General features: G+C 44.2%; 39 protein-coding genes and 4 pseudogenes. 22 read left to right on the forward strand and 21 right to left on the reverse strand.

Annotation, left to right across the window (positions count from 1 at the left end; translation table 11 throughout):
- Window positions 1-69 precede the first annotated feature (69 nt).
- The 8 genes and pseudogenes from CDG76_RS35130 to CDG76_RS35170 form a co-directional block, all read right to left on the reverse strand.
- Window positions 70-1,303, reverse strand: a pseudogene (locus tag CDG76_RS35130) (ISNCY family transposase).
- 134 nt (window positions 1,304-1,437) lie between these two features.
- Window positions 1,438-1,731 (reverse strand): annotated as a pseudogene (locus tag CDG76_RS39830) (IS982 family transposase); the annotation flags it as partial.
- A 607-nt stretch (window positions 1,732-2,338) separates the two neighbouring features.
- Window positions 2,339-3,352 carry an aldose epimerase family protein gene (locus CDG76_RS35145; protein WP_094353436.1) on the reverse strand — a complete coding sequence of 338 codons (1,014 nt, stop codon included), beginning with the start codon at window positions 3,350-3,352 and terminating at the stop codon, window positions 2,339-2,341.
- Between the two features lie 5 nt (window positions 3,353-3,357).
- Window positions 3,358-4,833, reverse strand: coding sequence for a class I adenylate-forming enzyme family protein (locus tag CDG76_RS35150; protein WP_190241082.1), 1,476 nt, complete (start codon window positions 4,831-4,833; stop codon window positions 3,358-3,360).
- A gap of 179 nt (window positions 4,834-5,012) precedes the next feature.
- Window positions 5,013-5,636 (reverse strand): Type 1 glutamine amidotransferase-like domain-containing protein, encoded by a 624-nt coding sequence (locus CDG76_RS35155; protein WP_223265532.1) that lies wholly within the window; start codon window positions 5,634-5,636, stop codon window positions 5,013-5,015.
- A 37-nt stretch (window positions 5,637-5,673) separates the two neighbouring features.
- Window positions 5,674-6,747, reverse strand: a complete 1,074-nt coding sequence (locus CDG76_RS35160; protein WP_094353439.1) for an SIS domain-containing protein — start codon at window positions 6,745-6,747, stop codon at window positions 5,674-5,676.
- Window positions 6,735-7,550, reverse strand: coding sequence for a BtpA/SgcQ family protein (locus tag CDG76_RS35165; protein WP_094353440.1), 816 nt, complete (start codon window positions 7,548-7,550; stop codon window positions 6,735-6,737). The genes CDG76_RS35160 and CDG76_RS35165 overlap by 13 nt, the downstream gene beginning before the upstream one ends.
- Before the next feature lie 15 nt (window positions 7,551-7,565).
- Window positions 7,566-7,850 carry an acyl carrier protein gene (locus CDG76_RS35170; protein WP_094353441.1) on the reverse strand — a complete coding sequence of 95 codons (285 nt, stop codon included), beginning with the start codon at window positions 7,848-7,850 and terminating at the stop codon, window positions 7,566-7,568.
- Between the two features lie 689 nt (window positions 7,851-8,539).
- Between CDG76_RS35170 and CDG76_RS35175 the strand changes: the two genes are divergently transcribed.
- Window positions 8,540-9,238 (forward strand): hypothetical protein, encoded by a 699-nt coding sequence (locus CDG76_RS35175; RefSeq protein WP_094353442.1) that lies wholly within the window; start codon window positions 8,540-8,542, stop codon window positions 9,236-9,238.
- A gap of 25 nt (window positions 9,239-9,263) precedes the next feature.
- Entirely contained in the window at window positions 9,264-11,717 is a 2,454-nt protein-coding gene (locus tag CDG76_RS35180) for an aminotransferase class I/II-fold pyridoxal phosphate-dependent enzyme (protein ID WP_190241084.1), read from the forward strand.
- 53 nt (window positions 11,718-11,770) lie between these two features.
- Here the strand turns inward: CDG76_RS35180 and CDG76_RS37995 are convergent, their stop codons facing one another.
- Entirely contained in the window at window positions 11,771-11,950 is a 180-nt protein-coding gene (locus tag CDG76_RS37995; RefSeq protein WP_223265533.1) for a hypothetical protein, read from the reverse strand.
- Between CDG76_RS37995 and CDG76_RS35185 the strand changes: the two are divergent.
- Together CDG76_RS35185 and CDG76_RS38880 are read left to right on the forward strand one after the other, a co-directional pair.
- Window positions 11,925-12,428 (forward strand): annotated as a pseudogene (locus CDG76_RS35185) (tyrosine-type recombinase/integrase). The gene CDG76_RS37995 and the pseudogene CDG76_RS35185 overlap by 26 nt on opposite strands.
- 12 nt (window positions 12,429-12,440) lie before the next feature.
- A complete protein-coding gene (locus CDG76_RS38880) occupies window positions 12,441-12,776 on the forward strand; it encodes a hypothetical protein (protein ID WP_223265535.1) in 336 nt (111 codons plus the stop codon).
- Between the two features lie 81 nt (window positions 12,777-12,857).
- Here CDG76_RS38880 and CDG76_RS35195 read toward each other — a convergent pair.
- Window positions 12,858-15,482 (reverse strand): annotated as a pseudogene (locus tag CDG76_RS35195) (Tn3 family transposase); the annotation flags it as partial.
- On the opposite strand from CDG76_RS35195, the gene CDG76_RS35200 reads away from it, so the two are divergent.
- Both CDG76_RS35200 and CDG76_RS35205 read left to right on the forward strand, forming a co-directional pair.
- Window positions 15,462-15,974 (forward strand): hypothetical protein, encoded by a 513-nt coding sequence (locus CDG76_RS35200; protein ID WP_190241087.1) that lies wholly within the window; start codon window positions 15,462-15,464, stop codon window positions 15,972-15,974. The pseudogene CDG76_RS35195 and the gene CDG76_RS35200 sit on opposite strands and share 21 nt — an antisense overlap.
- A 23-nt stretch (window positions 15,975-15,997) precedes the next feature.
- The gene (locus CDG76_RS35205) at window positions 15,998-16,201 is read left to right on the forward strand and encodes a hypothetical protein (RefSeq protein WP_094353445.1); all 204 of its coding nucleotides are present in this window, start codon (window positions 15,998-16,000) and stop codon (window positions 16,199-16,201) included.
- Between the two features lie 331 nt (window positions 16,202-16,532).
- Here the strand turns inward: CDG76_RS35205 and CDG76_RS35210 are convergent, their stop codons facing one another.
- Entirely contained in the window at window positions 16,533-18,743 is a 2,211-nt protein-coding gene (locus CDG76_RS35210; RefSeq protein ID WP_094353446.1) for a hypothetical protein, read from the reverse strand.
- Between the two features lie 561 nt (window positions 18,744-19,304).
- Window positions 19,305-20,489, reverse strand: coding sequence for a hypothetical protein (locus CDG76_RS35215; protein WP_094353447.1), 1,185 nt, complete (start codon window positions 20,487-20,489; stop codon window positions 19,305-19,307).
- Between the two features lie 524 nt (window positions 20,490-21,013).
- Here CDG76_RS35215 and CDG76_RS35220 point away from each other — a divergent pair.
- The gene (locus CDG76_RS35220) at window positions 21,014-21,466 is read left to right on the forward strand and encodes a helix-turn-helix domain-containing protein (protein WP_094353448.1); all 453 of its coding nucleotides are present in this window, start codon (window positions 21,014-21,016) and stop codon (window positions 21,464-21,466) included.
- Window positions 21,467-21,477: 11 nt separating this feature from the next.
- Here the strand turns inward: CDG76_RS35220 and CDG76_RS35225 are convergent, their stop codons facing one another.
- Window positions 21,478-21,675, reverse strand: a complete 198-nt coding sequence (locus CDG76_RS35225) for a hypothetical protein (protein ID WP_094353449.1) — start codon at window positions 21,673-21,675, stop codon at window positions 21,478-21,480.
- A gap of 113 nt (window positions 21,676-21,788) precedes the next feature.
- Between CDG76_RS35225 and CDG76_RS35230 the strand changes: the two genes are divergently transcribed.
- On the forward strand, window positions 21,789-22,928 hold the full coding sequence (locus CDG76_RS35230; protein WP_094353450.1) for a tyrosine-type recombinase/integrase: 1,140 nt from the start codon (window positions 21,789-21,791) through the stop codon (window positions 22,926-22,928).
- A gap of 108 nt (window positions 22,929-23,036) precedes the next feature.
- On the opposite strand, the gene CDG76_RS38005 is transcribed toward CDG76_RS35230, so the two are convergent.
- On the reverse strand, window positions 23,037-23,183 hold the full coding sequence (locus tag CDG76_RS38005; RefSeq protein ID WP_190241088.1) for a hypothetical protein: 147 nt from the start codon (window positions 23,181-23,183) through the stop codon (window positions 23,037-23,039).
- A 12-nt stretch (window positions 23,184-23,195) separates the two neighbouring features.
- On the opposite strand from CDG76_RS38005, the gene CDG76_RS35235 reads away from it, so the two are divergent.
- From CDG76_RS35235 to CDG76_RS38010, 11 genes are all read left to right on the forward strand, one after another.
- Window positions 23,196-23,924 carry a hypothetical protein gene (locus CDG76_RS35235; protein ID WP_223265536.1) on the forward strand — a complete coding sequence of 243 codons (729 nt, stop codon included), beginning with the start codon at window positions 23,196-23,198 and terminating at the stop codon, window positions 23,922-23,924.
- A 646-nt stretch (window positions 23,925-24,570) separates the two neighbouring features.
- Window positions 24,571-27,789 carry a DISARM system SNF2-like helicase DrmD gene (drmD, locus tag CDG76_RS35240; protein WP_223265537.1) on the forward strand — a complete coding sequence of 1,073 codons (3,219 nt, stop codon included), beginning with the start codon at window positions 24,571-24,573 and terminating at the stop codon, window positions 27,787-27,789.
- A gap of 14 nt (window positions 27,790-27,803) precedes the next feature.
- Window positions 27,804-31,775 carry an Eco57I restriction-modification methylase domain-containing protein gene (locus CDG76_RS39315; RefSeq protein ID WP_094353451.1) on the forward strand — a complete coding sequence of 1,324 codons (3,972 nt, stop codon included), beginning with the start codon at window positions 27,804-27,806 and terminating at the stop codon, window positions 31,773-31,775.
- A 44-nt stretch (window positions 31,776-31,819) separates the two neighbouring features.
- On the forward strand, window positions 31,820-35,242 hold the full coding sequence (drmA, locus tag CDG76_RS35250; RefSeq protein WP_094353452.1) for a DISARM system helicase DrmA: 3,423 nt from the start codon (window positions 31,820-31,822) through the stop codon (window positions 35,240-35,242).
- On the forward strand, window positions 35,242-35,448 hold the full coding sequence (locus CDG76_RS35255; RefSeq protein ID WP_094353453.1) for a hypothetical protein: 207 nt from the start codon (window positions 35,242-35,244) through the stop codon (window positions 35,446-35,448). The genes drmA and CDG76_RS35255 overlap by 1 nt, the downstream gene beginning before the upstream one ends.
- On the forward strand, window positions 35,432-37,318 hold the full coding sequence (gene drmB, locus CDG76_RS35260; RefSeq protein WP_094353454.1) for a DUF1998 domain-containing protein: 1,887 nt from the start codon (window positions 35,432-35,434) through the stop codon (window positions 37,316-37,318). The genes CDG76_RS35255 and drmB overlap by 17 nt, the downstream gene beginning before the upstream one ends.
- Window positions 37,318-38,115 (forward strand): DISARM system phospholipase D-like protein DrmC, encoded by a 798-nt coding sequence (drmC, locus tag CDG76_RS35265; protein WP_094353455.1) that lies wholly within the window; start codon window positions 37,318-37,320, stop codon window positions 38,113-38,115. Before drmB ends, drmC begins: the two co-directional genes overlap by 1 nt.
- A gap of 151 nt (window positions 38,116-38,266) precedes the next feature.
- Window positions 38,267-40,477, forward strand: a complete 2,211-nt coding sequence (locus CDG76_RS35270; protein ID WP_094353456.1) for an ATP-dependent helicase — start codon at window positions 38,267-38,269, stop codon at window positions 40,475-40,477.
- Window positions 40,478-40,488: 11 nt separating this feature from the next.
- Complete coding sequence (locus tag CDG76_RS35275) at window positions 40,489-41,496, forward strand: PD-(D/E)XK nuclease family protein (protein WP_094353457.1); 1,008 nt, start codon at window positions 40,489-40,491, stop codon at window positions 41,494-41,496.
- 382 nt (window positions 41,497-41,878) lie between these two features.
- Window positions 41,879-44,197 carry a GmrSD restriction endonuclease domain-containing protein gene (locus CDG76_RS35280; RefSeq protein ID WP_094353458.1) on the forward strand — a complete coding sequence of 773 codons (2,319 nt, stop codon included), beginning with the start codon at window positions 41,879-41,881 and terminating at the stop codon, window positions 44,195-44,197.
- A gap of 145 nt (window positions 44,198-44,342) precedes the next feature.
- Entirely contained in the window at window positions 44,343-44,945 is a 603-nt protein-coding gene (locus CDG76_RS38010; protein ID WP_190241089.1) for a hypothetical protein, read from the forward strand.
- Window positions 44,946-45,017: 72 nt separating this feature from the next.
- On the opposite strand, the gene CDG76_RS38015 is transcribed toward CDG76_RS38010, so the two are convergent.
- From CDG76_RS38015 to CDG76_RS35310, 5 genes are all read right to left on the reverse strand, one after another.
- On the reverse strand, window positions 45,018-45,182 hold the full coding sequence (locus CDG76_RS38015) for a hypothetical protein (protein WP_190241090.1): 165 nt from the start codon (window positions 45,180-45,182) through the stop codon (window positions 45,018-45,020).
- Between the two features lie 281 nt (window positions 45,183-45,463).
- Window positions 45,464-45,766, reverse strand: a complete 303-nt coding sequence (locus CDG76_RS35295) for a hypothetical protein (protein ID WP_069069453.1) — start codon at window positions 45,764-45,766, stop codon at window positions 45,464-45,466.
- 595 nt (window positions 45,767-46,361) lie between these two features.
- Window positions 46,362-48,140, reverse strand: coding sequence for a bifunctional 3'-5' exonuclease/DNA polymerase (locus tag CDG76_RS35300; protein ID WP_094353459.1), 1,779 nt, complete (start codon window positions 48,138-48,140; stop codon window positions 46,362-46,364).
- 136 nt (window positions 48,141-48,276) lie between these two features.
- Window positions 48,277-48,831, reverse strand: coding sequence for a hypothetical protein (locus CDG76_RS35305; protein ID WP_094353460.1), 555 nt, complete (start codon window positions 48,829-48,831; stop codon window positions 48,277-48,279).
- A 107-nt stretch (window positions 48,832-48,938) separates the two neighbouring features.
- Window positions 48,939-49,637 (reverse strand): hypothetical protein, encoded by a 699-nt coding sequence (locus CDG76_RS35310; protein ID WP_094353461.1) that lies wholly within the window; start codon window positions 49,635-49,637, stop codon window positions 48,939-48,941.
- 130 nt (window positions 49,638-49,767) lie between these two features.
- On the opposite strand from CDG76_RS35310, the gene CDG76_RS35315 reads away from it, so the two are divergent.
- The 3 genes from CDG76_RS35315 to CDG76_RS35325 all read left to right on the forward strand — a co-directional run bounded on the left by CDG76_RS35315 (window position 49,768) and on the right by CDG76_RS35325 (window position 52,878).
- The gene (locus CDG76_RS35315) at window positions 49,768-50,076 is read left to right on the forward strand and encodes a hypothetical protein (protein WP_094353462.1); all 309 of its coding nucleotides are present in this window, start codon (window positions 49,768-49,770) and stop codon (window positions 50,074-50,076) included.
- A gap of 111 nt (window positions 50,077-50,187) precedes the next feature.
- A complete protein-coding gene (locus CDG76_RS35320) occupies window positions 50,188-52,146 on the forward strand; it encodes a peptidase M23 (protein WP_094353463.1) in 1,959 nt (652 codons plus the stop codon).
- Window positions 52,147-52,149: 3 nt separating this feature from the next.
- Window positions 52,150-52,878, forward strand: a complete 729-nt coding sequence (locus tag CDG76_RS35325; RefSeq protein WP_094353464.1) for a hypothetical protein — start codon at window positions 52,150-52,152, stop codon at window positions 52,876-52,878.
- A gap of 174 nt (window positions 52,879-53,052) precedes the next feature.
- Here the strand turns inward: CDG76_RS35325 and CDG76_RS35330 are convergent, their stop codons facing one another.
- On the reverse strand, window positions 53,053-54,159 hold the full coding sequence (locus CDG76_RS35330; RefSeq protein WP_094353465.1) for a DUF5895 domain-containing protein: 1,107 nt from the start codon (window positions 54,157-54,159) through the stop codon (window positions 53,053-53,055).
- Window positions 54,160-54,412: 253 nt separating this feature from the next.
- Window positions 54,413-55,747 (reverse strand): tetratricopeptide repeat protein, encoded by a 1,335-nt coding sequence (locus CDG76_RS35335; RefSeq protein WP_190241091.1) that lies wholly within the window; start codon window positions 55,745-55,747, stop codon window positions 54,413-54,415.
- Between the last annotated feature and the right edge of the window lie 130 nt (window positions 55,748-55,877).

Consider the following 55,877-nt stretch of genomic DNA (forward strand, 5'->3'; position numbering starts at 1 on the left):
TCTTGAGATTGAACACAAATAATTCTCTCGAATTCTTGTGTTGATGTACAGCCCCCATTTATTCGCGAGTCATAGTCGCGAATAAACTGGTCTTCTCACCCTCTTTTTGCAAAATTGGGATGCTCCCTCAAAAAAGGTCTTGCGCGTTGGTAAATGCTGACGAATAAATTGGTATTTTTCCGAAGTGAGATCAAGTAGAGTATGAAATAGAAATGCCAGAATGTTAAAGGTAGCTAATAGGGAAGATAAATGGTTTTTACCATGTCCAAAGTTGTGTTCTAAGTTATAACCCTTGGTCTTAAGTGTATTGTTATTTTCGTTTTCAACTTTCCATCTGGTGCGACCAGCCGATACAATTGCCTCAACGTTAATATCAGTGATTTGATGATTTGTGGCAAAGCTGTTTTTGTAAACCATAGTGCCATCAGAGCGAGTAACAGTTAATTCACACCAGTTAACTAATAAGGCATCTTCACCATCACGCAAGGGAATTTGATTCACATAACGATACTTATAAATCTCATAAACTTTACCTTTCCACCGTTTAATACTTAATGTATCAAGAGGCATTCCTTCTAACCACTCATAAAGTGTTTTATGGGATTTAGGCTGACACACCAGAATAAAATTTAACTGCTTTATCAAAAGCAATTCACATAAAGGTTGATGACAATAAAGATCATCCCCTAAGATGGTAATACCAAGAGATGAATACTGTAAACCATATTTCTCAATCCAACGCTTTGCCGCCGCATTTTCACAATCTTGCTTTTGATGTCCATCTTGAGGCACAACAAATTCTGGTATCAAGGGGATTACTTTGGAATTACCAGGACTAACAATTACTGGTGTTACCACTGTATGAAAATACTGAGTTGTTCCATTTCTAAAAGTTCTGCTCGAACAATGTTGGCAGTGAATCTGATTGGAGGAAAAATATTCTGTCCCATCCAGGGCTATCAATAAATTATTTTTCAAAGAGCGAAACGCTTCCAGGTGTTTACTTTGCTCTAATGCTCTAAAAATCTCATAAAACACCGGAAATACTACAGATGGTTCCACATCATCCAGCAAGTCTCTGATATGGTTATCTGTGGGAATCTGATGTACTCCAAATAAGCTTTGAGCATTGTTATGCCCTTTTTTCTGCGCCATTGACTTTTGATGAGCCAGAAATGAAGGGCGAAGAAGTAAAAAATACTGAAAATGCGCTTAATGCTGCATCGCTCATCTGATAGTACTTGTTTTTACCTGTTCGTTTATCAGGTAAATCTTTCAGGATTGAGTGAAAGTATTGCACTATTTCATCAAACATTCCTGGCTGATTCAAAAAAGCCCCTGCACTTACGAGTTTTGAGATACAAAAACCATACCTTTAACTGAAAATTTTGTATAGATGATAATGATAGTGATAATTATTATCATAATGAGAATTGCTGCGCACAATGGTATTAAGGTTGATGGTATCCATTCAATAAATCTTTGATAACTCGGAAGCCGCGGAAAAGCAGAACTCCATTGCTGTTTGACGTGATTCAAATAAAAATGCTTAAAATTTCAGTAATGATTTTGATGAAAAGCAATTAATATCGTCATAATTTCACTCAAACATAGGCTTTTTGCGCGATTACGTCTGATTACTCCTCCTTTTAATAGCTTTTTGTGCCATTGACCTTCAAACGTTTGACAGAAATCATCTACATGGCAAAATAAAGCATCTAAACTAAACATTAGGACAGGTGCTGGATTTGACGTTATTTTCAGCTTACTACCTGTCCCTTTCCTTATCCCGAACTCAGGTTAAATAGCAAATGAAATGGCAAATAGCGAATGGTGTTGGAGGGGCGCGGACGATCCAGAATTGGTACATGCGCTGGTTTGCGAAAGCGATCTTCGAAACGCCTTGCCCGGTGTCCCTGCGCCACTGCGAAATCCCACGACCACCCGCGCTCACGTGGCAGCCGGGAACGTCTACGGGTTGTTCAACCATAACGATCTGATCGCAACGTTCACAATTACCGCAGAACCACCCCACGGCGTGCATGCACAGAGGTTTCCCGAAGCTGGATGTCCAGTCTACCTTCAGCGGCTGGCCGTCCAACCGGCGTGGGTGGACCGGGATGCGTTGATCGGTGTGCGTTGCGTCCGCAAGGCGTGTGAACTAGCGAAGGCGCGAGGCGCTGACGCTCTCCGCGCCGAGGTAAACCCCGATCTCAAGGCGGTTCGTGCGCTACTGGAGGGCCTCGGTTTTCGTCAGCACGGGCCTGCCGTCGAGAAAGAAGGTAGGCGTGCAGTCTATCTTCAGTACGAAATTTCCTGATTTGGACTCCCACCGATTTCAGCCCTGGGAGGCTATTCCCGGCCCGTGAAACCGGTGAATTGTGCGATGCAGATACTCCTCGCCGGGGGCGAGATAGGCGGAAGGAAAATCCGGTCGAACGGGCGCATTCGGCCACGAGCCAGTCTGTAAGCAAATTCCGGTGCGAGGGTATATAAATGTGTCGGCGGTATATATTTGCAGCCCCGGTTGATCAGTCTGAATTCTCATACTCCGACCGCTGGCGGGATCACTCAGGAGGGCGGCTTGGTCGCGAGAAGAGTTGAGTAGATAGCAGTTGTCCAGCGAGAGACCAGCGAGGGGTTTTCCCTCACGGAGATCGTAGGTAGTCCCGTCTATCGGCATCGGTTCGCCGATAGGCATAAGTTGATCATCGACGTGGAGAAGCCGATTAGTGTTCACCTGGAGCAGATGTCGATCAATCGTTCCGGTACCCGCGAGATTCCACATGGCATGGTTGGTGATGTCGCAGACGGTCGGCGAACTCGTCCGCGCTCGGTGTTCGAACATGAGGGTCGGCCCAGGGCCCAGGCGGTAGGTAGTCATCGCGGTGATCTCTCCGGGATAGCCCTGGTCTCCATCCGGCCGAACAAGCCTCAATTCGACGGCGCACCAGTCGTTCGTGCACTCGGTACGAGCCTCCCAGACGAACGCATCGAATCCCAGTCTCCCGCCGTGGATATGATGGGCTCCGTTGTTTCGCACGAGTTGGTACTCCCGTCCGTCCAGCGTAAAGCACCCGCCAGAGATACACCGCGCGTAGCGCCCCATCGTCGCGCCTAGATAGGCGCGCCCCTCGACGCGCTCGTAATCGGCGAGCTGGGGCAGTCGAACCACGACATTTACGTCTCCTCCTCGTCCGTCCGGGAGGCGAACCTCGATCAAGCTGGCACCGTAGGTCCAGACTTTAACCGATATCCCGTCTCCATCGGATAAGGTGTAAGCGTCCACCGTCCGTGGTGCTTGCGCAGCATGGCGGATCGTCGTTCCAATGGTGTGATGTTCGATTTGCATTGGGGTTACAGCAGTTTGCGGATTTGGGTTAGCAGGGCGGGACGAAGTATTTTTCCCGTTGGCGTACGTGGGATGGCGTCGACGTAGAGGATCCGTCGCGGCAGGGTTGATGGTGCAAACATCTGACGGAGGTGGTCGTTCACCTGTTGATCTGTCAATGTGGCATTGCCGACAATGACTGCGGCGATCGCCTCCCCCAACATCTCGTCGTCGAGTACCACACAGGCCGCGTCGCTGACGCCGTCCATCCCCGTCAGTTCCCGTTCCATCTCTTCCAGCGAAACCGACTCGCCTCGAACCTTAGCGATATTCTTCTTCCGACCGACGACGACGAAAAGCGGGGCCTCCACCTCCGGGTCGAATCGTTCCATGCCGATGTCGCCGGTGTGGAACCAGCCGTCCTTGAAGGCGTCGGCGGTGCCCTCCGGATTTCCTGCGTAGCCGTCCATTACGTTGTGACCGCGTACGCAAATCTCACCCCTCTCCCCAGGACCCAGTTGCCTCCCAGAGGCGTCAAGTATGGCGACCTCGTTCCCCTGGACAGCGACACCGATGGTCGGAATATCGGTATCCACCATCTGCCGTCGGTAACACGCGTCGGACAGTGATCGCAGCAGTGTGGTCGAAAAATTGTTCGTTTCGGTCAGTCCGTAGCCTTGTAATATTCGGACACCCCACCGTTCGTAGGCGGAGCGGACGGTCTCTCGCGTCAGCGGTGCCGCAGCCGAGACAAAGTAGCGGAAATCGGGCGGTATTTCGGGTGCGCGCCAGGTTGCCAGTAGTGCATTCAGGATGCTCGGTACCACGCTGGCGATGTGCGGACGGAATTCATAAAGTAGTCTCGGGTAGGTCAGCGGATTGAACCCTTGGGCTAACATGGCGTGTGCACCGGAAAACAGCGTTGCGAGCAGCGTGAAGTGAAAACCGTTGACGTGGTGGATGGGAAGGCAACCCAACAAGCGTACACCCGGCTGCATGGCGTGATGGCAAGTGATGGCAAGTGCGTTCGCTACCGCCCCTCGGTGGGTTTGGATCACGATTTTCGAAGCGGCGGTGGAGCCGGAAGTAGGGAAGTAGAATGCGTCATCCGCTGGTTTCAGGGGGGCGTCCTCGGCGTTGGGTGGTGGTAGGCGTTCAAGGTCGGGAGGGGGATTTAATACTGTCTCCGCGCCGATCTGCCGCATGATTGCCTCCTGTCGGTGCTGGGGTGCTTCGGGGTCAAGAAACACCACACGTACGCCAGAACGGAGTGCCCCAAACAGGGTGGCGGCACTTGCCAGGTCGTTGCAGGGCGCGAATCCCACAATGGCGCCTGCCGCCAATCCGAACTCATGGTAGAGCCAGGACGCGGCCTGACGACTGAATCGGTCGAACTCTGCGTAGGAGAGGGTGCGCCGTTCGCCGGAGGAGGCCGCCGCGGTCAGATAGGGTGCGTTGGGGGTTTGGTTGAGGCGTTCCGCCAAACCGTCGATGACCGTCATGCGGCCCGCCAGTGACTGACTTACGTGTTGATTCCGATAGGTGTGGGGAAGGGACAACATGAAAATACCCATTCTGTGGTCAGGATAGAGAGTAGGAGCCACCTCTTTTCAGTTATGAGGGCGGAGCCCCTACGCCGCCGTCCCCTGCCGATGCCGCCGCGGGGAGTACAGCAAGGTGCCTACCTTAGCCCCAACACGGACCAGGGTGACGAGCCTTCGTGGACGATAACTTCTCCATCGCGCAGGGCGACGAAAGGAATGTGATGGTCAATATAATATTGAACGAGTTTCTCGATGTCGGCGGATTCCGGATGATCGGAGCGATAGTGCGGAGCAACCGCGAATGGAAGAATATCCAATCCCTGCCACACGATCTCTTCGTGGTATCCCGTAGGTACCTGGTAGGGGTCATCGACCATTTCCACCCCGTGGACATCCCGCGCCAGGAGATCGATTCCGGCGCTATAGCCGCCATAGACGAATACATCCTGAGCGAGAAGGTCCGGCAGGATCTTGTCCAGCCTACTGCACCGCATCGCTCGCAGCAGCACGAAGATGTTCCCACCTCGAACCCACACTAGGTCTGCGGCAAGGAGGCACCGGGTCAACTGAGTAACATCTTCGTCCCAGAAGTGATCGCGGAGATCAAGTTCCTCCGGTTGGAACCCAAGTGTTCGCAAGGAGGTGAATTCGCCCTCCACCTTTTCAGCCCGCTCGATGGGTGAATGGTTGTCGCATGAGTTAACGATAACCAGCGCGCGACGTCCGTCCCCGCACATGCTCAGGAGTCGATCCGTATGCATTCCTAAGCGAAAGGATGAAAGATAGAGTCTCATGGTGTTACTGCGATTTCCTTGTATCTGTGGCGTAGAGGTTCAAGGCACGTGCGGGAAACAATTTAGTCCCTCGCGCCCGGGCGATAAATCCCGCTAAAATAGGGGCAAATATATAATATAGTAACGGAGCAAACGACTCCCGAGGGGTGCCTCTCATTCCAATCAGGAGTACTGCGTGGTGGGAAAACCGCGACTCTCGCCAATCGGCCACTACGAAGACCGAACGATGGAGATCCGCCGCGACCTTGGCGATCTCCACCGCGTGGTCGCCAGCGGCTCCGGGTGGCGCGATTAGGATCAGTGGAGCAGAAATCGGCAATAGGTGGCGTTCAATGTGCCACCATTCGTCGATGTCCTGGCCGGATGCCGGTTGGCCGAGCGCCTCCATGAATTTCGCGGCGGCATAGAGCGCAGTTCCGCGATGAGGGCCGCCGCTGGCGATTACCCAATGGGGAGAGTCCGCGGTTTGCTTTGCCATCTCTTCCAGTGATTTACGGACTGCCGAGTACGAAGCGTCGATCGCAGAAGCAAGGTTGGCGATCTCTTCGAAACACGTCTCCCCAGAGTTTCCCTTCGCCTCTCCCAATGCGAGTGCGAGCACGAAATGGGATAGTAATATCGCTTGGTAGCTCCGCACTCCAGGACAGGGCTCCTTGTCCGGCAGGTGGGACGTCAAGGCGTAATCCGCATACTTCAGCAGTGCGCCGTCCGGGTTGGAGCTAACTCCCACGATCTTCGCACCCCGCCCCCTTGCGTATGCCGCAGCTTCCAGGATGCGTGGAGTGTTGCCGGATGCCGACGAGAGCACGACGAGTCTGTCGGGACCGAGGGAATCTGAATACGCCATTAGTTCAAAAGGCGAGAGCGCCCGGCACTCGCGCCGGGAGAATTCCCGCACTGCCGACATAGTACTCATGCCGGCGAACAGGGCGTCGCCGCTCCCCACCAACAGTATTCGTTCAAAATCACCCGTTTTTAGCGCTTGGGCCTGTTGCCGCAACTGCGGCAACAGCCTCTCCAAATCCTTGCCTAAAAGGCCAACCTCTCGCAGGAGCACTTCGGGATTCAGGGGGTGCATGGGTATTTCAGGGGCGGTAATGCGTTGACGATCTCCATGTAGGCCGCGACACGGTTGCTGTCGACGCCACTGCCCCAACCATTGGTTTCCAGGCAGGCTCCAACGAATGCACCATCGGCCATGGACAGCAAGCGGGCGGCATTGTCGTGGTCAGTGTGGCCCGCGAGAAACACTGGCAGAGCAGGTGCTTTGCGCCTGACCTCCGCCAACCAGGCAAGAGTGCGTGATTCGTCAGCACTGCCGACAGCCACTGCGTTAGCTCCTACCCGGCACGCGTGGCGCGCCAATTCCCCAACGTTGCGGGAAGGGCGGTGATGGATGGAGGCGATATCGGCTACGACATCAATGTCGTGGGCGCAAAGGGTCTGCCGGTACGCCGCCACGCCGTAGGGATCCGCGTTGAGGGTGCCGTGATCGGAAAGCGTTTTGCCGACTAATGCCGTCGCCCTAATAAAATGGCCTCCACCGACTTTCGCGACAGCCAAAGAAGCCTCGATGGCGTTTTTCATAATCTGAACGCCAATTGCGAACCCAGGCCTCACCGCTTCAGCAATCGTGTTGACGATCAATCCCATAGCAACGACGCGCGCGGGGTCAACAGCATCTTCGACCGGGTAGACTCGATCCACCGTCTGCACTAGGCAGCCGTGAGCGCCACCGCGGTCTAGGGCCAGCGCCGATTGCAACGCCTTGTCGCGTATCCGTGCAAAACTTTCCGGTTCGTAATATGGGGTTCCTGGCAGTGGATCGAGGTGAACCATGCCATAGATTTTTCTATTCCCTTCGGGCATCCTTTCGGGCATTGTTCCACCTTACGCCTAGATCACTCGCCCTTTGTATCGAGCAGTATCGAGCAAGGCATTCGCCGCCGCGGCCGTTGTGCGCAGACTGCGGAATGTCTCACGGTTTATGACTTTAGAGGGAAAAGTCACTTTGAGCGTACGCTCGAGGTCCAACAGAAAGGTAGCAAACATCAGTGAGCCGAGCCCCATCGCCTCCAGGTCGGTGTCGAGACCGATGTCGGCGGTTGGAGCCCCTCCCAGACACCGCTTGAGGACGGTGGCTACCGTATCCTCAAGCGGTATTCTTGATACGTTCGGCATATGTCTCTCCTCTGGTAATGAACACGACTTGGCAAAATTGAGGTTAAAATCCTTAGTGGCGTAGAAAACTCCTGAAAGACTCGCTGTGCAACGATTCTCATTCGGACAGGCGGTTGGCAGGAGAAGCCACTTTATGAGATGCTCAAGTTCTCCAAGTTATTATAAGTCATCACGATGTCAGCTCCTCTTCTCTATCGTCAACTGCTAGAGCAATTAAGTCAATTGATTCAGCCGCAAGATAAAAGGCATCTCCAAGGATTCGCGGAGATAGTCGCGGCTATCTTACGCCTTATGATACCGTTGGCGAAATATTACTTAACATAAAAACGGCGGATCTACCGTGTATTACTTGGAAAAGATAGATATCTCGTTCCGTGTATTACACGGTAAGAAAAAAATTAAGTTAGCTGCCTCAATTATCAATAAACTAGAAGAAATACCTGTGGAGGCAGTATATGTGCTTACATCCTAGGTAACACCAAAGTTTTTAGCTAGTTTTCGTTGGGAAATGTCTTTGGGAAAAACTTTTTGGTTTACTTTTAACTAACCGTATTGGGTTATAATCATCCTAATCAAAGCAGATTTGGTATGAAAACTGGCTCTTCGGTTGGTTTAAGTCTGGAGGCGCTTCTGCTGAACGGTTACTGTAAAAGCGATCTCTATCGCGACTGAACATCGAAGGAATAATTATGATAGCAATGGCGGAAACGGACTTGCAAAACAGCACTCTGCAACACGCATCCGAAGTCAGGGAAAAGTTGATGGCCGTCTACGGAGTACAGTACTACGAGACCGGGACGAGTTCTGTCGTCAATGCCAGCACAGACGACCTCTACTTTTACACAACTTATATCGGCGTGCATGAAATCGTGGTTGAGCGTGGCGATTGCGTGTATTTTCTGGACAAGCAGAAAACTACAGCCTACCTCAACCGCGGATCGATCATGGTTAGGAGTCCGCACATCGCCACCGTAATCCGCGGCTACATGCCGGAAGACAAATCCTCTACCCTAGTGACGCGCACCAATTTGCCTTATGTAAACGGGTGTTCGACAAAACAGGTGTTCCCGCCAGATCGACTTGGCGATCCGACCCTTCAAATCCTCGATATCCCCCCATATTCTTCCGAACAAGCCCACCATATTCACTCTACCGTCCGAGTTGCCTACATCCTCTCCGGTCATGGGCGCAGCATTGTCGGCATGAGAGACCATACTACCAGCGAGGCCTTATATCCGGGGAAGGTCGCTATTCTCCAGAAGATGTGTCCCCATCACTTCGAGACAGACGATGAACATCTGATCGTATTGTCCCTTCACGTGTTCAGTTCAGTGGGCGCGATCGAGCAGAACCACCCCATGTTCAACGGGACTCACATGACCAGCTGAACGCTCCTCATCAAGGATGAACTCAATGTCCATTCGCGGAACATTTTTGGAGTCGCCGACCGATTCCCACGTAAGTTTGCGAGCTACCTTCCTGGAGCGGTGGGCGCTTCCGTCCCCTTTGATCAAGCCGCATCGGATCAACGCCGACACGCTTCTCAGTAACGGACTGGCGGCCGTCGAGAGGGATCTGGAGAGATCGGGGGTGGGCATCATCCAAATGGATCACCCTCTGAATGACCTGGATTTTATCGCATTCGGCTACGAACTGGGGACACCCATCCCGGAGAAGGATCCTGCAGTCCAGCCCTTCGTCACCGAACATGTGGTTCTCAACTTACGGACCATCAGCGATAAAACCGAAGATGTCTCGATTCAGCCCTTTGCTGCGAATTTTCTAACGCTGCATAGCGAAAGCAGCGGGCGACGGTGGACGGAGCAGCCTCGTTACGTCGTGCTGATGTGCGCTGACCCCGGTGATGACGAATCGGCGGCGCAAACCGTTATTGTCCCAAACGGGTCCATCATTGATCAACTCTCGTTCGATGCCTGCGCAATCCTGGCTGAGACGTTCTACGACAACGATACCGGTAGTCCGGCTATCCTGCGCTTGGAGAACGGTCGCCGGATTATCTCCTTCCGCGATTTCCATCAACGGGAGTTGCACTGGATCCATGACGGACCAGCGAATGCAAATCAAGTAAGGGAAGCGTTGCTGGATCTGTTGGCGGCCATGTACTCGGGAAACGATGCATACGCCATCCGTTGGAGCACCAATCTGTTGGCGATCATCGACAACCACACTGTGATGCACGCCCGCAGCACCTCGGTCTACGACCCGACGAAAAGCTCGCGTTTTCTGAAAAGGTTGCGCGTCCGCACAAGCGATTCGGATAATTCGGTGGCGCTGCTTGCCGACACCTCATCGCTGTTCGGACACCCCAGCCCACGGCGCCCCATCTACATCCTTCCCGCCGTCCGGGAGCAGGCGAAACATCTCACGGACGACCCACATACTGTGACGATCCCTTTCGTAGACGACCAAGTGCTCGATCTGTTCTCCAGGGCGAAACACCCGGACGATCCTATGGAACTTCGAGATCTCTGGATTGGAAGAGTCGAGGCGGAACTCGGAGACGACGCAACCAGGCCTGAACTTGCCGCCCGGTGGCGAGAGGCACGGGTGATGCGAACAGTCAGTGAGGACGAAGTGCTTTCTTCCCGCACCACAGTGAGATTCATCAAGGAGCTGTTCAACACCTATTTCCGTGATGACCTGTATGGTCGGTTGCGTGGTCAGGCTAAGTCCATTCTCTCCGGTGGGGCATTGGACGAGACCGTTTTCGGCCTACCGACTGCCCTCAAGCAGACCATTCAGTACGCGCTGGTCAAGGATCTATACGGTTATTCAGACTCCCGAGGCCGGGAACCCGCTCGCGAAGCTGTCGCAGAATACGAATCAACCCGCCTTGGTGTTGCAGCCTATTCGGCCGACTCGGTAGCGCTAACCATGGGGGCCACTTTCGCCGTAGCCAACCTCGCGGATTTCCTGTTGACGCAGTGTTCTTCGTGGCGGCCAGCGTTGTGCGGTATTCCCAACTACCCGCCCCTGGTCCAATCCATAGCGAAGCGCCATGACGTACAGCTGGTGCCGATGGACTGCTCGGACGGACACAGCTCCCTCGCCAACATGAAGGCCGCTTTATCACCCGATACCCCGCTGGTGCTGCTGCAAACCGCGGCGAATCCAACAGGCATAGCCGTCAAGGAGGACGAACTCGCCGACCTGATCGAGAGCGCTAGCTCCTCTACGCTCATATTGCTCGATGAGTGTCACGAGTGGCTTGGAGCGGAGCCGAGGCTGTCGCCCGCACGGGCACGCGCCAATGTGATCCGGGTGTTCAGCTTGTCCAAGCGCTGGTCCGCTCCCGGTATCAAGGCAGGCTGGTTTTTAGCGGATCCGGCGATCGTGTCCGAATACTATGAACACGCCTCCACCACCTTCGGCGGGCCACCATCGTTTTTCTATACCTTGATTGAGGTGCTCGCCAGGATGGAGCGGTGGAGACTAGAAGGACTGGAGCATGTGGGACCAGCCCAGATTGCCGAATTTGAACCGGAGTACAGGCTCACTGAGCAAGGGCTGAACTCAGCTTTCTCGAGTTACTTAGCTGAACGTAAGGCATTCGACGAGTCTCTACTGCTGTTACGAGACGCCACTGTCGTGCGGTTGCGTCAGATAGGAGCCGATGTTGTATGGCCCCAGCGCTCGATTAACGCTGCCGCACTCTTTCCCGAGTTCGACGACTCTTACCTCTGCTTCCGTCGACTGCTCCACGACACCGGGGTAGCTGTCTATCCGGGAGTATTGAACTTCTATCTTGCCGGCGGATGGTTCCGAATAACGTATGCGCGAAAGTGGGACGAAATTACCAACGCAATGGGTCGACTCGAACGACGCTTAGTGGTGCAGAAAAGTTAGAAAAGTTACTATTATCCTATGGATGTCCAATAATTTTTTAATGGACAAGCCTTCTATTCGTATTCTTCATCTTCTTCGTCTTCGTAGTCTTCATCATTCTCATCTTCATAGTCATCATCTTCATCCTGTAATTCTGCCCCTACCTCATCAGGATCAAAACCTTCAGTAAACTGAGTGTGTGAATCATACTCAGCACCAGTCAGAAAAGTGCGGTTAGCTATCAAAAAATTCAAGGGTCGCCACGCTCACCGAGATTCAACCCTAATTCTGTTGATCTACCGTCACGGATTGCGAGTGGCAGAGGTAGCATCTTTGCGATGGGAGCAAATAGATTGGAATGGTGGCACAATTTACGTGAAGCGAGTCAAAAAAGGTACGCCCTCGGTTCAACCACTTTCCGGTCTGGAGATTCGCTCTCTTCGTCAGCTGCAACGAGATTATCCTGTTAGTCCCTACATTTTCCAGTCTTTTCGACGTGGCCCGTTGGCACATGATACGATCGCCGGCATTGTTGAGCGGGCTGGTGAATTAGCTGGTTTGCCAATTCGAGTTCATGCTCATATGCTGCGGCATGGAACAGGTTATTATTTAGCGAATTGAGGCATTGATACCCGCACAATTCAGAGTTACTTGGGGCATAAAAATATTCAGCATACTGTTCGTTACACCGAACTTGCGTCTACCAAGTTTCACGGGCTTTGGGATGATTAATGTTTAAACCCCTTGGTTAATTCTTGCCCATCTCCCCCGAAAAAAATCGCTCTCCAAGAAGCAACGAAAAAAAGCTTTTTTTTAGCGTGCGATCGCATGACACGAATTTTGTTATCGAGTTGTCATTGGTATTTCCAAATCAATAGTGGCGTTTTGACGTTGATCCTGATTTGTAATAATATGGAAAGTTATCGCAATATCATGAAAACTGTTCCCCAATTTGCCGATCGCTTAAAACAGTTTGCCAATAGACCTAAAATTACTGTCAGTTCTCCAATTGACAAAGGTATACCGTGGGTACTCAGCATCGATAATGTCTTACCTGAAGGGGGCTTACCCAGTACCTGATAAATATACCAGAATTTGGCATCACCGTGCCAAAACGGGAAAATTGTACGCTAAGGCTGAAACCATTATCACCTAAGCGTTTCAGCGATACTTATTTTCCTTCACCCGCAAAGGACGCAACTTGTCAAAACTGGTCGCTTGTTTCAAATTCCAAACATAATCGCCAGTAAGATTGATATGCTCCCACCCCAAGGGCGACAAATGTTGTAAGTATTCTTCAGGAATATCCATTCCTTCTTGTTTCAAATAATCAACGGCTTTTTCTAAATACACCGTATTCCAAAGAACGATCGCAGCAATCACCAAATTCAACCCACTGGCCCGATAAAACTGGTCTTCATAAGAGCGATCGCGCAATTCCCCCAGCCGATTAAAAAACACCGCTCTTTTCAGAGTATGTTTCGCCTCACCCTTGTTTAGACCAGCCGTCGCCCGTCGCCGCAGTTCTGGACTCTGCAACCATTCCAAGGTAAACACAGTTCGCTCAATCCTTCCCAACTCCCGCAAAGCTAAAGCTAAACGATTCTGCCGAGGATAAGAAGCTAATTTTCTTAACATCAAAGAAGCAGTCACCGTCCCCGTCCGAATTGAACTAGCAAGGCGTAGAATTTCATCCCAAGATTCCTGAATTAATTTCACATTAATCTTGTCACCGAGGAGGGGTGCCAAAGGCGAATCAGGAGAACTAGGTTCAAAAGTATACAATTTCTTATCAGGTAAATCGCGCATTCGAGGTGCAAATCTAAATCCCAGCAGGTGGCACATTGCGAAGACATGCTCGGTATAGCCACTTGTATCCGTATAATGCTCCTGAATCTGTAAATCACTCTCGTGATACAACAAACCATCCAAAACGTGAGTTGCATCCCTAATCGTGGCGTTAATTACCTTAACGTGAAACGGAGCATACTGGTCGGAAATATGCGTGTAAAAAATCACGCTTCTATCTTTACCATATTTGGCATTGATCTCTTCATTAAAACTACGATGTCCAGCCGCTTTGAACCGTTGTCCATCAGAAGAAGATGTTGTTCCATCACCCCAATAAGCAGCAAAAGGCACTTGTGTATGGAAATTTACCACCTCAGCCATTGCTTTGGAATAAGTTTCATCACGAATATACCAATCTGCCACCCAAGCTAAACGCTCAAAGGACATCCCTTGAGTTGCGTCTGCCATTCGTGTTAAACCTAAATTAATCCCATCAGCAAGTAAGACACTTAACAAAACAACCTTATCAGATACTTGTTCTCCTGAATGTAAATGCGTAAAATGTTTCGTAAATTGCGTCCAAGAATCAACTTCTACTAACAAATCAGTCAACTTAATTCTTGGCAGTAAACTATGAACTGTTCTGCTAAATCCATCAACCTCCTTTGGGACAGCATTGGTAAGAGGAGTGATAATTAACTGTTCGTTCTCTATCCTGACATCAACCAGTTTCTTTTCTGCCATTAAAGAAGAAACAAGCGCTAATTGTTCAGACAATTCAAGTGAGCGTTGTTCAATATAAGTAGTGAAATCTGTCGTTACTGCCACAGGTATCGTTTGAGAAGAACACATTGATTGCCATGCATTATCTGCTAATAGATAGTCCTCAAAATCTTGGAACTGCTTCGAGCCTGCTACCCAAATATCCCCAGAACGCAAGCCACTGCGTAATTCAGCCAAAGCACACATCTCATAGTAGTGACGATCAATAGTATCGCCCTTAACTACGTGTTTTAACCAACGAGGTTTAACGAAACTAATATCCGCAGATTCCGGTACTTTTCGACCACCAGATATATTTAATTCTTTAATGACTGACAAAGCTTTTAGAATCGGTAAACTGGCTCCAGTAGCTTTAAATTCAAACGCTGACAACAATTTTGGTGTATACCTTCTCAATTGTGAATAACGATTATCAAGCAGTTCAAGATAATCAAAATCTGCTGGTCTGGCTAGCTTTTCAGCTTCGACAACACTACTAATAAACTTTTCCCAATTTAAGACTGATTCAATCGCTTCATAAGCATCAATTGACTCATCTCTAGCAGCAATCAACGCCTTACCTACTTGAGCATACAATCGGACTTTCTCATTAATGGCTTTGCCATCGCGTTGAAATTTATCGCCGTGCTGATGCTCACTCTTGTTAAACAATTTCCCCATCATTTTATCGTGCATTTCTATGGCATAATCGACTAATGACGCACTCCATTCAATGAGAAAAGCAACTAAAATAGCATAGCGTCTCAATTCATCCAACCTTGATAAATGAGCAGGTGTAGACTTTGCACCAGTTCGAGTGAATTGTAGTAAACGATTTTGGTGTACTCGTTTCAAACATCCAGAGTCGAGATTGAGATGGCGAATAAACTCCAGTCGTTCCACGACTTTTAAAAAGTTTCTTGGATTAGCCTGACCTGGTGGTTGACGTAGCCAAATTAAATCAGTCAGTTTTTTATCAGGCTCTACAATTAATAACTTATCTAGCGTTGTCTTTTGTAATGTTGTCAAATTTTTAGTCAACTCAAGACATACTAATTTTTGAGCGCGATGTCTGACCTCCCAAGCTAAACGTTCTACCGTAGAAATAGCTGGAATAATAATTTGGCGCAAGCGCATCTCATCAATCAACGCTCCTACAAGCGCCATCCCTTTATCTGACGATATTGCAAAAGGTAATAACCATTTTGAGAATTGCTTGTATGTAGATGTATTAACGCGCTAGAAAGCCAAAATAGATGGTGCTTTCTTCCTTACCAAAGGTGGCTCCCAAAATACGACCAATTATATAAAATACCCACATTAGAAGTTGGTTGCTGGGTAGCTCCTGAAGCAAGAGAAGCAGGTTATAGTCCCCCAGACAGTCTTTTCTATGCTTATGAAGATTCATTTTTAGGAATTGGAGAGGATAAACAGGGCAAAAGGATTTGTGATCCTACCCCAGAAGCAAAAGAATTAGGGTTTGCAATGGCAAGACACCTACCATACAAATTTTTAAACCGTGTGCTAACCGTAAAAATTATCAACGATCACCGAATATTAAGAGAAATAGGATGGGCAGAAGCTGCGGATCTACCCTATGCCTTGCACCATGACATGGATACTGGTAAACAATTTATCAAAGTGCAATTTGATATAAGCCACACAAAAAATCAAGAAGCCATTGCTGCTGGATGGCATCCAGGTTATGGATTTTGCAAAATTTAAAGTGACGAAATGGAGATTTTAATATGAGCGACCAAGCTTTAGAAAAAATGACTAGGGATGCTGCCGGAAACAACGGAGGGCTTTCTAGCGTTCAGTTTGCAAAAATGAAGGGAGTCGGAATCGAGATTGTACATAGGTGGAAGAATAACAAAGAACCTATGCCCAGTGGATGGGCATTTCTTGGTGGAAAATGGATACCAGAAACACGGGAAAGTTGCGCGGAGTGACGAAATGGAGATTTTGACCAATTTAGTTTTTTGGTAAGTGACACTCTTCGCCATTACTGGACAATAAATGCTAGCAAGCAAAAATAAATGAACCTATCTCGGCTCAATCTCACTTACGGGTGTTATTGAAAAATGGGTAGCTAAGATGCTTATGGGGGAAGGCTTTTAGTCTTAGCGTACAATTTTCCCGTTTTGGCGCGGTGATGCCAATTTCTTCTAGGAAAATCATCATTTCATTTGCATCAATAATCATTCAATAGACAGCTGATGTGTTGCGTGACTCTACGCCCCAAATTAATAGCAGCCTCTGATGTCATCACGTTTCACCTTCTTAAAACGCTAACTCCAACGAAAATGGTAGGCATCCAGGATTGACAGCCGCCCACTCATTGGCTTCTGCAATTAGAGTTTTGTTACCTGAATCGAGATAAAATTGCATTTTGGCACTCTGCTCCAGTCTTTCCCGTTCCTTGCCCCCAATTAAGCATCGTGCAATCAGGCAGTACTCTCTAGCTACACGTTTGGCGTAAGATGCTGCTTGGAGTCGCAACTTAGTCAGATTCTTCAGTTCTGACAAAGCGAGAGTTGTTGCTGAATCGCCTGAAGATGTACTTTGCTCGCTAACTTCGGCTTTTTGTAACGCTTCAGGCAGCACAATTGCAGGTGTAGATGCAGTAGGTGGAATACTGACAGAATTGATTAATAAGTTTTTGTTATTGTAATTTTCAGCCGTGCTGCGGTTAGAAAGGTATTTAAAATCCTTATCTGAATTACTTTGATTAACGTTTTTATCCAGTTGTATGATATTTGAAGAAACTGATGAATTATCAGAATTATTGACACCTGAAGTTAAAGACAGATCCTCTGGTTGCAATAAATTCAATTCTTCGGAATTAATCTTAATTTCCTCAGATTCATCTTGTACCAGTAGTACAAATAATTCTCGTTCAGACATAGCAACTTCTTCAAAACTTGCGACTGCCAACTGCCCTGTAGGGGCATCGGCAGCAGGAGATAAGCATTTACAAAAAACCTTCATATAGTAAAAATGACCGTCATTTTGCTTTTGGTAAGGGTTTTCAGCACTCTGTTTTGCAAATGAGTTTTCAAAACTATCAAATTGCCCGTCATTGCTTGATTGATAAGGGTTTAAGCTATTTTCTGCCCACGGGTCTAAGATGTAGCGCGTAGGATGCCACAAATGCAAGTGCTTTTGTAGTGTCTCTTGTGAGATAGTTTTGTGAAAGCGGCGTTTGTACTCAGTACGTATCGCTTTCGCTCGTTCAGTAGCCCCTGCTGGTAAGCCTCTATCCCACTCTATTGCTCTTACTACTATCTGGATGCGTCGTTGGGCTTGTTGACTGCTTTCCCAGTTCATCTGCTGGCGACGGTCAAATGGGATTACATTGTCTTTGCGTTTATGGATGCTTCCAATCCCTGCTATGGCTTCTGCAAATGTGTTGGCGAATGTACCTAACAACCTTTCGGGATAGCTAATGTAGGCGCTGTACCATTTGTTGCGAATTGTGGATTCTACCCAATGCCGCACTCTAGCTTCGATTTCGTGTTGGTGTCGGCAATATTGGCTGTAGCCGGGGGCATTAATTGCGGTAGTAAGGCAAAATTCGACTAATTTATCACTCTCTAAGTCTAAAAAGACGATTCCGTAGCCTACAAAGATTTGTAGGAGGGTGTTTGTTTGTCCTTTTCCTGTCCAGCCTGTGGTGATGATTTCTTCCCAGTTGGCACGCCACTGTGCAACGTCAGCAGATTCTTGCTTGCGATATCTCTCCCGTGAAATTTGTTTTTTGGCTTTGTTCGCTACCCGTTTTAGTTTGGTTAAATCTTGCCGATTGGCCGCGCGATCGCAATAATCGAGGAAGATAGAAACTGAGTCACTAATTGGTTGTAGGTCATCATTCAGTAAAAATGAACCGCTACCTGGTTGCATGGGGCAACGGATGGCTTTGTAGTTGGTTATTTGTTTGGCACTATATGGTTTGGTATTGGGGAAGATTTCTAGGTGTCCTTGGCGCAGGATAAAGCTTGCGTTTCTTAAGGTAATCTCTAGGGCGCAGGCTAGGGGAAAGGTGGGTAGGGGGGATGCGAAGCTTAGGATTAGGTGATAACCGCCACTAAAGCTTGACTGGAGGATGATGATATCGACTATGCCGATGTCCTCTAGCACCGCTTTGATGCGATTTATGGATTCAATGTTATGGTAGTCGCCTTGTAAGTCTAAATCGATTGTGGCGTAACGTGTTGTGTCGTTAAAGCGCAGACCTACTAGTTTCGACTTGTCTTGGTGCAGGTTCCACAGTTGGGAGGGTTGCAGGTAATAATCGATAGTGCGCCATGCTGGTTTTGCACCTTCTACTAAAGAAGGTGCAACTATCGCCCCAAATGGATGCCAAAAGCGTTCTACGTAGCGTTTGCCCACGGATTCGGCGGGCAGGTGGGGTTTGATTTTCTTTTTTGAAGGCTGTGAAAGGCTTAATTGGGGCTTGTTCTCGACATCTGAAGAGAAACTTTCTTGGTACATGAGTGACTGTCCTGATGATTTTTGTGCATCAGGTAGTCTCGCTGTTGGTCAAAATGTGTTAGCCTAAATTTGAAATTTTATTTTGACTTAAGCGGTTGGTTATCCGCTTGTTGGAGGCGACTGGTAATCGTCTCGTGGTTGAAAGCAAACAGAGGTTTATACTTGTTTAGGCTTAGACATACGTAGGCTTAGGCTAAGATTTAGTCCAACACGCTTCACCAACAACAATGCGACTACCCAACTTTTTTTTGGTTATTATTTAAATGAGACAGTTTGAGCGAAGTTATCACTAAATCGACAAAAGAGTTTTGAGATAACAATGCAAAGCTAGTAACACCCACAAGCGTCACCCCACATTGGCTCTTATTAGTAGAACTGGTGAAGATGAAATTACTCATACTCCACCACCGAGTTAAAAAACAAAAAACAGTCAAATATCTTGATACGAGTTCAGCACTTAAAACAGTGAACTCGTATTGCAATTAGTATTGAGATGCTAATCTAGTAAGTAATGTTAAATTGTGGGATAAATTCTCTGCTAGATTAACTGCTTACAGCTACCTATGCAGCACAAATCTTATCCTTTTTTCTATTTGTAGATACTTCCATTGCTTTCATTTGGGTCTTATAATCTTCCCAAGTTTTTTCAAATACGTCAGACTCATACATCCGCAATAAAACCTCTTCTTTATCAGTTAAATTTGGGAGTTTTAACAACTCCGCTAAAGACACCTGAACTGGGAAAACATCACTAAACTTTTGCATTAAGTGAAATATTCTCTTCCTTTGTGACGCAGATGGTTCATCCTGCAATTCTGCATCAATTTGTCGCGGACGTAGATTCACAATTTCTAGGCTCATATTCCCTAAATTCCTCAATCCAAACACAACAAACTCATTAGTTATATCAATAACCCGTCCCACAATTTCCAATTCGGGCCGCAGTCTCTTCTTGAATTGATATACTTGGTCAAGCTGGAAACGTCGAAACGGATTGCGATCGCCATTCAGCATCCAAGCAATACCATCGCCTATACTACCTATCTCCGTAGCCTCCAGAAGGTCTATTACCTGGTAACAGATATCTTGATTGCAAACAAACTTGTATGCTGCATCAATACTCCGGTTAAATTCCATCTCCAGTGCAACAACTGCCTTAAATTTTTCCAGTTCTCGTAATTGAGAAATTAATTCAAAAACTTTCTTACCCTTGTGATAACTACCAACACTTATATTTAGATTCTCCGAGACCTCCTGAATCACTCGCTTGCCCTTCCCTAATTGAAACTTACTCTCAGTTACCGAATGATTCAAATTTGAATCATTCGATTGATTCAAACGACGAGCGCTTTGGCGCTGTCTTTCTTTCGCTTGGGGACGAAGTACGCTCTCCCAGTACTGCCCCTCGTGAAATTTCTGGTAATGAGTCTTCCCACCTTCCCGGTGGAGATTAAAGTCAAGCACTAGTTTCAAATCTTCTTCAGGCGAACCAGACTCAACAAATTCCACTTTCACAGAGGAAATTAAGAGCTTGCGAGCTATCTGCAAGCGACACTTACCTGCCAAGACGATATTTACACCAGTACGTGCAGATACTTTTAAAGATTCAAGAATCCCTTTTTCAGAGATACTTTTTTCTAAAGCAGGACGTTCCTCATTCTCACCATATATTTCTATCAGCTTCGGATGAATAACCAACTCCGCAGGAGAAATATATACAATTGCCGGATTCTGCACCTCAAACATTATTGATACTCCGGATCACAAATTGTCATTCAAAAGATAGGTTCCATCTTGAAAAACCTAAGCAGAAAGCAGAAAAATCTTAACCAGCAAGACTTATAGCACTTTCATCCCTTGGAAAAAGTGACAAGTTGAAAAAATAATTAAATCTTGTAAATAGCAAAGGATTAACTACCAGAAAAACTCAAGGGAGAGAATTTTCTCGCGCAGTAAACTATTATTCCCAACCCATTGAAAACCAATACGACTGAAGAGATATTTAGCGCACTAGCATTTAAAAAAAAGCATCTATCTAAAGATAGATTTGTCAAACTGGGTAAATTCATGATATGATGGCTCTAGATAACTAAATTGACAAAACAAAGTTCCGTCCTGTTTTAGTAACAGGTGGGGTTGTTTTTTCCTCAAAGCCCTGTTTGCAGCAGGGCTTTGAGTGAATCTTTAGGAAAAATGAACTCTACAAAAAAAGTATATCAGGCTTCATTCGATTTGGCAAAATTGTAGGTTTAAGCGGGGTAAATACTAAAATGCCTCATATTCAAGTATTGAATCCTATTGAAAAGCAAGTATTAGAGAATATAGCAGCCACCGGCAGCGATGAAATGATCAAGAGAGCAAACATCCTGCTAGAACTTAATCGTGGGGAAAATCATAAAAATATAGTAAAAAAACTTGGTATAGCGAAGCAAACAGTAACAAACTGGAAGAAAAAGTGGACATCTTGTACCATAACATCGGAAACCTTGGAAGATGCGATCGCAAAGATAAATAATGTATTAGGTGTGAACGCAGGCAGACCTAAGAAGTGCAAGAGCGCAGAGGCGAGCAAAATTGTCGAAATCAGCGAATGGAGCAAGAACCGAAAACCCAGTCGTTCAAAGCACCATTACCATATGCAAGTTGCTGAAGAAGCTACTCGCAGGGGGTTGCCAGCACTATCGCCAAGAAGTATAGGTCGGATCTTGGAAGCTCAACCCTAATAGCATCAAGCTCAAATCAAGCTAACGGGCAATCCTATCTTTTCATTACGCCAAAATAACAACCAAGTCGCCGAAACTATCAAGTTAAAAGGAATGCCTGAATTGTCGCCAACAACAATTGGTTGCCTCCTATAAGCAAAAGGATCAGTAAGAAAAATTGATAATTCCCTTAAACCATTCCAACCACTGGGATGGTTTAATTTTCGCATCTATCATAATTCAGTAAAAATACATAACGTAGTACAGTCAAGTGTTGGGTAACAAGCGAATAGTACTAATACCATAGCAGTATATTTAGCAACATTGCGATTGTGAACGTCTAATGGAAGATTTATCGCGCCAAAGTGAGTCAGGCACGGCAAATCGAGAGAGAATAGATTTGATATCGAAAATTACCATTTTCGCGCCCAATGCTATGTCTGATACTCCATATTCTCCCAGACGGGCATCCCCAAAAGCAAACGATGATACCGGATTTGACTCGGCGGTAGAGTCATTAAAAAAATCTCTCAAAGCCCCAATTGAGCGGTATTTTGCCGCAACAGAGGATGAACAGGATGTCATTGCTTTGATGCTCGCCAATATTCGCGCACCCAGCACCCGGCGCGAATACCAGAAAGATTTGCGGAAATTTTTTGTGGCGATGACTGGTATTGAGCCAAATGTTGACAGCGTGTTGGAATTTCTGCACCTGACCGAGAAACGGGCGGTGGCGGTGGTGTTGAAATATAAGGCCAAGCTACTGGCTATAGGGTTGAAGGAAGCAACGGTTAACCGTCGTCTCAGCAGCATTAAATCGTTAGTGAAGTTTGCCCGCAAGTTAGGTGTGTGCAGCTACACGCTAGAAGATGTAGAGTTGGAAAAGGTAAAAGCGTATCGAGATACCTCTGGGGTGGATGCCCAAACCATCGCCAGTGTAGTCGAGCTAATTGAGCGCTCAACTGTTCACGGCCAAAGAGATTATGCGCTGTTGCGGCTGTTGTGGGAAAATTTACTGCGACGTAATGAGGTGAGTCAATTAAATATTAAAGACTTCGACCCACACGAAAGCAGATTGCGGATTTTGGGAAAAGGGCAAGGTACGAATGATGAATGGGTAAAACTATCAGTAGCAACAGTTAATGCTATCTGTGATTGGTTGCAAGTCCGGGGCAATATCACCGCCTCCTCACCCTTATTTATCGCCCTTGATAACCGCAGCAAAGGGCATCGCCTCACTGGGGACGGCATCCGTAAAATTGTTGTCAATTATTTTGATGCAGCTGGTGTAAAAAAGTTAATGTCACCCCACCGCATCCGCCACAGTGGGATTACAACTCTTTTGGAAGCAACCCAAGGGGATGTGCGAAAGACGCAAAAAGTCAGCCGTCATGTCAAGCTGGATGTATTAATCCAGTATGACGATAACCGCAAACAAGGTCAGTCAGAGATGACAAATTTGTTGGCAGATATGATTGACTAAATGGATGCGTTAGCCAGGAAGTCACCCCCTGATTTGGCTACAAAAGCGATAACAGGCTTTGCTCAAATTGTGCGTGCGCCAACGACTCCTGAACAACTCCAACAGTGGCTAACTAACTGTTGCAGACAGTAGTAATCTGACTGCTTTTTGGTAGAGGCGATGACCTCCGGTCGGTCGGAGACCATCGTCTCCGGCGGGCGCACTCATGCGCTCGAAAATGATAGTGTCAAGGTAGTTATCTTTTCGGGATGACACGCTCACTCAGTCGTGTCCAGTCCAGATTTACCTAGACATTACCTAGACATGAGCCAAACAGGGAAAAACAAGAAACTGGCATCTTTTAACTGCGACCAAAAGATGTGGGAGCAGTTTATTGCCCGTTGTAAGTCGAAAGGGACGACGGCAACAGCCACGCTGACCCAATTTATCGAACTCTACCTAGATGATATAGATAACCTTGATGCAATTGGTGGCGATAATTTAGATAAACGCTTGGACTCTAAGATTAAGGCAAGTGTTGAGGAGTACTTAGTTGCTGGTAAAAATAGTAACGCCGGTCTGACGAATGAAACGATATTAGCTATTTGCTCACGACTTGATAAGCTCGAGTCACAGTTTTCAAGTGAATCTAATAGCAACGAAACCACAGCAATCCATAATCTCGCCGATTTATCAGAAAAAATTGAGGGGATAACAGCCCGAATGACACAGTTTACCGAGGCGATTATTAAAATTCAAAATCATCTCAACAACCAACCGAGGCGGGGCAATAAATCGTACAACAACAATTCATCCTTCAAAGTGCATACTCCCCGAATGCAACCATTAACGGAAGAAGGTTTAGCTTCAAGACTTGGTGTAAGCGTAGAAACTATACACGAGCAGCGAAATAAGCTACACCCACCGCTTTTTGTGGCATGGTGCAAGGGCAAGGATAAATCGGGTATGGGATGGGAATTTAACGAAAATACGGGGTTATATCATCCTGCAAGTTAGTATTTTTATTAATTTCAAGAATTTCTGAATTTACACTGATTCGCTCGTCTTTTTGCGATCGCCAAACAATTATTTTGTTGTCCTCAATAGAAGACATCGCTGTGGCCACTGAAAAAAACTTCTATAAAATATCCTAGAAACGAATGGCAGCCATTCACAGTACCCTCAAGGGTACTTTCTCTATCAAGAACTACTTGAGGGCTTCCATCTCTGTGAGCAATTCTTGATGTTGGTTGACAGTGGTTAAATAATGCTAGTTTATCAGGTTACTTTAAGTATACGCAATTCAGCCTAAATATTTTAAGTGATATTACTGAGTAATAGATTACTATTTAATTTTAATCCAATAATTGTCTATGTGATATTAGGTAGATTATACTTTTTAGACTCTCTTCATTTAGGAATTACAAAGTTTTCTGCTGAAAATAGCCACTTGCTATAGACGTATATAAAATAACATCATTAAGATGTAGCAGGTGCTAAAGAACAAATAGATTAAAAGCTATTTTATACCTGCAACGCAACTTTCAAAAAGATGGTTGTAGATTAGCACTCCAAGCTAACCAGGCATTAGGGTTTAGGGGAGTGAGTTTTTCATGATTAGAGGAGGGATAATACCAGTCCAGTTACAAGGGGGAAGACACGAGTGACTGACATTGTAACTGGACAGATTGTGCGCGTGCGATCGCGGCAGTATCTTGTAGAAGAAGTTGTGTCGAAACCGTCTCCAGAGCAAGACACTAAAGTTAGTCTTTCTTGTTTAGAAGATGATGCGTTAGGAGAATCTCTAGAAGTCCTATGGGAACGGGAAATAGATGCGAAAATCGTAGGGGCGACATCATGGGAATCGATAGCGAATCGAGGTTTTGATAATCCGCGCCTGTTTTCTGCTTATTTGCACACATTACGGTGGAATTGCGTAACCTCCACAGATGCCAAGCTTTTTCAAGCGCCTTACCGGGCAGGTATAGAAGTCAAAGCGTATCAGCTAGAACCACTGCGTAAAGCTTTGCTGATGCCGAGAGTCGGTTTATTTATTGCGGATGATGTCGGTTTGGGCAAGACAATTGAAGCAGGGCTGATACTGCGTGAGATGCTGATGCGGCAAAAGGTTAGACGAGTCGTTATCTCGTGTCCGCCATCAGTGGTAAGGCAGTGGCAAGAAGAAATGGAGAGCCGCTTTGGACTCACATTTATGATTCTTGACCGTGAGTTTATAGCTGCGCGTCGTCAAGAACGGGGTTATGGAATTAACCCTTGGATGACACACACTAGGTTCATTATTTCCCATGCCTTGCTACGAGATGAAACCTATGCCGCACCATTACGGGACTGGCTTGGTGATTTTGCAGCTGCTTCCATGCTCATCCTTGATGAAGCTCATAATGCTGCACCTGCGAGTGGTGCAAAGTATGCCGTTGATTCCCAACTTACCAAAACTGTTCGAGATTTAGCACCGCGTTTTGAACACAAGCTGTTTTTGTCTGCCACTCCCCACAATGGGCACTCCAACAGCTTTGCTGCCTTACTAGAAATTCTCGACCCCCAGCGTTTCTGCCGAGGAGTACCTGTTCGTAATCGCAAGTTGCTGGACACTGTAATGGTGCGGCGCTTAAAACAAGATTTACGAGAGATCGGAGAAGAGTTTCCCCAACGTTACGTTCTTCCTATAGTTATTGATAATCTGCCAGAAGACGCGCCCGAACTCAAATTATCCCGATTGCTGCAACAATATCGCAATCTGCGTGAGGAAAAACTCAAAGATGCAGCGAAGTCTACCCAGACTACGGCGATGTTAGTAATCACTTCCCTACAAAAGCGTCTTTTGTCTTCCATAGAGGCATTTGCTCGGACTTTAAAGGTGCATCGGACGGGGGTGGAAAAGCAAGCGGCTCACCGCCCCTTCACACATCAAGCCAGTCTCCCCTTGCTGTTTGAATCCCCTGGTGCAGATGACGAACGGGCTGAATTCTCTGAAGAGGAAGTACAAGCAGAAGAAGATGCTCAGATGGCAGCAGCTAGTATGCAAGCTGCCGGACAAACAGCGCGTGAATTAGCAATTCTAGATGAAATGGCAGATGTAGCTAATTCCTCTCGCTACCAACCAGATCCGAGGATTCAACAACTGGTGGAGTGGATTCGCCAAAATCTTTGTCCCGATCTGGGTCAGCCGAATGCTGCTTGGTTAGAACGGCGAGTAATTATCTTTACAGAATATACAGATACTAAACGTTATTTACAACAGCAATTACAAAGTGCGATCGCTAATTCTAACCGTGAACATGAACGCATAGATGTATTTCACGGGGGCATTGGAGAAGAACGCCGCGAAGCTATTAAAAGTGCATTTAACGCTGACCCGGCACGTCATCCCCTGCGAATCCTGATTGCCACAGATGCAGCACGAGAAGGGGTAAATCTGCAAAACAACTGTGCTGACTTGTTTCACTTTGATGTGCCGTGGAACCCATCGAGGATGGAACAGCGCAATGGACGGATTGACCGCAAATTACAGCGATCGCCTGTTGTCCATTGCTATTACTTTGTCTTACCACAACGCACAGAAGACAAAGTATTAGATGTACTGGTGCGGAAAACAGTGACGATTCAACAAGAACTTGGCAGCCTTGCACCAGTAGTTGAAAGAAATGTGTCGCGCTTACTCGCTAATGGTATTCGCCACCAAGAAGTAAATAATCTTGCCGATTCGATTAATCAGGCAGAACTACTTAACCAGGAAACAGTAAATACAGAAGTAATTAATGAAGAACTGGAGCAAGCCAGACTCCGCCAACAGGATTTGACTAAACAAGTAGAGAATTTACAAGAAATGTTGCAAGCATCGCGGAAATGGTTGGGACTAGATGACAATCACTTCCGTAATGCCATCTCTGCTTCTTTAGAAATTCTGGGAGTCCCAACACTTGCCCCTGTAGATGTGAATGAGGTTGCTAACAATCCTGTAACTGCGCGTTGGACAATTCCAGCTCTCGATCAGCGTACTGGTGCAGATCCAACATGGTCAACTACACTTGATACCCTGAGAACACCTCGGAAAATCGGACAAAAACCTTGGGAATGGCGAAAAGAAGCACCGATTCGTCCTGTAGTCTTTCGAGATCCTGGGTCTTTAGATGGGGATGTAGTTCATCTGCATTTAGAACACAGAATTGTCCAGCGTCTACTGAGCAGGTTTTTAGCTCAGGGTTTCTTGCATGATGAATTAACTCGTGCTTGTGTTTGTCTGACTAATGACCCAATGCCAAAAGTGATTGCACTGGGACGCCTGGCTCTGTATGGTGAACGGGCTTCTCGTTTGCACGATCAGGTAATTGCAGTCGCAGCAGAGTGGTCAGACCCAACCAGTCGGGGACGCAAGAAACTTCAGCGTTTAAGAGAAGGCGAGAAAGACAACGTACTGGAATTACTGGAAAATTCCCTAGCTTCCCCTCACTTGCTGGAAGTTGCCGAAGCGGTAAAAGAGCGATTGAAAAAAAGTGCTGCCCAAGATGTAGCAGAATTAATTCCTCATCTGGAACGCCACGCCACAGCTTTAGCTGAGAGGGCTGAGAAAAACCTGGCCAATCGGGGTACTAAAGAAGCTGCTGAGATGAAGAAGATTCTCGAAGAACAACAGACGCGAATTCTCAAGTGCCAAGAAGAATCTAAGGCAGTGCAGTTGTCTCTTCCATTCATAGAAGAACAGCGCCAATTGGATGCAGACCGTCGCCATTGGGAAAAACGCCTTCAAGCGATCGCAACCGAACTAATTTCAGAACCAGCCCGAATTGAAGCCGCCTACAAAGTAAAAGCAGTGCGGATTGAGCCAGTCGGCGTAATTTATCTATGGCCGATTTCCGGCTAGAGGGAGTGTAAACAATGGCAAACGATCCAGAAATTCGCTTACATAAAGAATGGTTAGGCTTTCTCCAGCCTGTGGGGTTGGTGGTATCTCCCCCTGCATTGTCAGCAGCCCAAGCTGTGGTTAACCGCAATGTGGTGGAACTGCAACAAACACTCGCTACAGTTGCCAGACGTGAACCTCTGCCCGGTGATAGCAAGGAAACTTTTGGAATTGACGACTTTCCTGCTTTTGCTATCAATGTTTTAGGTTGGCAACCAGAAGATTTAGTTGTCAGTCCAGAGTCATTAGCGATCGCACTCCTAGATTACAACGAAGTTTTGACACCCACGTATGCTGTACCCGACCCTAATGGCAACTGGATGATGCTGGTACAGGTGCTTTCTGATGGTACTGAACTTGACAATGCAGGCGCGGAGGATAGTAAATCGACTGGTTGGCACGCCAGCCCCCAGTCTAAATTTGAGCGCCTTTTAAAAGAAACAAAAGTTTATACTGGGCTATTGTGCAATGGGACAGAATTGCGTTTGGTTTATGCACCACTTGGAGAGTCATCAGGACACCTGACTTTTCCTGTACAGGCAATGTGTGAGGTATCTGGGCGGCTGATTTTGGGTGCAATGGAGATGTTGCTCTCGGCTGACCGACTGTTTAATGTCCCTAGCGAGCGTCGTTTGTCTGCAATCCTGGAAAAAAGTCGGAAATATCAAAACGATGTCTCTATTAAGCTTGCAGAGCAGGTATTAGAGGCATTATGGGATTTACTGCGCGGCTTCCAAATAGCAGATACAACTACTAAAAGCCGCTTAGTGAATGAGATTGCTACGACTTCGCCTCAGCATATTTACGGTGGACTGATTACCATCTTGCTGCGGTTGGTATTCTTACTTTACGCTGAAGACCGGGGACTGATGTCTCAAGATGCAGTTTATACACGCTATTACTCAGTTAGTGGACTTTACGAGCGCTTGAGAGAAGATGCAGGCAACTACCCGGATACAATGGATCAACGGTATGGTGCTTGGGCATGGTTGCTGAGTCTGTTTCGTCTCGTTTACGACGGCGGCGGTCATGCTGATTTGTATTTACCTGCTCGTCATGGGCAACTATTTGACCCAGATGAATATCCGTTTTTAGAAGGTCGTCTCCAGTCTACAGAATATCAAACAGGAGAAAGTCTTGAACCCCCTCGCGTTTCAGATGGCGTAATTCACAGAGTATTGCAAGGGTTGCTGGTACTGGATGGAGAACGTCTGTCTTATCGTTCTCTGGATGTCGAACAAATTGGTTCCGTCTATGAAGCGATTATGGGCTACGAGGTAGAAAGAGCAAGTAGTTCTGCTATCGGTGTTTGGAGCAAACCCAAAGGTTCCAAATCTTCAGTGACAGTTGTTGTCAGCGTTGAGGAAGTTGTCAAAACTAAGGCAAGCGATCGCGCGAAATATTTAAAGGATGTTGCAGGTTGTGAAATTACTGGTAAATCCCTAACTGAGTTAAAGGATGCTAGGACAGCAGAGGATGTAGTGGCGGCTTTAGGACGCAAGGTATCACCGAAAACGCCGAGTTTAATGCCTGTGGGTTCTCTGTATTTGCAACCTGGGGAAGAACGGCGGCGTAGTGGTTCTCATTATACGCCTCGTGCTTTGACTGAGCCGATTGTGAAAGAAACTCTCAGACCGATTTTATCTGCTTTGGGAGAAAACCCCACACCAGAGCAGATTTTAGACTTGAAAGTTTGTGATTTGGCGATGGGTTCGGGCGCATTCTTGGTCGAAAGTTGTCGTCAGTTGGCTGAAAAATTAGTTGAAGCGTGGAATAAGCAAAACGTATTACCTGAAATTCCAATTGATGAAGAACCGTTACTTTATGCGCGGCGGTTAGTAGCGCAACGGTGTTTGTATGGTGTAGATAAAAACCCTTTTGCAGTGAATTTGGCTAAGTTATCGCTGTGGTTGGCGACTTTGGCGAAGGCTCATCCTTTTACTTTTTTAGACCATGCTTTGAAGTGGGGAGATTCTTTAGTTGGGTTAACTTCTGAGCAAATAAAAACGTTTACTTGGGATGAAGACAAAACTTATAAAGACCCAAACTTAACTTTGTTTAATCTAGCAATGGAGAAAGCAAAGTTTTATCGTAATGGAATTCACAATTTGGATGAAGATAATTATGCAGCCAAACGGGATTTTTACAACAATATAGAAACAGAGTTGTGTGATATTCGGCTAAAAGGGGATTTGGTTATTGCTTCATTTTTCGCTAAGGAAAAGGACAAGGCAAGAAAGGATGAGCGGGATAATTCATGGTTGAAGTTTTACCAATGGCAGAAAAATCAAGAAGATGATTTAGATGTCAGGCGAATTTGTGCTGAGTTACGGTATGGTGAGAAACCTGTTCCGGCGTTTAATTGGGAGATTGAATTTCCAGAGGTATTTGATAGAGAGAATCCGGGTTTTGATGCGATTGTTGGTAATCCGCCATTTGCCGGCAAGAATACAACAATAAATGCTCATGCTTCTGGTTATCAGGATTGGTTGAAAGTTGTTAATCCCGAATCTCATGGGAATGCTGATTTGGTAGCGCATTTTTTCCGACGAGCGTTTAGCCTTTTACGCCAGTCTGGATGTTTTGGATTAATTGCTACAAATACCATTGCTCAAGGTGATACTCGCAGCACTGGTTTAAGATATATTTGTCAAGATGGCGGGATAATTTACAATGCTCAAAAGCGAATGAAGTGGCCGGGTTTAGCGGCGGTTGTCGTAAGTGTTGTTCATGTTTTTAAAGGAGAGTATCAAGGGGTAAGAATATTAGATGGAATACAAGTTAATTTGATTTCTGCATTTTTATTTCATGCAGGGGGTCATAAAAATCCTAATATGTTAATAGAAAATACTGGTAAAAGTTTTCAAGGTAGCGTTGTTTTAGGAATGGGGTTTACTTTTGATGATGATAACCTTGACGCAACACCAATTATAGAAATGCACAATTTAATTACAAAAAAATCTGAAAATGCAAAATTTATTTTTCCTTATATTGGGGGTGAAGAGGTTAATTCTAATCCGACTCATGCACATCAACGTTATGTGATTAACTTCTTTGATATGAGTGAAGAAGATGCTTGGAATTATCCTGATTTAATGCAGATTTTAGACACAAAAGTAAAACCTCAGCGAAATTTATCAAAAAGAGATGTTTATCGTATACGCTGGTGGCAATTTGCTGAGAAACAGTTAGCGCTTTATCGTACCATTGCTCCTCTAGAGCGTGTTTTGGTTTGTGGACAAACAAGTAAATATAAATGTTTTACTTTTTTACCAACTAATATAGTTTTCAGCCATAAAATTATTGTATTTACACATAGTAAAATTGGTTTCTTGTGTGTGATGCAATCCCGCATACATGAAATTTGGGCTTTATTTTTCGGTTCATCAATGAAAGATGATCCTGTTTATACACCTACAGACTGCTTTGAAACTTTCCCCTTCCCCGAAAACTGGGAAACCAACCCTACCCTAGAAACTGCTGGTCAAACTTACTACGAATACCGCGCCGCCTTAATGGTTCGCAACAACCAGGGACTCACCGACACATACAACCGCTTCCACGATCCCGACGAACGCCACTCCGATATTTTACAACTACGCTTACTCCACGCCCAAATGGATCGGGCTGTCCTTGATGCTTACGGCTGGACAGATATTTCCACAGAATGCACCTTCCTGCTTGACTACGAAGACGAAGAAAACGACGACAACACCAGCAAACGCCAGAAGAAAAAGCCTTGGCGCTACCGTTGGCCTGAAGAAATTCACGACGAAGTATTGGCCCGTTTACTCGAACTCAACCAGCAACGCGCCGAAGCTGAAATTTTAGGCGGTAAAGCTGCTGAGAAAGGGAAGGTAAAAGGGAATACTAAAAAGGCAGGAAAAACGCGGAAAGCGACAGAAACGAATCTAACTATTCCTGGTTTCCCATCTGCTTCCGTCTAAACAGGTTCAACGTCAGTTATGCCAATGAATTCCCAGAGAATATTATGACTACATCTGCCGAAGTGCGATCGCATTTAATCCGCGCCATGCAACTAGACTTGGTGGGCCCAACCCCTGATGATGTTGAATATGCCGAGGAAATCCTCACCCAAGCTCCTTCTAAGTGGTATCTTACAGGGTTTTTAGTACCTTTTGGAGCGCCTGTTGAAGTGCGATCGGACGAAACAGCAGATGACACACTCGAACAACTTAGTAGCAGTGATACTAATGAAGATGCCAATGCTCCCGAAACCTCCTCAGCCCGTAAAGCTCACTTTCCTTCTTCCATTGGCTTGAGCTTTCTTCTACCAGAAAATACCACCGAACTGAATATAACTGTGCAGTGGGGTGACTACCAATTTCTTGAAAGCGAAACAGAATTAGATGATAGCGAGAATCCCCAGTCAGCCAAGCAAGAATTATGGCAACGCTCTCCTCATTGCATTAGTATGCCTATTTCTCTGCTGGGAAATCAACGAAAAATTCAGATTGAAGTTCCAGACAGCAACGGCTTAAAGTTATTTGTGTCTAATCGGGCTGTACCTTCATCACCTCAACAAAAACTCCCTGTTGGTACGCGTTCAGTTTCAGTATTCTTAGTTAACTACCGCAGCAACAATCCCAACCAAAAGCACGACATCAGTTTTATTTTTCAAGCCTGCCTTACCATCCGCACTGCTGACGCTTTTGTATCCCGCCCTAACTTGCGGGGGCAAAACAGCCAAGACAGGGACGAAGCGGTGTCAAGCCTGCAATACCGCAACGATTGCGAATATGCTGTTGGACACAATGTTTCTGCTATTACTATCCTTAGCTCGAATTATCTTTGTCAAGAAATTCGTACTAACTGGATGCCCACAGCAGAGGTGGCCAGAGTAGAACCAGCAGAAATTCCGGGGCTAGAACTAGGCATGGAAGCATTAGCTAAGGCAAAAGACGCGGCAACAATCTCTCAGATGGTTTACCCAATGGTGACTGCATATACTGAATGGATTGCCCAACAGCAAGCCGCAGCCCCCACTGAACCGCACCAAGGAAAGATTGCTAGTGAATTATTAACCACAGCTAGCAGAATTAAGCAACGCATTGCCGCCGGATTACAAGCTTTAGACGATCCTCTGGTGTTAGAAGCTTTTCAAATTGCTAACCAAGCCTTAGCAACTGCTAGAAGACAACGCCTAACTCACGATAATCCAGACAAATCCCCTGAAGACTTTTCACCACCGAAGTGGCGACCTTTCCAGCTAGCTTTTCTGCTGTTGAACATCCTGAGCATTGCTCAACCAGAACATCCAGATCGAGAAATAGTAGATTTGCTGTTCTTTCCCACAGGTGGCGGCAAAACCGAAGCCTATTTAGGGTTGGCAGCGTTCACTCTCGTGCTGCGTCGTCTGCGCGATCCTAGTATCCACTCTGCTGGTGTCAGCGTTCTCATGCGCTACACTCTACGCCTTCTGACCCTAGACCAATTGGAAAGAGCCGCAACCCTCGTCTGTGCCTTAGAACTAGAACGTCAGCAAAATCCTAGACTAGGTAAGCATCCCTTTGAGATTGGGTTGTGGGTTGGCCAGGGTGCCACACCCAATAAAATGGGTAAAAAAGGCGACAAAGATAATTCAGCTTGGGCGCGAACTCAAGAATTTGATCGGCATTATCCTCATAAACCAAAGCCGATTCCTCTAGAAAGGTGTCCTTGGTGTGGCACGGGATTGAAAGCGCGATCGTTTCAACTTTTACCACTAGCCGATGCACCTACTGACCTGCGGGTAATCTGCGACAACCGCAAAAAACACGCAGATGGTCAACCTGCTTGTGTATTTAAAGGCAATAACCCCCTACCCATCATTGCCGTAGATGAACAAATCTATCGACGGCTTCCTTGCTTCATAATTTCCACCGTTGATAAATTTGCGAATCTGCCTTGGGTTGGTCAAACTGGAGCGCTATTTGGCAAGGTAACTCATTTTGATGAAAAAGTCGGATTCACCGGGCCAGCTGATGCTAAAACCAAAGGTCGAGCCTTAGACAAAAATTTACCCCCACCAGATTTGATTATTCAAGACGAATTGCACTTGATTTCTGGGCCTCTGGGAACAATGGTGGGATTATACGAAACGGTTATCGATGTTCTGTGTAGTGTGACGCACAATGATAAAACTATCCGACCGAAGATTATTGCCTCCACTGCTACAGTCCGCCGTGCCGAGCGCCAAATTCAAGCTTTGTTTAGTCACAGCCAAGTAGATATTTTTCCGCCTCCTGGACCCGATCGCCACGACTCCTTTTTTGCCGAAACCGTACCAATTACCAAAACACCGGGACGGCTTTATGTCGGAGTTGTAGCCCAAGGACGCAGCCTTAAAGTAGTTCTGTTACGAGCATACTTAGCCCTGTTGGGAGCAGCTAAACAAGCTTGGGAAGATGCTGGCGGAAAAACAAATCCGCATAATCCTGCTGATCCTTATATGACACTGCTAGGTTATTTTAATTCCCTGCGGGAATTGGGTGGTAGTCGCCGCTTAGTGGAAGATGAGGTAAACTCCCGCCTGAGTCATTATGGCGATCGCCGTCGCTACCAAGAACCGTTTAGCTTATTTTGCGATCGCAAAATAGATGATGAACCAGAAGAGTTAACCTCTCGCATCAGCACTAACAAAGTTGCTAATACCAAACGTCGTCTAGCTTTACCTTTTCATGAGAAAGAAAGAGTTGATATTGCCCTAGCAACTAACATGATTTCCGTAGGGCTAGATATCACCCGCTTAGGGCTGATGGTAGTTTTAGGACAGCCGAAAACCACTGCTGAATATATCCAAGCCACCAGCCGCGTCGGTCGAGAAGCTGAAAAACCTGGTTTAGTTGTTACCTTACTCAACATTCACCGACCGCGCGATCGCTCTCACTACGAACGTTTTCAAATCTGGCATGATACTTTCTACCGCACAGTGGAAGCAAGTAGCGTTACTCCTTTCTCACCCCGCGCCATCGATCGGGGTTTATCAGGTGTTACCGTTGCCCTTGCCAGATTAGGTAATGCAGAGATGACAGCGCCTCTAGGTGCTGCTCAAATTACCCAACATCGCCTGCTTTTAGATTTTGTGGTGGATGCGATCGTTAAACGTGCAGAAGGACATAGCCCCTTAAAAGCCGATGAAGCCGAAAGTCTGCGTCAAGAAATCCGGCGACAAGTTATAGACCGTTTAGATACATGGCAACATATTGCCGTGCAAGACCAACGCCTACAATATCAACGCAATGAAATAGAGATGGCAGCCCCTTTACTACTTGATGCCCTTGACCCCAAGGCAGACAAAGAAAGTAGCGATCGGCAAAAATTCAAAGCCCAACGCAGCTTGCGGGATGTCGAGCCAGTAGTGAAACTTTTTGTGCGTGACCCTGTTGGTTTAGAAATAGAGGAAGAAGTTTAATGGACTTACAAATCAAAAAATATCCCAAAACTGACGCAAAAATCCTCTCAATTTCTCCTCTCTCTGTGTTCTCTGCGCGGCAGTCGCTCATGGGGGAAATCCCCATCGTGCAGCGTCTCGTAGAGAAGACCGCGCTGCCTTGTCTCTGTGGTTTGTTGATTTGGATAATTTATTTCTTGGAAATCCCTAATGAAGAAGTCAAATAATAAAATAAAACCACAAGCAGAAATCCGCCAAAGCCAGCTTTTATCAACCTTTGGCCCAGGAGCGATGGTAGATTTACCTAAATACTCGGTAGTAATTGGGGGATTGACCTACTGGAAAGGCGAAATGCAGCCCATTCGTGAAGACCGTTTGAAAGATAAAGTTTGCGAAATGCTGCAAGTTAAGAATATCGAACTATTTAGCCCCCCACGAGAGACTTCAGACCCTAACATGCCCCTCACTGGTGTGGATGCATTTATTTTTCCTGCTTGGTTTGTAGCTCAAGTCGATCAAACCATTCGCTTCAACGGGAAAGATTACCGTACCCGTCCCCTAGCTAATTGGCGAACAGTCAAGGAGGGATCAAAATTTGAAGGACAGCGCGTGTCATACGTACCAGTCCGCTTTGTGCAAGCTTGTATAAATGGACATCTGAGCGATATAGACTGGTACGCCTTTGCCCATAATGATTTTAAAACCACCTGTCGGGGACAACTGTGGCTAGATGAAGGTGGCTCTGGCAATGACTTTGAAGAAATTTTTGTGCGCTGTGATGGCTGTAAAAAACCCCGTCGTCCACTTTCCATAGCTAAAGCCAAAAATTCCAAAGTTTTCGGACAATGCCAAGGGCATCGTCCTTGGCTGGGTGCTAAAGCTCAGGAACCTTGTTGGGTCTGTGTCCCAGATAAATCAGGTAATATTGTCCAAACCAACGAACCAGAACATAACCGTCTTTTGGTACGTTCTGCTAGTAACGCTTATTTTGCTCAAACCCTCAGCGTGATTTCTATACCAGATGCTGATGAGCAATTGAAAAAAGTAGTGGATCGCCATTACTTACAGGACTTGGAATATTTGGAAGACTTAGATGAAGTGCAAAAAAATCTGAAAAGAAATCCTAAGTATGCTGATTTAACTAAATTTGGAGCAGAGTTGGTTTGGGCAGAAATTCAACGCCGTCAAAGTGGAAGAAGCAGCGATTCTAAAACCATCAAACAAGTAGAAATTGAAGCCTTACTTTCTTGTTCAGCAGAAATAGGTACTTCTAATGACGAGTTTTACGCTAGTAAACGCAAGTTAGACAATTTCAATCCAGCACTATTGCCATTTATAGAACAGGTAGTGTTGGTGCATCGTCTGCGAGAAGTGATTGCCCAAGTTGGCTTTACCCGTTTTGAGGCATCCATCCCTAATATTGAAGGAGAAATTGATGATTTAAGCATTAATGTGCGGCGTGCTGATTTGGATTTTGAACGTCAATGGGTGCCTGCGATTGAGAATAAAGGCGAAGGGGTGTTTATTGCCTTCAACAAACAAGCTGTTAAAGATTGGCAGCAACGGAAGGCTGTTAAACAACAGGGGCAAAAATTAGAAAGGGGTTTCAATGTCTGGCGCGATCGCAAAGGCATTCCCCCTGAAAAAGCCATTTTCCCTGGACTTCCTTATATTATGCTCCATTCCCTATCACACCTCTTGATTACAGCAGTGTCTTTGGAGTGTGGTTATGCTGCTAGTTCAATTCGTGAACGCATCTATGCCAGTGATGCAGGTTATGGCATCCTTTTATATACTGGTTCTCCCGGTTCTGAGGGGACTTTAGGGGGACTTGTACAAGTAGGGAATCAACTTGAAGAACATTTGAATGTTGCCCTAGAGTTGGGAAAACTTTGTTCTAACGATCCAGTATGCGCTCAACATCAACCAGATAACGTACAAGAGGAAAGATTTTTACACGGATCTGCTTGTCACGGATGCCTACTGATCGCGGAAACCTCCTGCGAACGCCGCAATGAGTTTCTCGATAGAGCATTGGTTGTGGCTACTGTTGAAGGACTAGGAGCAGAATTCTTTCCAGATCAGGTACTTGTTTAATGGGTTTTCTCAACCTCAGTCGTCCAACCCTCGTTAATTTGGCAGCAGCTTTAGAAACTGGCAGACTTTCCCCGCCCTTTTCTATATCCAATGTAGCTAACTACATCCCTGCGGCTTTAAATCGAGACATAGTTGATGAACTCAACCGCCTCAATGTTATGGGCGTACATTCTCAGCATATTGCTTACACGCTGCGACTGCTGGCAGAGGAACGAAGTACATCCCAAGCTGTGAGCGATCGCGTTGATTTGGTTTGGACTGGCCCAGAAATTTCTGGTTCTCAAAGCCGTGACACTGGTGTTGTTGTGCGCGAGTTGTTTAGCACTGCCAAAATAAGCGTTCTCATTTCTAGCTTTGCTATTGATAAAAAACAAAAAGCACGAGAGTTATTTATGGTGCTGGCAGAACGAATGGATTTAACCCCAGAACTAAATGTGCGAATGTTTCTTAACGTCAACCGACCACACAACAGTGAAGTGCCAACATCTACTTTACTGCGTGAGTTTGCCAGTAGTTTTCGTCAAGATATTTGGCCAGGAAAAAGACTACCTGAAGTGTTTCACGATCCGCGATCGCTGACGCTGGGTGTGGAATCAAAAGCTTGTTTACACGCCAAGTGTGTTGTTGTAGATAAGCAGCGTGTACTTGTTACCTCCGCCAATTTTACAGAAGCGGCTCATGAGCGCAATATTGAAGCTGGTGTATTACTCAATGATCCAATAACTGCTCAAGCTTTACAAATGCAATTTGAAAGCTTGGTTATAAGAAATATCCTATGTCGAATTCCTGGAATCTGACTATTTTAAGCAAGATGTTATGACCTATTAGCTTTTTTAAGACAACCACAAATACTACTGCATCATTACATCAATAAAACAACTTCAACTCGGAATGCTAGCTTAGTGGATGAACTTTATTTAATGTTTAACCTAAAACTCTTTCTTATAAATGATTAACTTAACTACCTTTCATTCGTGTATTGCTCAATCTAATGCTCGTGGTTATGACCTGGATAACAAACAGAAGGAAGCTGTAGAGTATAGCGGAGGTTCTTTATGGCTGATAGCAGGGCCAGGTTCAGGGAAAAGTGAGGTATTGGTTACACGCACCTTAAAACTGCTTTGTGTAGATGGGATTAAACCACGCTCAATTTTGTTAACCACCTTCACTCAAAAGGCAGCGCGTAACCTTGAAGACAGATTGGCTACTTACTTGGTAGCATTACAGAACGCCGATTCTAGTCTTCGAGACGTAGACTTAGCAGAGATAAGGATAGGGACATTGCATAGCCTATGTAATGACATCCTCCAAGAATACCGTTATCCGAAATATCAAAATGTTCGACTTCTCGATCAGGTAGAACAGGATCTATTTGTTTATCGTCATGCTTCAATTGCAGATCATCAAGATTTAAACTTCTGGACACAGTTTGCTCATGCTGTTCGTGATTGGAGAGACAAAAAATATCCTCCTAACAAGTGGAAGCGTGCTAAGGCAGCAGTCACACTTTTTAACCATATTGTAGAAGATTATGTTGATGTCCAAAAGATGATTTTGGCTGGTGAAAACTGGGCAACTCTTGCAGGTTTTTACCAGCAATATACTCAAGCATTGCGGGATAAATATCGTTGTGACTTTGCTCATCTTCAAGCTTGCTTTCTTGAATTCCTAACCTCTTCTGCTAGTAAACGATTTTTAGAAGGAGATGGTCAAAATCAGCTTCCACTGCTGCACATACTCGTTGATGAATACCAAGACACTAATCCAATCCAAGAGCAGATATATCTTGCCCTTGCTAACCAGACACCACACAGTATTACCGTAGTGGGGGATGATGACCAAGCTTTATACCGTTTCCGAGGTGGAAATGTATCTTGCATGGTTAATTTTGACAAAGCTTGCCTAGCAGCATTCGGTGTATCTCCTAAACAAATTCAACTAGATAAAAACTACCGTTCTCACTCTAGTATCGTTAATTTTTTTAACGACTACATCACTTCTTTTCCAGAAATGAAAACTTCTGGGGTACGTGCGCCCGGTAAAAATCCAGTCAATGCAGCATCTTCCATTACTGGCTCATACCCTGCTGTTTCTTGGATAACTCAGAAAAACGCAGGTAATTTACCAGATGCTGTTGCCAGTTTAATCAAAAACCACTTAATAGGTGATGGAATCATATCTGATCTTAGCCAGTGTGTTTTGCTGATGCGTAGTGCTAAAGACTCAAAAAACAACGCCGGATTGTATCTTGCTGCATTCCAGAAATATAATATTCCCGTTTATAATCCTCGCTCAAAGTCATTTATGGAAAGCGAAGAAGTGCAGTGTTTACTTGCTGCTTTGGTACAGGTGATTGATAGAAAACACACTTTTAGTTATAAATACAAAGATCCAACTGGAAAACCTTTATCATGGGTTGCAACCATTGATGAATGGTTTAAAACATTGGATATAGTTAGAAGTAAATCTCAGGTTGCCACACAACAATTAGATGACTACTTAAAACGTAGTAATGAAGAACTGCCCAAGTTGTGTGCATTCAACAATCAAAGTGTTTTTCTAAACCTGAATCTTCTAGAAATTATCTATCGAATTCTCGCCCTAGAACCATTTCAAACATGGCAACAAGACCCTGTAAGAAATTTACGTCTTTCTAAGGTTAGTCGTCTTTTTGATGGATATCACAGTTTTAAATTAGATGGTTTGCGCTCAAACTCAGATGGAACTGATCTTGATCCAGGTTTTCTGCATCGTTTTTACAGCATGTTTATAAGCTACCTGATAGACGCTGGGATTGATGATGACGAAGATGAAGAAGTAATTGTACCCCAAGGGTATCTACCAGTAATGACTATTCACCAAGCTAAAGGTTTAGAGTTTCCTTTTGTCTTAGTTGGACAACTGGGTAAAAGAGGAGAGGTTGGAGCCGCACAAATTCTGGAGCGAGATTTAGAACCATTTAGGCAGGATATTTATCCTAGAAATACACGAACTCCAGAATTACTGGCGGTTGAAGATGATATCCGTTTACTATATGTAGCTTACTCACGCGCACAGCATGGTCTAATTTTAGTTGGCACACAAGATCATATTAAAAATCATGTAGCTGCACCTGGACGTAACTACACTAATTTTCGACAAAATACACTCGTAATTTGAATAAATTATTTATGACAAAACCATTTAAAGGGATTTCTGTACCTCTATCTAATAATACTGTGGTGAAACGCCGATATAGTGTTACTCAAGATGTCGTTTCTTTTCGGCGCTGCGCCCGTCAGTATGGTGCTTTTAATGTTCACAAATATGCACCTGCCCAGCAAACTCAAACTTACTTCGGTACTATAATTCACCAAGTTTTAGATCGCTGTCATGCCCACTATCATGGAATAGTTGATCCGTCAAACAAAGGCTTGCTTCCTGATAATGGACTTACTCTCAGTGAAGAAGAGATTCGTGACTATTTTAATGAAGTTAAAGGCGCACAGAAGACTGGGGAAGCAGTACCATCACCTCCAAGCGATATTATCAGGTATTTTATTCAGGTTGAGAATGGTTTGAATAGCAAAGGAATTCTGGCTATTAGATCGGATACGCGAGTTCAAGCTGTAAAGATTCTCCAATATTTCAATGCTCTCGAAGGCCCGACACTTTATCCACGCGTTAAAGACACAGAACATAGATTGCAGGCAGATCAGACTAATCATGTTCTTCATGGAGTTGTGGATCTGCTTGTAGATATAAGTGATGAAAACTTAGACCCTGCAAACTGCGAGATGTGGGACTACAAAGGTAGTAGTCGCGTTGGTTTAAAGCCTAAAGACTTAGAGACGTATGAATTCCAAATGCGAGTTTATGCCTATCTCTACCAACGCAAGCACGGCGTTTTGCCACGAAAAGCGGTTTTGTATTTCCTTAACGAACTTGACGGATCTACCTGCCCATCTAAACGTCCCGTCAATGCTCTTGTGGAAGTCAGTATTGAGCCTAGCGAAATTCAAGTGGCGATAAATGAGTTTACTAAGACGGTAAATCAGATTGAACAATCACGTTGTACTAACAAATGGGAGGCTCCCGCTCCGGGCGATATTAGTGAACAAGATTGTAAAAGCTGTGATTTACGTTGGTATTGCAAAACTCCTAATGGTGGCAAGGGGGTAAAACCTATATATCCATAGCTGATCTAATAATGATTTAGCAAGAATAGGTGCAACTTGTTTGTTACCAATGGTTCAAAGATAGGGAGTAGAATAGCAGTTTATTTGGTTGATATTTTAGGCAATTCATGATATTGCAATAGTAAAAAAATAGTGATATAGGAACCATATTTGATTTTTGGAAAAAACTCAGTACACTTATACTCCCTTCTTCTCTATTCCCTGTTCCCTTCCTACGCAAGTAATTTCAAAAATCAAATCGGGCTGCTATATCAGAATGTAATAAGCAATGATGTATCAGCTTTTTCAAGGCAATCCAAATATTATCTCATCATTTAAAGTATCTGATTTTTTAAGTAAATACCCGGTTATAGAACTTGTAATAAAAGAGCAAAAATAGCCTATGAACATTACTACTATCCTTGACCAAATTGACATGGGCAGTATTGCCCTACCAGAATTCCAACGGGGTTACGTTTGGAATCGCGATCAAGTGCGCGGTTTAATGAATTCACTATATCGCAGGCATCCCATCGGTAGCTTATTAGTGTGGGAAACTAAAACTGAACAAGCAATTGACCATGCTCGTGGCAATGGGAAGCTTTCTACGGGTTCAGTTAAACTGCTACTAGACGGGCAACAGCGCATCACCTCATTCTATGGGATCGTGCGGGGCAAACCGCCTCAGTTTTTTGATGGCAATGTGGAAGCTTTCACTGGTTTGCATTTTCACTTGGAGGAAGAAATATTTGAATTTTACGCTCCCCTGAAAATGAAGGAGAACCCTTTGTGGGTGAATGTCACTGAATTGATGCAACAAGGTGTAGGAATTTTTATTCAGCGGTTACTAAAAGTTTCAGAACTGGCTCCTAAATTGACCACTTACATTAATAGTTTGAATAAGCTTGAAGGCATTAAAAATATCAATTTGCATATTGAAGAAGTCAGTGGTGAAGATAAAACAGTTGATGTAGTTGTGGAAATTTTCAACACTGTCAACAGTGGAGGAACCAAGCTATCTAAAGGTGATTTAGCACTAGCAAAAATTTGCGCTCAATGGCCTGATGCTCGCAACGAACTCAAAGCACGCCTCACAAAATGGAAAAAAGCAGGGTTTGAGTTTCGTTTGGAGTGGTTGCTCCGGTGCATCAATGCAGTTATCACCGGAGAGGCAATGTTTTCCGCACTCAAAGATGTCAAGACTGTGACATTTCAGGACGGGCTATACAAGGCAGAAAAAGCTATTGATACGCTGCTCAACCTGATTTCTGGTCGGCTTGGACTCGACCACAATCGCGTACTGGGCGGCATTTACGCCTTTCCTGTCATGGTGCGCTACCTTGTTGGGCGTGGCGGACATCTTAGAGATCACAAAGAACGCGACAAGTTATTGTACTGGTATGTACATACTTTACTGTGGGGACGGTACGCAGGTTCAACTGAGAGTGTTTTAACCCAAGATTTACACGTATTGGAATCTGAAGATAACCCGCTAGACCAACTCATCGCCAACCTACGACAAAATCGCGGGGACTTGGAAATCAAAGCTATTGACTTTCAAGGCTGGGGTATGGGAGCAAGGTTTTACCCCTTACTTTATATGCTTACCCGCGTGCATCAAGCACAAGATTGGGATAGTGGCATTGAACTATCCAAACATCTTCTAGGTAAGCATAGCTGCTTGCAAGTTCATCATATTTTCCCCAAGTCGCTACTTTATAAAGGCGGATACCCAAAATCCGAAGTTAATGCGATCGCTAACCTCACTTTTCTAACCCAAGAAACCAACCTCAAAGTCTCAAACCGACATCCTTCAGAGTATTTCGAGGCATTCGAGCAAATCCAACCCGATGCGATCGCAACGCACTGGATACCGATGGAACGCAGTTTGTGGCAAATTGAAAACTACCATTATTTCTTAGCCGCACGTCGCGATCTTCTAGCTCAAGCTGCCAATAGCTTTTTGAATAGTCTATTAGCTGGGGATATTCCAGAACCAAAAATGACACATTCAATCTTAGAGCAAGAAGTCGTTGAAATCTCCACTGCGGTTGTACCACTGACTGACGAAAAAATTCTAGAAGAATGTAATGCATGGGTACAGAAGCAGGGATTGCCGATTGGTGAATTGATGTACGAAATTACTGATTCCACAGGAACAGTGAGTGCAGTACTTGATTTAGCGTGGCCCAATGGCTTGCAGTCAGGGAAAAGTCAACCAATTACCCTGCTAATTGATGCAGATAAGGAAATAGAATCAGCTGCAAATCGTCTTGGTTATCGCTATTTTACGGACATAGACACATTCAAAAGCTATGTTATCCAAGAGGTTTTAGCTATTGATTTTCCGACAGTGGACGATTATAAGCAAGCTTTTGTAGCCATCAGGAGCCAACTGACGGATAGCCATAAACTTATGCTCAAAGCTCACTATTATGCACTTGGACAAACTATCACTGCAACTGGGTTATCACAGGCAGCTGAATATGAGCATTTTGGTGGTGCAAATCTCCAATACGCCAGAATAGCAGAACTGCTTGCAAATTACTTAAACTATTTGCCACCTGAACGTGACGACAATGGTAAACCGTTCTGGTCACTAATGTTGGCTTCTGGTTATTGGAAAACTCTGGAAGATACCGAAACTACTACTCAACGAGAATGGTACTGGCAATTACGTCCGCAGGTTAGTCAAGCTTTAGAGGATTTAGGTTGGGTATAAACCAGATATAAATCCTTCAGCGATCGCAGAAATGATCTAATCTTCTGAAAATATCAGTAACTAGGTTAATATCGGTGAACGAATACCAACAAAGTAACGAATTAAAAAAGATTTTTGTCATTATCAGAAAATTCCAAAGGTAAATATGATTAAACGCTTAAAAGGATTCTTTTTGACTGCAATTCTGACTGCTTCCTTGATTGGAGCAACTGCTACTCATGCAAAAGCAGATACTTACCGTGCTGGAGAATTTACCATTACTTTGGATGATGGGGAAAATGGCAAAACCTACAGAGGTTGTGATGTTCAGGGTAAATGTATCGACTTAGACTACGGAACATCTTGGCGTGATAACGGCTATCGAGGTATTACTTGGGAAAATGGCGATTATACTTATTCAGTTTCCTGGCGTGAAAATGCCAATGAAGGAATGTATTTGAATATTTATAACAAAGATAAGCAGATATTACGCCGTCAACTAGTAGCAATCACAGAAAATGTAGCAACTCTGAAGTGGGCAACTTCTTGTGATGTAGTGAATATTAAATCTGGGCAATTGGCACTTCGTGATAGTCCGAATGGACAATCTAGGGCAGGTCTTAATAATGGTAATAATGTTTTATTGAAGGAACAAGAAGGTATATGGGCTTATGTAAGTGTAATTCAAGGCCCCAATACTAGAGTTAATGGTTTGGAAGGATGGGTTAATTCAAATTATCTACATTGCACCAAAGAACCAATTGATTAGCCAACATTACCCTCTATTCATAAATGATTGCTCTTCAGTTTTTAAATTGGTGGGTGTAGTGGAAGTTAATTTTCACTTAAAAATGATTTGAAAAGCAATATCTCTCGCTGACTGCTTCAACACTTGCAGATAAGCAACAGCATCATCACGTCGGCGGAATCTTTTCACAACAATATTTTCTTGATTGGGAATATTACGGACAATACACCACGGTTTTAATTGCTCAGAATAAGTCATATTCTACCCCTTAAAAATGCTGTAAAATAACCATGTTATGTGCTAAAAAATCGCCAAATTTTACCTTAAACGAGGAGGTATACTCAAAGACAGGTCAAATTGATATTGACAATTAGAATTATGTGTGTATTAGATTGATTGGAGAGATATATAGCATTACGACTAGAATTTTGAAAGTGTAGTGAGTCTGAAAACCTTGCAGGGCAAAGCTTTTGTTTTAAAAACCTTTCTTTCAGTAATCAAACCGGATTGCTATATGTAGAATAGAAATGTTATTGAGATCAAGGCGAATGAGTCAGACATAGCAATTGCCAAAGTTGTTCGGGAACTTCTTCAAAATGTTCCAGCAAAAAGTCCATGAATGCCAAATGTCGTAAATCATTAGGCTGAGGATAGCGTCTAAACTTACCTTGCTTAAACCAACCTCTGACCGTAGAATCGGAACGACAGCATATTAAGGCAATTTGTTCATAACTCACATCCCATTTGGCATAAAATTCTTCTGGTTTCATACCAAATTCCCAATGACTGTAGAGTGAAATTAGATGAATTTCTCTTGCCCCTAAAATCCGGGGGTTAGACATTGATACACCTCAAATATGTAAATATTGGAACTCATTTCTTACATCAGGTATTTATCAGTCACAGAGTTTATAGACACACAAATAAAACCCGCTTATATGGCAATACGGTTCAGTTAAGGCTAAAACTCTAGTTACCAAAGTCGTTTTTTTAACGAACCGCTAAGGCGCAGAGAACGCAGAGAAAAGAAAGAGATGCTTAACTGAACTGTATTGGCTTATATGGGTTTTCAACTCTTGATTCACTCTAAATCTGCGTAAGCAGATATAGTTAAAATAGTTCCGTTATTTATAATGGCTAGAATACCGATTCAGGAATAGCCAGAAATAGTGGATAGGGTGTAATACGCTTGGGTTAAGCCTTTTTCTCCCCCTGCTTCCCCTGCTCAAGAACAGCCCGCCCTAACAGATAAATGTCCTTAACTAAACGGTATTGGGATAGGGCGGGGATAGTGCTTCGGTTCAAAAACGAAACGCCCTTTAACCACATTTTTGCACGAGCTATACTGTGAGGAGGGCAATTGAGTTTTTGACAAATATTCTCAGAATAGCTTGACTGCAAATCCAACTTCAGTCGTACTCGGCAAGTTGGGATAGTTCACCAGCTATTTGATGTTTTAATATCTATAATAACTGGAATAGGGCTGAGAAACTTTTGGGCAGCAGCAACCATACAATTGTGTAATATATGGCTAACTTGGTCAACTTCAGTCTCTGGACATTCCAGTACAATTTCATCATGCCTTACACAGATGAGTTTTGTTCTGAATTTAGCTAATGGATTTGAAAGTTTTACCATAGCTAATTTGTTGATGTCGGCATTTAAACCTTGTACTGGATGGTTAAATAGCTCTGATAGTCGGGGCTTGTTTACCCATCTCCTTCGTCTGTTTGCTAGTGTACGACTTTCCTTAATGCCTTGGATGTATTTACGTTTGATGTTTTCATGCCACCTAGCTATTCCAGGATAAGCTTCAAAGAATCGTTGACTGAAAGCTTTTGCTTGTTCTAATGTCATTGCTACTCCATATTTTACTTGGGCGTAAATTTGGAGTTTGGCAGCGCCCATACCGAAAATCAATCCAAAGTTTATTGCTTTTGCTAGTCTGCGGTCTTCTTCAGTTACTTCATTGATATATTTTCCAGTTACTAGAGATGCTGTTAATCGATGTAAGTCAGCCCCTTGACGATAGACTTGGCACATCTTTGTATCACCACTAAGCCGAGCCATAATTCGTAGTTCAATTTGGGAGTAATCGGCTTTGATAATTTTATAGCCAGGGGCAGCAATGAAACAGCTACGAGCTGCTTCATCACGGGGAATATTTTGTAGAGGTGGTTTGCGGCAAGAAAATCTACCGGATTTTGCCCCTAATTGATAATAGTTAGGATGAATTCTCCCAGTTTTGGGGTGGATATGCTGGGGTAGTTTCTCGGTAAAAGTGCCGATAATTTTGGATAGACGGCGGTAATCTAGCAATGCTTGAATTATGGGATATTGTGCAGCTAAAGAAACTAATTTACTTTGATTAGTTGAGTTAATTTTGATCCCAATAGCTTGTAAAGCAGCCAAAACTTGCTGAGGTGAATTCGGGTTTACTGCATCTGTCAGTTCTGGCAGCAATGACATCTGAGAACTAGCAATACGGAGTTGCTTGAGTTGGCTTAAAGCATCTGTTTTTTCAGCTTCTAGTTTTGCACCCAGTATCTGCCATCGGGACAAGTCAAATAGCATTCCGTTAAGTTCCATTTGAGCTACAACAGGCATACACTGAAATTCCAGTCGGGCAATTTTGAGTAACTTTGCCTGCTTTAACTTGTTGAGGAGAATTGGGTAAAGGTCAAGTAATATGGCAGCATCTACGGCAGCATAGTGCAATTGAACCTTAGTAAGAGGTTTACACCAATCGCTGATTTGTTGAGTTTTATCTAGTTGAATGTGTAGTAGCTTTTTAGTTATATTTTGTAAGGATGAGCTTGTTTTTAATCCTGCGGTTAGAACTTTATAAGCAAGTTGGGTATCAAAGAATTGACCAGAGGGTTGAAGTCCTGCGAGTGTGAGAAATTGCCAGTCGAACTTGGCATTATGTGCAATTTTGACAGCAGAGTTACAAAGCAGTTTTTTGAGTAGTGGGCGATCGCTTTTGGGAATAGCTGGTAAATCTATCAGCACTACCGGATGGTTTGGTGCAGCTATTTGAATCAGTCTAATAGAATCAGTTAGAGGGTCAAGTCCTGTTGTTTCACAATCTATGGCTAAAACTTCTGCCTGAAACAGAGATTGGAGAGCAGAATTAAGAGCTGAAACATTGGAAACAATAGTATATTCTGGAGTATAAATACTGGAATTGTTTGTATTTATTAAGCCTGTATTCATAATAAATTAAATTTGAATTTCTCACCTAGAAGCGATAGCTTGTATATCTAGCAACTTCAAAAGATTTAGTTTTATACAAAGATTTTAAAAACTGTTAAAGAGAGGTAATATTATCGATATTCCTCTCTTTCTATGATTAACTGACTTGACGCTTATTTATTTTTGCAATGCTAGAATGCTGAATATTCTCTTGAGCAGATGTAAAAGCAGTAGGAGCCAATTCTCTAATAATGGGTGTGACAATTTCTGGTGCCAGTTCTAAACGATGCTTAATCTGTGCTTGCAACCAGGCTAAAGGAACACTTTTACTGTTGACTTTTTGTTTGATAATTAAGTCAGGATTGGATGTTGAAGCTTTTTTTATGGCAGTAGCAATTTTTCTGGCTGTCCGTAAATCAATTTTGTCTACATCAATGCTAATAAAGTTGTCTGGTTGAGGTTCTGGTTTTGATGTAATACGGTTAGTTGATTGATTTTGATTTTCTAACTTGAGAGATTTCTTAATATCAATAGATTCAAGGTATGATTCTTCAGATATTGTGTTGTTGGTATGATATTCAATATTGAGTGTAAAAGCCTGCCACAGATGGACTATTCCCACAACAAAATCAATGAGTATTACAATGGCATATAAGGCTGTAATTCCAATAATGAGATGATTTAAAATCTCTTGACTTTCTTGAGTATTCATGATGACTAACTTGAAAATTTATGTTCATAATTAAAGAAGCGAACGCTTCCATTTAACAGAAAAATCCTCAGATGAAAATTTGAATAGACTGAGGATTTCTGGAAAATTCAGAACAAGCTAATTTGCACAGTTGAATTTGATGAAGGTTTAGGAGTTGGAGTGCTTTGGGTCGAGTCTAAGTTAGTCTTGGCAGTGACATGACGCTTACCCCATCCTTCTTGTGCTGCGTGTTTAACTATGCTGCGTCGAATTGACCTGCTAAGATAGTTGAATTCATTTTTTACCTGATTAAAATGAATGATGCGATTATTGCTGGCATTGCTCGTATCACCATCACTTATAAATTCATAAAAACTCTTGCAACCCTTTGGTAATTTATCGTATTTGGTTAAAACTTCATTACCTACCCAAAGATAAAGATCAGCGTAGTCCCTATGTAAAGGTGCTTCGTAAGTTGCTGGCATCATGTAGGTAAGAACTTCTGTGGCTGTGCTGGAAACACCAACCTGATCTTGTTCGTATTCAGTGAAGATAAGTTCCAATCGCTCCTGAATACAAGCAAACTTCAGCCATTGGGGAATCGTATCACTCCAAGGACTGCGATGAATTACCAATGGCCCTGCAAGGTAGCGAACATGGTGTAGGGAAAATTCAGCTATTTCCAAAAGACTTGCTAATAATTCTTTTGGTGTATTTAAACTTGCCAGAATTTTCAGCATTTTTCGGGTGTTGTCTGGCAGTTTGGTACTATTACCATTACTGATTTCTGCCATTATTTCTGGTGAAATTAAATTCATTTGCTCCATTTGTCATCTCGATATGAGCGCATCACAAAAAATAGCCAATCGGCTAAAAAATTAATGTCCAATAGGTGAAGGCTGATATTAGATAATTCTTTTTATGCTGGCATTGATACAGGTTTTTTAGGTAATGCCAATGAATAACGAACCCACAATTAACCAAAATCTTGATACTGACGACAGTAGTAATTATCAGTCTGGCAGTGGCTATCAATCTTTATGTTACGGTGTTGAGCAATTAAGTTCTGGAGATAGTAGTAATCCCTTGCAAGCAGACCAATTTAGGGATGGTTATCAAGAGAATATTTTTGAAATCAATCTTGGGGATACACCTTACACTGAATCGGCTGCTAATCCCAATCCTCAATTACCAGGATATGGCTCTGGCTCAGGTTACAAGTCTAAGAAAAGTCAACAGTCAGCATCGCCAGAGCTAGAGTTATAAGTCATATTTCTACTGATAACTATACCCCACAAGTAACAAAAGAATGGTTTCCATTAAATAAATTGCTTTGCTTATTTGGGTATAGTTGCTGTCATCTTTAAACCTGAAATTATGAAGATACCAAAAGCATGGATATCTCTTCTGGTTGTCATTGCTTGTATTATTTATAGTATCGCTGCACAAGCTACAATCAACACAATTGGTGATGGCAATTTACCGACTCGAATTGTAGAAGTTGCAAATCCTCAGTCTCGACTACCTGCTACTAAAGTTTTGCTCCCAGACTGGAGCCGCATTTCTCTAGCCCAGCTACCAGGTATCAGTCAATCCGGTGCAATTGATGGCAGTCCCTACAGTCAAACACTAGGTTATGACCTGAGTCGCACTTGGAATGTGGGTATGACTCCTGACCAATATTTGAAGTTAGGAGATATCAGTGAAGCATTACAGGCAGAGGAGTTTTCTTTGCAGGCGATCGCTCTACGCACACAACCAGAGGCGAACACAGACATTAACAGTATAGATTTAAACAAAATTGCCTTGAGTGAATTTCCCCTGATTGGTGAGCAGACATTAAGCCATTTAGCTCAGGTTGTTCCAGAATTGGCTAAGACACAAGTAAACAATATTACACCTGTTGCAACCTTACTAAAATCTCAGGGGATTGCTGCATCTAATTTAACACTAGCTCAGGTACTAACACAGTATGAAGTTGGGCAAATGAAGCTGGGAGAAATCGACTTGTTAAAGTTTTCTATTTCTTCAATTCCTAACTTAGATGCAGTACAGCTACAACAATTTACAGGTTGGATGAATAGCAATGTTTCGGATATTCCTGGTTTGGGACAAGTACCTTTAGGATTAATGCCTAATCCCATCACTGAAATTGGTAGCTTGGTAATGCGGATTGATGTAGTTTATGGGCCAACAGAAAACCGCCGTAACAATACGATTTCTGGTTCAGACGTGCAAGGGTTTTCTGTGCCTTGTACTGAAAAAGACTGCGCTTACTTAGAACTGGACGATTTGGAGAATACAGGTCGTAGCGATCGCAGTAAGTTAGAAGGTAAACAGTGGATTTCCGGTAAATACCAAGAAGTCGAGGGCGGGCGGGGTATCTTGAAAGCAGTGAATAACGGTCGGGAACCAACAGGACGGCTACCGTTTGGTAAAGCTTTTAAGGTGGTGGTAATGGAGCCGGATGAAACTACTGATACGGTAGATACGGCTTTGTTCTTTCGATTCTGTGCTTGGCGAATGGGTTGTACACCTTACTTTATCGGGCCTGTTCCTTTTTTCAGCTACAAGGTTAACTCCCTGATATTTGTAGGTAATTTGAGTGAACAGAGGACAAATACTACGTCTTTACCAACCGGAGCTACAAGAGAGCCGAAAGCTAAGACTACCAACGGTACTGGAGTAATAGAGAAGATAAATCCATGCACCTTTAGTAGTGCTAGTCAATCGATAACAGATCAATCATTCTCCGGTATTGATTTGCGATCGCTGGGAAATGCGATCGCGGAAATTGAGAGCGCTGGTAGCGGGGATTACAAAGCAGTTGGCATACATACCTGTGCAGATGGGGGTTTAAATTGTGGTCGCGCTCTCGGTCGCTACCAGTTCATGAGTTATAACCCTTATGCAGTGCAGTTAATTGCTGTCAAGCCTGGAGGTCAAGAGTTCCTGAGTCAAGTGGAGCAAGGGCATCAACCAACAGAGGCTGAACTATTTGAGTTTTTTCCTCCAGCTGACCAAGATAGGGCATTTATGGCTGATATGGCTAACAAAATTCAAGTAACACAAGAGCAAATCGATCCGGCTAGAGGACAGCCATTTACGGGCGATCGCCTAATTGAACGAGTGGCTCAAAAGCATTTTGGTGGTGATTACAGCAAAGTTGATGGAAATGGCTCAGATGCCCTCGGTCGTCTCAGTCTCAAAGATTACGGCAAAACCGCTTTAGCTAGTTATCGCAACAGTAATAGCGATAATGGAACGCTGACCTGTTCTCCCAATGTAAATTCTAGCTACATCAGCACTGCTAAAAATACTGAAAATGGGAGGTAGAGTATGACAGATTTATCTAAAACTTCTATTACCTCAGCCCATGAGATAAAAGAAATACTGGATACTGAGCTGCATTCAAAAATACACTTTGGGCAAACAGCGGAAGGAAAGGGAGTTTATTCTTCCTCCGCCTCCCCTACTCAGTCTCAACCACTGAAGACAACTGCATATCAATTACCAGCACCGACTATGAGGGTACGCTACTGGGTTCATTGGTTTCGCATTGGTTTAGGCATCTTTTTGTTGCTGTCAATTCTCATGAGCTTAGGGGGCTGTAGCTTAAATGCAGCAACCGTTACTTGGAACAAAGCTGCTAATGTTGTGCCTGCTACAGTCCTTGAACAGGTGATTGTAGAAAATACAGAGTTAAATTCCAAAGTATCTGCTAAAAATATACTGGCTTGGAGTGTGGAAGGAAAAGACGGTAGGTTCGCAGTTTTCAACTTGAATACACCTGATGTCTGCGGTGCTTTGGGATGTCTGTATACTGGTTACTGGCTCAGAAAGGACAAACCAATTACTCAGGTATTCTTGAGTTACTTGAATCCCAATTTGCCAACAGGTAAACATTTGTTGTCAGTGGGAGAGAACCGAGGTCAGGCATTACCGTGCATTAAAGTACTGCAAACCGAGCAAGAGCAGCTACGTCAATTGAATTTTTGTTTCAATGGCACTGGCTATCAACTTGCTGATAGTCAGCTTTTCACTAATAGTAAAAAATCCCAAAGTTGATAACTTGAAAGCTGGAAGATAACTCTGCCATAGTCATCTTAGCTACGGCAGAGTTTTCTTCTAAAACCTCTAGGAAATTCCCATTAAATCGGTATCTAGGTCAGTGGTGGATGAAGAGTGCTGAGTGCTGAGTAGTGGGTAGTTTACCAGCACAGACGCTATAGTTGTATTGGACTATTCCTCATCATCTAGTTCATCGTCTTCCTCCTCAAAATCATCATCGTCTAATTCAGCTTCCAAATCGTCGGTTTCATTGAGGAAGTCGTCATCGTCAATAAGTTGAATTTTGCGAGGTGGCTTGGTCGCTGGTTTGGATTTACGAACGCTTTGAGTTTTGTTCCTATTCTTATTTGGTGGCAATACTTCCACGTCTACAGATACCGATTCTCCCGGTAAAGCAGGTAGTGATTGAGGTTCATTAAAACCAGCGATCGCATCATGTTGTTGCCAAATGAGGGCTTTAGCTGTGGGCTGACCCAAATAAAATTGAGACAGATTTTCAACGGTGGGTTTGGTGTAATCTACAGTCTTACAACAGTCGTGTTTATTCTTACCTTCGCCCTCTTTGACAGCTTTGAACTCGACTGACAGCACACCTAAGCTACGCCACCTATCGTTTTTGCCGCTAAATGGCACTTGGAAATAGTCAGCAAAGGTTTTCTCCAAAGAACGGTAAAACTCCTCACGCACTGACTTAAAACTCCAGAGAGCTACATTCTTAAAGCGGACAACGACAGGAGTAGTATGCAGGGGTTGATTATCCTCATCTAGAAACACTAGTGCATGTTCTGAACACACATCCATTGTTTTCTTGTCAAGGTTATGCTTGTATTCATCATAAAGCCCAACAAAAGAACCACCTAAGTCTTCAACATCTGACTTATAACGGATATATTCTGGTACAAAAGCTAAAACTAATAACCGTGCTTGAGTAATTAAGAGTCCAGTAACATCTTCAGTTAGGGTGACAATAGTTAGGTCGTTTTCATCAGGCATATCAAGCCAGCCAGCCTTTTCTAACTGGTCTTCTGGAATTAGAAGTCCGGCGGGTTTGTCATTAACGACAATGCCGTAAGGCAGTAATGGTCGTCTAACTTGGTTATAACTGTCGCTGAGAAGTTCTGGGTCAATATCGTCAATATCAAGGTCTGACAATTGAGTGTTAGGAGCTTTCTTATTGGCTGCTTGAGTTTTGGTATTAGCTTTGGGATTAGAAGCAGCAGTTTTGGCAGTAGATTGATTGGAGCGATTAGAGTTGTTTGAAACCCTAGATTTAACCATTGGACTACATAAATATGATTGCCCAACGCATGAGGCGTTAGCCTCAAAACTTAGTTATTGAATGGCGGTTGCTACAAAACACAAAAATTTAATATGGTGGAAAATTGTTATAACCAATTAGCTGATAAATTAATTGTCAATTATCTTTAAATAAAAAGCATCATTTTTTGATTTTATTTGGTTAAAAATTACACGTATATTGGCGAAACTCTACTAAAAACTTGACATCCACTAACCATCATTGCAGGTTACTTTAATTATACCATTCACACTGATTGCACCTCCATTTAAGTGCATCTTTGTTAGGAGAATACGCAGAAATTTTTGGCAATTGCAAATATTTACCATCTATTTCGCCATAGGTAGTATCGCGCAAACTAGGAGCAATGTGTACCTGCATTGTCTCTGGGTTAATAGCAATCAGGTTAAGGTCAAACAGTGTATGTATATCTGCTCGCAGGAGCAATCCATTTGAAGGGTGATTATTCTCAATCTCATTGTAAGGAATGATATGGGCAGCTTCCAAAGCTGCTTGTGCATCACATCCGGTGATAGCGCAGCGATAATTGTAGACTTCAAGCAAACTTTGACGGAACTGAGGTTGTCCTTGTCGTCGAGTAATAGATATACTAATTCGCTCTTTAGCTTGCTTTATACTCTTTGGTAAAAAAAAGCTGTCAGTCTCAATAGTCGCAGTAAGCTCCTTAATTTCTGGCAAATGATTGTAGTTAATCTTTTCTAAATTTTGCCTCCTTTTATTTTTACCAGTGTATTCAAAAGGAGGATTTGTAATCGGTTTGATAGTAACAGACTTCTCTGTATTTTCTAATTCTATTGGTCTATGATTAATAGTTTCAGGGATTTCTTGAGTATCCTCATTAGTCGTTTCTTCATCAGTAGCATCTAAAGACTGAATGAGGTTGAGTGCGTGCTGATAATATTCTATCCATCCACCTTGCTGATAAAGAGCAGCAGCTTTATTTAAATCCTCAATTGCTCCTAATTTATCACCTAAATGATAGCGGGTAAGACCTCGGTATTCGTATACATCAGGATAGGTTTGAATAATGTTAATTGCATTACTATAATCTTCAATAGCTTTTTGATGATTTTTTAAATCACTGTAAACATTTCCTCTATTGATGTAATAAACAGCTTCTTTAGGATAATAAAAAATTAGTTTGTTGTAATCTTCAATAGCTCCTTCTAAATCTCCCAGCTTGTAACGAGCATTCCCACGCTGGTCATAAACATCATTAGAAAATTGAGGAGAACATTCTATCTCAAATACCTTATTATAATCTTCAATAGCCCCTTGGTAATCACCTAAGTTAGCGCGAGCATCACCACGATCAGTATATAATAAATAAATTATACTCACGTATGCTGTTACTGAAATACTAAACCAAACATCATCAGAATTTAACTTAAGCGCATGGTTATAATCTTCAATAGACCCTGCGTAATTGCCTAATTCATTACGGATTAAAGCACGTAGATAGTGTGATTCGGGATAATTCGGATCAAGCTGAATTGAATTTTCAACATCTTGAAATGCTATTTTGTAATCACTTTGTTCATAACGCAATACGGGAGCATCCCAATTTTGCAAAAAGAGGGTGAGAAGACCAGTTTATTCGCGACTATGACTCGCGAATAAATGGGGGCTGTACATCAACACAAGAATTCGAGAGAATTATTTGTGTTCAATCTCAAGA

Origin of the sequence: Nostoc sp. 'Peltigera membranacea cyanobiont' 210A (assembly GCF_002246015.1) — a bacterium.
In the GTDB taxonomy this organism is placed as follows: domain Bacteria; phylum Cyanobacteriota; class Cyanobacteriia; order Cyanobacteriales; family Nostocaceae; genus Nostoc.

Excerpts from the sequence above, each read along its gene's own strand:
- CDG76_RS35145 (WP_094353436.1), bottom strand. The coding sequence starts at position 3,352 with ATGCAAATCGAACATCACACCATTGGAACGACGATCCGCCATGCTGCG.
- CDG76_RS35150 (WP_190241082.1), bottom strand. The coding sequence starts at position 4,833 with ATGACGGTCATCGACGGTTTGGCGGAACGCCTCAACCAAACCCCCAAC.
- CDG76_RS35155 (WP_223265532.1), bottom strand. The coding sequence starts at position 5,636 with ATGCATACGGATCGACTCCTGAGCATGTGCGGGGACGGACGTCGCGCG.
- CDG76_RS35160 (WP_094353439.1), bottom strand. The coding sequence starts at position 6,747 with ATGCACCCCCTGAATCCCGAAGTGCTCCTGCGAGAGGTTGGCCTTTTA.
- CDG76_RS35165 (WP_094353440.1), bottom strand. The coding sequence starts at position 7,550 with ATGCCCGAAAGGATGCCCGAAGGGAATAGAAAAATCTATGGCATGGTT.
- CDG76_RS35170 (WP_094353441.1), bottom strand. The coding sequence starts at position 7,850 with ATGCCGAACGTATCAAGAATACCGCTTGAGGATACGGTAGCCACCGTC.
- CDG76_RS35175 (WP_094353442.1), top strand. The coding sequence starts at position 8,540 with ATGATAGCAATGGCGGAAACGGACTTGCAAAACAGCACTCTGCAACAC.
- CDG76_RS35180 (WP_190241084.1), top strand. The coding sequence starts at position 9,264 with ATGTCCATTCGCGGAACATTTTTGGAGTCGCCGACCGATTCCCACGTA.
- CDG76_RS35205 (WP_094353445.1), top strand. The coding sequence starts at position 15,998 with ATGAGCGACCAAGCTTTAGAAAAAATGACTAGGGATGCTGCCGGAAAC.
- CDG76_RS35210 (WP_094353446.1), bottom strand. The coding sequence starts at position 18,743 with ATGTACCAAGAAAGTTTCTCTTCAGATGTCGAGAACAAGCCCCAATTA.
- CDG76_RS35215 (WP_094353447.1), bottom strand. The coding sequence starts at position 20,489 with ATGTTTGAGGTGCAGAATCCGGCAATTGTATATATTTCTCCTGCGGAG.
- CDG76_RS35220 (WP_094353448.1), top strand. The coding sequence starts at position 21,014 with ATGCCTCATATTCAAGTATTGAATCCTATTGAAAAGCAAGTATTAGAG.
- CDG76_RS35225 (WP_094353449.1), bottom strand. The coding sequence starts at position 21,675 with ATGCGAAAATTAAACCATCCCAGTGGTTGGAATGGTTTAAGGGAATTA.
- CDG76_RS35230 (WP_094353450.1), top strand. The coding sequence starts at position 21,789 with ATGGAAGATTTATCGCGCCAAAGTGAGTCAGGCACGGCAAATCGAGAG.
- CDG76_RS39315 (WP_094353451.1), top strand. The coding sequence starts at position 27,804 with ATGGCAAACGATCCAGAAATTCGCTTACATAAAGAATGGTTAGGCTTT.
- drmA (WP_094353452.1), top strand. The coding sequence starts at position 31,820 with ATGACTACATCTGCCGAAGTGCGATCGCATTTAATCCGCGCCATGCAA.
- CDG76_RS35255 (WP_094353453.1), top strand. The coding sequence starts at position 35,242 with ATGGACTTACAAATCAAAAAATATCCCAAAACTGACGCAAAAATCCTC.
- drmB (WP_094353454.1), top strand. The coding sequence starts at position 35,432 with ATGAAGAAGTCAAATAATAAAATAAAACCACAAGCAGAAATCCGCCAA.
- drmC (WP_094353455.1), top strand. The coding sequence starts at position 37,318 with ATGGGTTTTCTCAACCTCAGTCGTCCAACCCTCGTTAATTTGGCAGCA.
- CDG76_RS35270 (WP_094353456.1), top strand. The coding sequence starts at position 38,267 with ATGATTAACTTAACTACCTTTCATTCGTGTATTGCTCAATCTAATGCT.
- CDG76_RS35275 (WP_094353457.1), top strand. The coding sequence starts at position 40,489 with ATGACAAAACCATTTAAAGGGATTTCTGTACCTCTATCTAATAATACT.
- CDG76_RS35280 (WP_094353458.1), top strand. The coding sequence starts at position 41,879 with ATGAACATTACTACTATCCTTGACCAAATTGACATGGGCAGTATTGCC.
- CDG76_RS38010 (WP_190241089.1), top strand. The coding sequence starts at position 44,343 with ATGATTAAACGCTTAAAAGGATTCTTTTTGACTGCAATTCTGACTGCT.
- CDG76_RS38015 (WP_190241090.1), bottom strand. The coding sequence starts at position 45,182 with ATGACTTATTCTGAGCAATTAAAACCGTGGTGTATTGTCCGTAATATT.
- CDG76_RS35295 (WP_069069453.1), bottom strand. The coding sequence starts at position 45,766 with ATGTCTAACCCCCGGATTTTAGGGGCAAGAGAAATTCATCTAATTTCA.
- CDG76_RS35300 (WP_094353459.1), bottom strand. The coding sequence starts at position 48,140 with ATGAATACAGGCTTAATAAATACAAACAATTCCAGTATTTATACTCCA.
- CDG76_RS35305 (WP_094353460.1), bottom strand. The coding sequence starts at position 48,831 with ATGAATACTCAAGAAAGTCAAGAGATTTTAAATCATCTCATTATTGGA.
- CDG76_RS35310 (WP_094353461.1), bottom strand. The coding sequence starts at position 49,637 with ATGGAGCAAATGAATTTAATTTCACCAGAAATAATGGCAGAAATCAGT.
- CDG76_RS35315 (WP_094353462.1), top strand. The coding sequence starts at position 49,768 with ATGAATAACGAACCCACAATTAACCAAAATCTTGATACTGACGACAGT.
- CDG76_RS35320 (WP_094353463.1), top strand. The coding sequence starts at position 50,188 with ATGAAGATACCAAAAGCATGGATATCTCTTCTGGTTGTCATTGCTTGT.
- CDG76_RS35325 (WP_094353464.1), top strand. The coding sequence starts at position 52,150 with ATGACAGATTTATCTAAAACTTCTATTACCTCAGCCCATGAGATAAAA.
- CDG76_RS35330 (WP_094353465.1), bottom strand. The coding sequence starts at position 54,159 with ATGGTTAAATCTAGGGTTTCAAACAACTCTAATCGCTCCAATCAATCT.